We start from the raw sequence: 55,924 nt of genomic DNA, 5'->3' as shown, positions 1-55,924 counted from the left end.
TGTCGTCGCCAGATTGCGCGCGGCGCGGGTTTCGGCAGTTGTGACGGTGCCAGCCGGTGGGGGCTGGTCGCGCAGTTCCCCGCGCCCCTTAAGAGGCATGTCCAAGTCGGCACCGGACGTCGAAGCCGACCATTGCTCGCCCCGCTTCCCCGCATCCATCGCCTCGTTCGCCAAGCGGTCCGCGTGCTTGTTCTGCTCTCTCGGGATCCACTCGTACGTCACCCGGTCCGGCGGGAAGACGGTCGCTGCCTCCGCCGCCAGCGGCTTCATGTCCGGGTGTTTGATCTTCCAGCGGCCCGACATCTGCTCGACGACGAGCTTGGAGTCCATGCGGACGTGGACGGAGGCAGAGGGATCGAGGGTGTGGGCCGTGCGGAGGCCCGCCAACAGGCCCCGGTACTCGGCGACGTTGTTCGTGGCGACGCCGATGTACTCCGCCGCCTCCATCAACGTCTCGCCCGTCGCCGCATCCAGCACCACGGAACCGTAGCCCGCCGGTCCCGGGTTGCCCCGGGAGCCGCCGTCGGCCTCGATGATGAACTCCCGCACGTCCAGGGCTCCTTACAGGCCGGACTCGGACGTACGGACCAGGATGCGGCGGCAGTTCTCGCAGCGGACGACCGTGTCGGGGGCGGCAGCGCGGATCTCGTTGATGTCGGTGATGGACAGCTCCTGGCGGCAGCCCTGGCAGCTGCGCTGGTAGAGCTTGGCCGCGCCGATGCCGCCCTGCTGCTCGCGGAGCTTGTCGTAGAGCTTGAGGAGGTCCGCGGGGATCGTGGCCGAGATGACCTCGCGCTCCTTGGTGATCGTGGCGACCTCGCCGTCGATCTCCTTGACCGCGGCATCGCGGCGCGCGGTCGCGTCGTCGATCTTCGACTGGACGGAGGAGACCCGCTCGGTGAGTTCGGCGATCCGCTCCTGCACGGACTCGATGCGCTCCATGACCTCCAGGACGACGTCCTCCAGGTCACCCTGGCGCTTGGCGAGGGAGACGATCTCGCGCTGGAGGTTCTCCAGGTCCTTGGGCGAGGTCACGGCGCCGGAGTCGAGGCGCTGCTGGTCGCGGACGGCGCGCTGGCGCACCTGGTCCACGTCCTGCTCGGCCTTGGTCTGCTCGCGGGTGGTGTCGCTCTCCTCGGTCTGCGCGGCGACCAGCAGGTCGCGCAGTTGGGTGGCGTCCTTGGTCAGCGCGTCGATCTCGGCGTGCTCGGGCAGCGAGCGGCGGCGGTGCGCGAGCTGCTGCAGGCGGACGTCGAGGGCCTGGACGTCGAGGAGTCGGATCTGGTCGGCGGGCGCGGCGTTCAGTTGGGGGCTCCAGGGGTGTGCGTCGGGTTGGACGCCGCGTGGGCGGTCCAGGGGTCGGTGACCGTCGGCGAGACATGGACGCGCAGGTCCCAGCCGTGCCGGTCGGAGATCTCGTCGAGCTGGGCTGCGGCCAGCTCGCACCAGGGCCACTCGGTGGCCCAGTGCGCCGCGTCGAGCAGCGCGAGGGGGCTGTGGGCCACCGCTTCGGAGGCCGGGTGGTGGCGCAGGTCCGCGGTGAGGAAGGCGTCGACGCCGGCCGCGCGGACCTGGTCGAAGAGGCTGTCGCCGGAGCCGCCGCTGACGGCGACCGTGCGGATCGTCGCCTCGGGGTCGCCTGCCACCCTGATGCCCTGCGCGGTGGCGGGCAGTCGCTGTGCGGCGCGGGCCGCGAACTCGCGGAGGGTCAGCGGGGGGTCCAGTTCGGCGATCCGGCCCAGGCCGCGGCGGCCCTGCGGGTCGGTCGGGTCCGGTACGAGGGGTCGTACGACCCTCAGGTCCAGGGCGCCGGCGAGTGCGTCGGAGACGCCGGGGTCGGCGGTGTCCGCGTTGGTGTGGGCTACGTGCAGCGCGATGTCGTTCTTGATCAGCGTGTGCACGACCCGGCCCTTGAAGTGCGTGGCCGCCACCGTCGTCGTACCGCGAAGATAGAGCGGGTGGTGGGTGACCAGCAGGTCGGCGCCCAGCTTCACCGCCTCGTCGACGATCTCCTGGACGGGGTCCACGGCGAACAGGACCCGGGTGACCTCCTGCTCGGGGTCGCCCACGACCGTGCCGACCGCGTCCCAGGACTCGGCCCGCGCGGCGGGCCACAGTTCGTCCAGCGCGGCGATGACTTCAGACAGACGGGGCACGGGGAAAGGCTACCTGGCTGATCTGTGGCGCTGAACCGACAAAGCCACCCGGCCCCTCCCCTGGGCCCCGCTCAGCACACCCGCCACCGTTTCCTCAGGCGAATCGTTCCTGGGCCACCCTTATGTGTGAAGAGGGTGCCTGGTGGTCCCACGTCCGTGCGTACGAAAACTAGCTTCGTGGCCGGAGGTGACCAGACGATGACGGCCTGTGCGATCGAACCCGGGACGACCCCTGAGGAGACGACTCCCGAGGAGGGGGCTCCGCAGGTGGAGTGCACGATCAGCGCGGACGGTGCCTACGCGGCCCGGCTCGCGCTCGACGGCGGCTCCTGGTTCCCGGAGCGCTGGACCCTGGACGGCCCCGAGCCGTACGCCGTCCCGCTGCCCGGCAACCAGCCGGAGGAGCCCGGCACCGAGGTGCAGCCGATGGGCGACGGGCGGGTCCTGATCCGGCGCCTGGTGGACGGGCGGCACGTCTTCACGCTGCTGTACCCGACCGGACCCGGCACCGGCGAGGTGCTGATCGGCGGGGTCGAGTGCCCGGACGAGGACACCCGGCTGCGGCTGCTGCCGCCCGCGCCGGGCGGCGAGAAGGCGTACGCCCTCGCTGTCGGCCGGCGCGCCAGCACGCTGTGGCTCGTGGCGGGCGGCTCCTTCGGGCCCGAGCACGTGGCGGAGATCCCGGGGCGCTGCTCGGGCGGGGTGTGGCTGGACCGGACGGGCCGGATGCTGGCCCTGGACCGGGAGGTCGGCGGCTGCACCAAGGCGGTCGTGGTCGACCTGGAGCGGGCCGGTGAGGTCTCGCCGCTGCTCCAGATCGCGGCCGGCAGCGACGACCGGCTGCTGCTCGCCGACCCGGACAGCGGGCTGCTGCTGATCCGCTCGGACGCGCCGTCGCCCGGCGAGGACCGGCTGGGCTGGGGGGTGCTGGGCAGCACGCTGCCGGTGCGCTTCCCGGAGAGCCTGCGGCTGCCGGACTGCGCGGTGACGCCGTTCGCGATCCAGCCGGGGCTGGTGCTGATGCCGGAGAGCTGCGGGGTGGCACTGCGGGTGGACGGGCCGGTCGGCAGCTGGGTCGGCGTATGGCGGCCGGCCGAGCGGCGGATGCGCCATCTCCCGGCGCCCGAGGGCTGGTTGGCGGGCACCGGGTTGTGGTCCACGGACGGGGTGCTCCAACTGCCCTTCACCACGGCCGAGGTGCCGTGCGGGGTGGCGCGGGTGGTGGTGCCCTGGGGGGAGACGGGGGATGCGGGGATGACGGGGGACGCGGGGGGATCGGGGGACGCGGGGGGCGCGGGCCCGGGGGATTCGGATCGGGGCGGTACGACCGTGTCGGCGGCGTCGGGGAGTTCGTCCCCGGCCGCGGACGGGTCGTCGCAGCCGGATCCCCCGGTGCCCGCCGTGCCGGTCGTGCCCGCGGCGCCGCGTCCGGTGCCGCTCGGGAAGGCGCCGTTGGCGCGTCTTGTAACGAACTAGTGCCGGTTGGCGCGCCCTTGTGGATTCGAGGTCAGGTGTGCTGGATAAACTCGCCGGGCTGTTAGAAAGATCATGTTGACGGGGTGAACCTTCCGATGAGCGACGCAAGCACGATGCAGCCGCTGACCGCCGATACCCACGAGGACAACGGGCAGGGCCGACACCGGGGGCCGGTCTCGGCCCAGGACGGCGAGACGGCCCCTCGCGGCCGACACCGCAAGCCGGAGTCGGGCGAATAGGTGGCCTGACGGCACGTAGATGAAGGGGGTGGCCCGGTGTATGGGCCACCCCCTTTCGTGCGCCTGCCTGTTGGGGGCCGGCCCCGCCCGTCAGTCCGCCGTGTCGGACCGTTTCAGTCCCAGCACCTCCGCCGCCGCGAACGTCTCCCCACTCGGCCGGTCCGCGTAGTGCGGGGTGAGCAGTGCGTCGAGCTCGTCGTAGCTGAAGACGTCCTGCTTGCTGTCGAACTTCGCCTGGACGTGCGGGCGTTCCACGATCGCCACCATGCCGCCGTGCACCACGAGGAGCTGTCCGTTGACGCGGGCCGCTGCGGGCGAGGCCAAGTAGCCGACGAGCGGGGCGACATGCTCGGGGGCGAGCGGGTCGAGGCCCTCCTCGGGGGTGGCCAGTCCGGCGAAGACGTCCTCCGTCATCCGGGTGCGGGCGCGGGGGCAGATGGCGTTGGCGGTCACGCCGTACTTGGCGAGCGCGAGGGCCGTGGAGGTGGTGAGGCCGACGATCCCGCCTTTCGCGGCCGCGTAGTTGGGCTGTCCGGCCGAGCCCGCGAGGAACGCCTCCGAGGAGGTGTTGACGATCCGCCCGTACACCGGTGCGCCGGCCGCCTTGGACCGTTCGCGCCAGTGCGCGGACGCGAAGTGGGTGGTGTTGAAATGTCCCTTGAGATGGACCCGGATCACCGCGTCCCACTCGCCCTCGGTCATCGAGAAGACCATCCGGTCGCGCAGGATGCCCGCGTTGTTGACCAGGATGTCCAGCTTGCCGAACTCCGACACGGCCGACTCGACGAGTGCGCGGGCCTGGGCGAAGTCGGCGACGTCCCCGGTGTGGGCGACCGCCGTGCCGCCCGCCGCGCGGATCTCGGCGGCGACCTCCTCGGCGGGGCCCGCGGAGGCGGCCCCCGATCCGTCCCGGCCCGGCTGTCCGAAGTCGTTGACGACGACGGCCGCGCCGAGCCGGGCGAGCTCCAGCGCCTCGGCCCGGCCCAGGCCCCGACCGGCGCCGGTGACGACGGCGGACAGCCCCTCAAGCGGCAGCGACGACACAGGAACTCCCGTCGGTTGTGGCTGCGGTACGGGGTCTCCCGTCCGGTCTGGCGACGACACCGCGGCCTCCGTCAGATCTCGATGCACGTACGCAGAGCGGTCCCCGTACGCATCTGGTCCAGGGCCTCGTTGATGTCGGCGAGTGGGACCCGGTGGGTGATCAGGCCCTCCAGGTCGATGCGGCCGGCCCGCCACAGGGCGATGGTCCGCTCGTAGGAACGCAGGACGTCGCCGCCGCCGTACATCGACGGCAGGATCCGCTTCTCGTCGAAGAACAGCTCGAACATGTTGAGTTGGAGGAAGTCGTCCATCGCGCCCGCGCCGACGATGATCAGGCTGCCGCCGCGCCGGGTGTTGTCGTAGGCCGTGCGGGCGGTGCTGGAGCGGCCGACGACCTCGAAGACGTAGTCGAACCCCTCGCCCGCAGTGACCTGTTGCTTGGCGTCGGGCAGTTCCTCGGGCGAAACGGCCCTGGTGGCACCGAACTTGAGCGCCGACTCGCGCCGGGAGGCGACCGGGTCGACGGCGACTATCTCAGCCGCGCCCTTGAGCCGGGCACCCTGGATCGCGGAGATCCCGACGCCCCCGCAGCCGATCACCGCGACCGACGAACCGGCTTCCAGGTCAGCGGTGTTGAGGGCCGCGCCCAGTCCCGTGGTCACCCCGCAGCCGATCAGCGCGGCGATGTCGAAGGGCACGTCGTCGGGGATCGGCACCGCGCAGCCCGCGTCGACGACGACCTCCTCGGCGAAGGTGCCGGTGCCCGCGAAGCCGAAGACATCACCGGTGGGGCGACGGAAGTTGGGGGTGCCGGCGTTCATGAACCCGGCCAGACACAGCTCGGTCTGGCCGCGCTTGCAGGCGGCGCACTCGCCGCAGGCCGGCAGCCAGCACACGACGACCCGGTCGCCGGCCTTCAAGTTGCTTACGCCTTCGCCGACTTCGAGGATCTCGCCCGCGCCCTCGTGCCCCGGCACGAACGGCCCCGGCTGCGGCAGCACCCCGCTCATCGCGGACAGGTCCGAGTGGCACAGGCCCGTGGCCCGCACCCGGATCCGCACCCTGCCGGGCCCGAAGCCCACCGTCTCGACGTCGTCGAGGACCTCCAGTTTGTCCTGGCCGATCTCTTGCAGTACGGCTGCGCGCATGGTGCGGCTCCCCTCAGGTGATCCCCGGTCCAAGTCGTCCCGGTCAAGTCGTCGTCCTGGTCAAGTCGTCGTCCTGGTCAAGTCGGCGTGGATTCAGGAGTGTTGGACGATGGTGTCGGCGAGGACGGGCGCGTCGTCCCGCTCCACGGCGCTCACGGCCACCCGGACCGAGCCGTCCAGCCGCCACATCCGGATGCGCAGGGTCTCGCCGGGATACACGACCCCCGCGAACCGCGTGCTGTACGCGCGCACCCGGCCGACGTCACCGTCGAGCAGCGTGTCGACGACCGCCTTCAGCGTCATTCCGTACGTGCACAGCCCGTGCAGGATCGGCTTCTCGAACCCGGCCACCTTCGCGAACTCCGGGTCCGCGTGCAGCGGGTTCCAGTCGCCGGAGAGCCGGTAGAGCAGCGCCTGGTCCTCACGGATGCCGCGCTCGACGGTCCGGTCGGGCTCGCCGAAGGGCGGGTCGAGACGAGCGGAAGGACCACGATCGCCACCCCAGCCACCCTCCCCCCGTACGAAGATCTGCGAGTCGTTGGTCCACAACGGGCCGTCGGCGTCGGCGACTTCGGTGCGCATCACCAGGACGGCCGCCTTGCCCTTGTCGTACACGGCGGCGATCCGTCCGGTGGTGGTCGCGCTGCCCGTCGCCGGGATCGGCCGGTGCAGCTCCAGCGTCTGGCCGCCGTGCAGCACCTTGGCCAGCTCGACGTCGATGCCGGGCAGGGACAGTCCGCTGATCACGCCGGGCGCGCCGGAACCGGCGACGGTGGCGAAGCTCGGCAGGACGTGCAGCCGGGACTCCAGGGTGTAGCGCAGTTCGTCGGGGTCGGTGGCGGGGCGTCCGGCCCCGATGCCGAGGTGGTAGAGCTGGACGTCCTTCGAGGTCCAGGTGATCTCGCCGGTCCGGGGTTCGGCGGCCAGGGCCTTGGCGGCGTCGATGGGCAATGCGGCTCCCTGAGTAATCGGAGAGACCCCGGTACGGCCGTCCGCACCGTCGGCCGCACCGAGGTCGTCACGGGCCGATCTAGAACGCGTTCCAGTCCGGCGCCCCTTGTATAGCCCAGCGCACCGCACTTGTGAAGGCTCCTGACACCGTGTCAGGTCTTCGGGACGTGTCGCCGCCCGCCGTGACATTTGTCCTGCCCGAGTCCGTACAAGCGCATCTGCCGCGGGGCAGGGGCGAGTTCGTAGCGTCATAGCCATGACTCAGGGGACGGGTACACAGACACCAGGCGCACAGACTCCGGCCACACAGACAGACCCAGCCGTACGGTTCACCGCCGCCGCCAAATCCTTCGGCGCCGTCCGTGCCGTGGACGGCGTCGACCTCGACATCGCCCCCGGCGAGACCGTGGCCCTGCTGGGCCGCAACGGCGCCGGCAAATCGACGACGATCTCGCTGCTGCTCGGCCTGAACGAGCCCGACGAGGGCACAGTCCGGCTCTTCGGCGCTCCCCCGGAGACGTCGGTGCGGGCCGGGCGGGTCGGCGCCATGCTCCAGGAGGCACGCGCGGTGCCCCGGGTCACCGTGCGGGAACTGGTCGCCTTCGTCGCAGGCCGCTACCCCGCACCCCTCCCCGTCTCAGAGGCCCTCCGCCTCGCCGGCATCGCCGAACTGGCCGGGCGGCGCGTGGACCGGCTCTCCGGCGGCCAGACCCAGAGAGTGCGGTTCGCCGTGGCGCTGGCCGGGAACCCCTCGCTGATCGTGCTCGACGAGCCGACCGCCGCCCTGGACGTGGAGGCGCGGCAGGCCTTCTGGGCGTCGATGCGGGTGTTCGCGCGCCGCGGCCACACGGTCCTGTTCTCCACGCACCACCTGGAGGAGGCGGACGCGTACGCCGACCGCATCCTCGTCATCGACCGCGGCCGGATCGTCGCCGACGGCACCGGCGAGCAGCTCAAGCGCTCGGTCGGCGGCGGCCTGGTCGCCTTCGACCTCGCCGGGCGCGACACCGCGGGCCTCGACCGGCTGCCCGGGGTGCGGTCCCTGGAGGTGCGCGGCGACCGGGCCCGGCTGCGCACCGACGACCCGGACGCGACGGTGATCGCACTCGCCTCGCTCGGCGCGATCCGCGGCCTCGAGGTCGCCCCGGCGTCCCTGGACGACGCGTTCCTGGCGCTGACCTCGGCGCAGCCCAAGGCCCCGGCGGAGGTGGCGTGATGCTGGCCTATCTGCGGCTCGAAGTACGCCGGACCCTGCGTGACGCGGGGTTCGTGATCGGCGGCATCGCTATGCCGGTGCTGATGTATCTGCTCTTCACCAACCTCGGTGGGGACGACGGCGGTTGGAAGACCGGCTCGATGATCGGCATGGCCGGGTACGGCGCCGTCGGCTGCGCCCTGAACACCGGCGGCGGGGTCGCCGAGGACCGCGCGATCGGCTGGCTGCGGCAGCTGCGGGTGACCCCGATGACCCCGCGCCAGGTCGTGGTGGGCCGCACCCTGACCGGTTCGGTGACCGTGCTGCCCGCGATCGTCGTCGTGCTCGCGGCGGGCGGTCTGGTCAACGGCGTACGGCTGGCCGCCTGGCAGTGGGCGACCATCGCCCTGCTGCTGTGGCTGGGCTCGGTGCCCTTCACCCTGCTCGGCCTGGGCAACGGCTACCGCCTGACCGGGCAGACCACCGGCGTGACCAACATGGCCTGCAACCTGGGCCTGGCCGTCCTCGGCGGCCTCTGGTTCCCGGTCACCCTGTTCCCCGACTGGCTGCGCACCCTGTCGGCGTACACCCCCACGTACCGCTTCGCCCAGCTGGGCACGGGCGTCGCGGACGGACACGCCCCGGCGATCGGCGCCATCCTTGTCCTGACCCTCTGGCTGCTGGCCTTCGGTTCGTACGCTGTGCTGTCGTACCGCCGGTCCGGCCGGACCGTCTGAACGGGGAGCTGAGAGATGACCTGGATGCGAGACGTGTCCTGCCAGCTGGGCCGGTGGCGGACGGCACGGGCCCAGTGGAAGGCGGACATGGAGGCCTTCAAGGCCGCCCAGAAGGAGGCCCGCCGCAGCGGGAAGGAGATGCCCGAGCACCCCGGCCCGCCGCCGACCGGCTTCTCCCTGCTGCCCTGGCTGCTGATGGGGATGGGCGCGTTCTCGAACCTGTTCCAGGGCGAGACCCCGAACCCCTGGGTGGGCGCCCTGGGCCTGCTCACCTTCAACTCCCTGTACATCTACGTGACCTTCCGTTCGTTCGTGAAGGAAGCGCGCGAGGCGATCTCGACCCGGGTGGCGCTCGCCGTGATGGCGCTGGTCACCTGCGGTCTCGCCATCGGGTACGGCGGCAGCTGGCTGTACTTCTTCCCGCTGCTCGGCCTCGCCGCCGGCGCGGCGCTGCGTGGCCCGCGGCTCGGCCAGGTCGGCCTCGGCCTGACCGCGCTGGCGGCGACGGTCTCCGTGTTCCGGGCGGGCTGGGACGCCATCAACATCGCCTACGGCACCTTCCTGTCCACCATGGTCACGGCCGCGATCCTCTCCCTCTCCGAGGCGGTACGCGAACTGCGCGCCGCCCGCGAGGAGTTGGCCCGGCGCGCGGTCGAGGAGGAACGCCTGCGCTTCTCCCGCGACCTGCACGACCTGCTCGGCCACACCATGTCCGTGATCGTCGTGAAGTCGGAGGCGGCCCGGCGCCTCGCCGCGCGGGACATGGACGCGGCCCTCGCCCAGATCACCGACATCGAGTCCGTCGGCCGCCAGGCGCTGACCGAGATCCGGGAGGCGGTGACCGGCTACCGCGAGGGCAGCCTGGCCACCGAACTGGACCGGGCCCGCTCGGCACTGTCGGCGGCGGCGATCGAACCGGTCGTGACCCACTCCGGCGCCCCGCTCACCCCGCAGACCGAGGTACTGCTCGGGTGGGTGGTGCGGGAAGCGGTCACCAACGTCCTCCGGCACAGCGGCGCGACCCGCTGCACGATCACCATCGGCGGCGTCCTCGACCGCGCCAAGCTGACAGTCACGGACAACGGCATCGGCACGGACACGGCCATACCCACAGCCGCAGCCAACGGCACCGGCACCAACGCCCGCACAAACGCCTCCACTGGCGACCAGGCCACCGACTCCCCCACGACCGGCCTCACCAAGGGCATCGGCGGCACCGGCCTAAAGGGCCTCACCGAACGCCTCAGGGCGGCGGGCGGCTCCCTGACCGCCGGCCCCTCACCCCGCGGCGGCTTCACCGTCACCGCCGAACTCCCCGTGGAACCGGCCGACTTCACCTCCTCCGTGGTGGCCACGGCGCCCAGGGCGCTGTGACCGGCTGACGTCGCCGGTCAAGGACGTAGCACTGTGTCCCTCAAGCAGGCAGCACTGCCGAAGGCGTTCAAGAGCGGCCGGTGACCTTCGGGGACCTACTCTTTCCCCGTGGAAGAGATGCCCAGGAACCACCGGCCCGCCAAGTCCATCAGAGTGCTGCTCGCCGAGGACCAGGGCATGATGCGCGGCGCACTCGCCCTGCTGCTCGGCCTGGAGCCGGACATCGAGGTCGTCGCGCAGGTCGGTACCGGTGACGTGATCGTGGACACCGCGCTCCTCCACCGCCCCGACGTCGCCCTGCTCGACATCGAACTCCCGGGCATGAGCGGCCTCGACGCCGCCGCCGAACTGCGCGACCAGGTCCCCGACTGCCGCGTCCTGATCCTGACCACCTTCGGCCGCCCCGGCTATCTGCGCCGGGCCATGGAGGCCGGAGCCGCCGGTTTCCTCGTCAAGGACGGCCCCGTGGAGGAACTCGCCGCCGCGATCCGCCGGGTGCTGACCGGCGAGACCGTGATCGACCCCGCGCTCGCCGCCGCCGCGCTGAGTGCCGGGCCCAATCCGCTCACCGCCCGCGAGTGCGACGTACTGAAGGCCTCGGTGGACGGCGCGACCGTCGCGGACATCGCCGGCAAGCTGCATCTGTCCGAGTCGACGGTCCGCAACTACCTCTCCTCCGCGATCGGCAAGACCGGCACCCGCAACCGGATGGAGGCAATGCGGGAGGCCCGGCAGCAGGGGTGGCTGTGACGGGGTCGGTCAGCTCAGCGCCGTCACCTCCGCCGCCTCGAACTCCGTGCCCTTCGGCGCCACGCACACGAACCAGTTGTACGGCGAGCCCTCGGCCGAGCGGATCGCCGGCGTGACGTTGTCCGTCGTGTCGCCGGCGGGTGCCTTGGTGAGGGAGATGCCGTCGCCGTCCTTGATGTGGCACAGGACCCGCTCGGCGGACTTGGCCACCGAGCCGATGCCCAGCCGCACGGGGTTGTCGGCACCGGGCACCAGCGGAATCGCACCCGATGTGAGGTCCGTGTCCGCCATCGCGTCCGACGCGTCCACCATGTTCTCCAGCACCGGCGAGGTCGTGTCGCCGTAGCCGCGGTACACGAAGTACGCGACCTTGCCGACCAGATCGGACGCCGTGCGGACGTCCGGCGCCGACTCCTCGTACTCGGCCATCGCCGTCAACTGGGCCTGTGCCTCCGCCTCGTCGCGCGGCGCGCCCCAGACGTCGATGAACACCTTCCACTTCGTGCCCTGGTCGGTCCCGGTCGCCAGCGTGGTGCGGTGCGGTGCGTCCTGGAACGCGTCCGGTGTCGGAGTCGGCCGCTGTGTCACCGCCGGCACCACCTGATGGCCGTCCCCCGGCAGCCCCGCCAGCGCCAGCGTCGCCGTGGAACCGACGAGCGCCAGTGCCGCCGCCGTGGCGATCGCCCAGCGCCGGGCCCGGCGTCGGCGGCCGCCCCTGATGACCGCCTGGGTGGGGGCTATACCGATCTCGACCCCGTCCGTCGCGTCGGCCAGCAGGAGGGCGATGTCCCTGTCCGTCATGGTGTGGCTCTCCCGGTCCGCGCTCATCACTTCCGCCGCCCTTCGCCGTTCGTCACCATGTCCACCAGTCCCGGTATGGCGCGGAGTTTCGCGATCCCCTTGGCCGCGTTGGACTTCACCGCGCCGACCGAGCAGCCCATCGCCTGTGCGGTCTGGGTCTCGGTGAGGTCCTCCCAGTAGCGCAGGACCACCGCCTCGCGCTGCCGTGGCGGCAGCTCGGCCAGGGCCGTCAGCAGGGCGCCGCGGTCGTCGGCCTGGGCGATGCGGTCGCCGGTGTCGGCCACCTCGCGGGCCAGGCCCGAGTCGTCCCTGGGCGCCAGGAACTCCTTGAGTCGCTTTCGATGCCTGCGCGCGTGCGCGTTGATCATCACGCGCCGTACGTACGCCTCCGGGTCATCGGCCGAGCCGACTTTGCGCCAGGCCACGTAGACCTGTTCGAACGTGGACTGGACGAGATCCTCCGCGGCGTGCTGCTCCCCCGTGAGGAGAAATGCCGTCCGCAACAACCGCGGCCAGCGGCCGACGACAAAGCTCTGGAACTCCTCGTCCCGAGCCTGCTTGCGATCCCCCATGGGCACCTCCTAGATGTTCAAAGGAGTCCATGGACCACCCGAATCGTTGCCTCACCCAGCCGAACTCGTCGAAATTTCCCCGGCCGGGTCACCGCCCTGGTCTCCGCCCGCCGCCTCGCCGGACGCCTCGTTCTTCAGCGGCTCGCCCCTCGGCCGTACCTTCCGCGGCAGCCACACCAGCATGAGCACCGTTCCCGCGAGCAGCACCCCCGCGCCCGTGCGGAACACCAGCGCGTACCCCTCCGTCAGTGCCTCCGGCGTCCCGCTCGATCCCGTCCGTGCCGCCGCGATGGTCGACATGACCGCGAGGCCGAGCGAACCGCCCATCGTGCGCGAGGTGTTGATCAGTCCGGAGACCAGGCCGGCCTCGCCGGGCGCCGCGCCCGACGTGGCGAGCGCGGCGAGCGGGGTCGCCGTCAGTCCCGCGCCCAGCATCATCAGGATCCCGGGGAACATGATCTCGGTGAGGTAGTCGCCGCGTGCGGTCATCGCCGACTGCCAGGCGAAGCCGCTCGCCGCGATCAGGGCGCCGAGCGCGGCCACGTTGCGCGCGCCGAGCAGGGGCAGGAAGCGGGGCGCGGACTTGGAACCGACGAGCACCGCGAGGGAGCTGGGCACGAGGGCGAGACCGGCCTCCAGCGGGGAGTAGCCGAGCACGTTCTGGGCGTACAGGGTCATGAAGAACCACATGCAGAACATCGCGGAGCCGGCGATGAACATCGCCACGTTCGACGACGACACCGCGCGCGACCGGAACAGTCCGAGCGGCATCAGCGGGGCGGCCGTACGCGCCTCGACCAGCAGGAAGAGCGCAATCAGCGCGATGCCGGCGAACAGGGGTATCAAGGTGGCCGCCGCGGTCCAGCCTTCCCGTTCGGTCTGCGAGATGCCGTAGGCGAGGGTGGCGAGCCCGGCCGTGACCAGGACCGCGCCCGGCAGGTCGAGGCGCCGCCCGTCGCCGTTGCGGCTCTCCGCGAGCCACCGGTACGCGCCGGCCAGCACGACCGCCCCGATCGGCACGTTGATCAGCAGCACCCACCGCCACGACAGCCCGTCCACCAGCGCCCCGCCGACGAGCCCGCCCGCGGCCCCGCCGCCCGCGCCGACCGCGGTCCAGGTCGCGATGGCACGCGCGCGTGCGGCGCCCTCGGGGACGGCCGCGGTGAGGATGGTCAGCGTCGAGGGCGCGAGGACGGCGGCGCCGAGTCCCTGCACGGCCCGCGCGACCAGCAGCTCCGGCCCCTGCTGGGCGAGCCCGCCGCCCAGCGAGGCGAGCGTGAACAGGGCGAGCCCGACGAGGAACATCCGCTTGCGGCCGTACAGGTCCCCGGCCCGGCCGCCCAGCAGCATGAACCCGGCGAAGGCGATCGCGTACGCGTTGACCACCCACTGCAGTCCCTGCGCGCTCAGCCCGAGGTCAGTCCGCATCGACGGCAGCGCCACGTTCACGACCGACACGTCCAGCACGACCAGGAACTGCCCCGCACAGGCCAGCGCCACCACCAGCCAGGTGGGCGGTGCGGTGCGGCGGCCTATTCGGGTTGCGTCTGCGGCTTCGAGCATGGGTGTCATACTCTCAACCCGCCTGCGCCCCTTGCATCGGGATTTCGCCGCACCGGCCCTGGACCCCTGGTCCTAGTCCTTCCGAAACCTGACAGACCCTCAGACCCTCATGACATGGTCAAGAATTGATTAGAGGCGCGAAGCAACGGAATAGTTGCCCATGCATACGAGGTTTACCCAGCACTTATCTCTTCTGGAGGCCTCACCTCATGACCCACACGATCAACGAAAAGCCCGCCCGGGCAGCCAGCGGGGCCGTGGTCCCGGTGCTCGCCTTCGCGGGCATCGTTGTCGCGGTGATGCAGACCCTGCTCGTCCCGGTCATCAAGGACCTGCCGCAGCTGCTGGACACCGAGCCCAGCAACGCGACCTGGGTCCTGACCTCGACGCTGCTCTCGGGCGCCGTGGCCACCCCGATCATGGGCCGGCTCGGCGACCTGTACGGCAAGCGGCGGATGCTGATCCTCAGCCTCTCCGTCATGGTGGTCGGCGCGCTGGTCAGCGCCCTCACCAGCGACCTGCTCACGATGATCGCCGGCCGGACCCTGCAAGGGTTCGCGATGGGCGCGATACCCCTGGGCATCGGCCTGATGCGCGACATGCTGCCCCGCGAGAAGCTCGGCTCGGCGATGGCCCTGATGAGCTCCTCGATCGGCGTCGGCGGCGGCCTCGCGCTGCCCGCGGCGGCCCTGGTCGCGCAGCACATGGACTGGCACGCCCTCTTCTACGGCGCCGCCGGCCTCGGTGTGCTCGCCATCGGCCTCACCCTCCTCGTCGTACCGGAGTCCCCCGCGCGCGCCGAAGGCACCTTCGACGTCCTGGGCGCGATCGGTCTCTCCGTCGGTCTGGTCCTCTTCCTGCTGCCGATCACCAAGGGCAGCGACTGGGGCTGGACGTCCACCACCACGCTCGGCCTGTTCGCCGCGTCCGCCGCCGTCCTGCTCCTGTGGGGCGTGATGGAGCTGCGCCTCAAGGCCCCCCTGGTCGACCTGCGCACCACGGCCCGCCCGGCCGTCCTCTTCACCAACCTCGCGTCGATCATGGTCGGCGTCAGCTTCTACGTCGTCTCGCTCGTCCTGCCCCAGCTGCTCCAGCTCCCGAAGGCCACCGGCTACGGTCTCGGCCAGTCGATGGTCAGCGCCGGCCTGCTGGTGGCGCCCCTGGGTCTGACGATGATGTTCACGGCCCCGGTCTACGCCCGTCTCTCGGCGAAGTACGGCCCCAAGGTCACCCTGATCCTCGGCATGATCATCATCGGCATCGGCTACGGCGCGGGCATCGGCCTGATGAGCGCCGCCTGGCAGAGCCTGGTCATCGCGGTCGTCCTCGGCGCCGGCATCGGCCTCGCGTACTCCTCGCTGCCCGCGCTGATCGTCGGCGCGGTCCCGGCCTCGGAGACGGGCGCGGCCAACGGCCTCAACACCCTGATGCGTTCGATCGGTACGTCGGTGTCGAGCGCCGTCATCGGCATGGTGCTGGCGAACACCGCGAACAACGTCAACGGCGTCGCGATCCCGACCATGCACGGCTTCCGCGTCTCCTTCCTGATCGCGACCGGCGCGGTGGCGATCGGCCTGCTGATGGCCCTGTTCCTGCCCAAGCCCAACCGGGCCCCGCAGCTGAACTTCAGCAGCGACGAGGAGACCAACCTGGAGCGCGCCGAGCAGATCCTGCGCGGCTTCCGCGGCCGGGTCCTGGACGCCGGCGGCTCCCCGGTCGCCCGCGCCAAGGTCACGCTGATCGACCGCCGGGGACGGCAGGCGGGCGCGACGGTCTCCGACGAGGACGGCGGCTACGTACTCGCCGTGCCGTCCGGGGGCGCGTACGTCCTCGCCGCACGGGCGACGGGCCACGGTCCGCTGGCGTCGTCGGCGACGCACGGCGGCGAGGAGCGTCCGGTGGATCTGGATCTGTCGCTGCCTTCGGAGACGGTTCCCGCTCCCTGACCTGACGATCACCGGCCGCCCCCGCCGTTGCCCGATGGACCACCGGAGTTCGCCGCGCGTTGTCCCGCTGTCCGCCCGTGCTCAGCGGGCGGTGGCTGGAATGTGTCGAAAACCCGAGGCGGGGGCCGAGCATGATCGGGACGGTTTTCCGGAGCACGGACGTGCCCGTGGAGCACAGATTCGACTACTGGCGGGAGTTGATGGCCCGGACGCTCGCGCCCAGCGTGGTGACCAGTGACCACGCGGCCGAATACTGGGCGGAGCAACGGGTGTTGCGGCTGGGCCCGATGATCGTGTGGCCCTCGTCGTTCCTCCCCACACGCTACCGGCGCGACACGAAGCTGATCCGGCGGTCCGACCCCGAGCAGTACCAGCTCTCGCTGGTGCTCGGGGGCGGACTCAGCCTCGACCACGCGGGGCGGAACAGCTTCTACGGCCCGGGCGACATGTGGGTGTCGGACAGCTCGCTGCCCTACGACCTTCGCTCCCGGTACACCGGGGACCGTCAGGCCGTCAGCGGGGTGAGTGTGCGCTTCCCCAAGGCGCTGCTGCCCGTGTCACCGGACCGGGTCCGGGAACTGGTGGGCCGACGCATGTCGGCGCGCGAGGGCACGAGCGCCTTGGTGGCCGACTTCCTGACGGGCCTGAACCGGCAGTCCGCCGTCCTCGATCCGTCCGACGCACCGAGGCTGGGCACGATCCTGCTCGACCTGCTGTCGGTCTGGTTCGCGCGGCCGCTGGAGGCGGAGGCCGCGCTGTCGCCGGAGACCCGCGGCCGGGCCCTGACCGTACGGGTCCAGGCGTTCATCCGGCAGAACCTGCACGACCCGGGGCTGACCCCGCCGGTGATCGCCGCCGCGCACCACATCTCCGTCAGCTATCTGCACCGGCTGTTCGGGCAGCAGACGCAGGGCGAGACGGTCGCGAGGTGGATCCGGGACCGGCGGATGGAGGGAGCCCGCCGCGACCTCGCGGACCCCGCCTTACGCGACACACCGATCCACACCATCGCCGCCCGCTGGGGTGTGCCGCGCGCCTCGGACTTCACCCGCGCCTTCCGCGCCGCTTACGGGACCTCGCCCAAGGAGTTCCGGTTCCAGGCCCTGTCCGGCAGTCGACGCGTTGCGAAGTCGCAGGCGACGCATCGTTAACGACAGCCTCGGTGGACACCTCGCATGCTGATCGGGCACTCGCTCGACCGATCCCATCGGCAGAGGCAGAGGAGTCGTACCTCTCATGTCCGTGAAAACGATGTCATGCCCCTGAAGAATCCGAGGAACGTCGTCATGGCCACCGCCGTGGCACTGTGCGTGCTCGCCGCGACGGTCGTGTGGACGCTGGTGTTCGCCCCGCCGGCCGGCGCGGAGGGTGCCTGGCGGAACCTCGCCAACGTCAACTCCGGCCGCTGCCTTGCCGTACCCACCTCCAGCAAGGACAACGGCACGCCCCTGGTCCAGTGGACCTGCGACCCCAATGACGACGAGGACTGGGGATTCACGCCGGTGCCGGGTGGCAACGGAGACCGCTACCGAGTCGTGAACCGGAACAGCGGCCAGTGCATCGCCATACCCCACGCGAGCACGACCGAGGGCGTACAGGCCGTCCAGTGGCCGTGCAGCGACACCGGTACCGAACAGGTCTGGATCTACGACAGCTGGAACCGGCTGCGGAACCTGAACAGCGACCTGTGCCTGTCGATCCCCGGCTCCAGTACCGCCAACGGGGCCGCGGTCGTCCAGTCGACCTGCTCGACGAGCACGGACCAGCGCTGGACCTGGTACGACCAGGACGTCGTCTCGGCGCGCCTCTACAACATGGCCACCGGTTTCTGCCTGGCCGACTCCAACTCCGACGCGGCCAACGGCGCCGTGATGATCCAGTGGGCGTGCAGCAACAGCGCCAGCAACTACTGGTCGCTCGAGGCCGTGACCGGCGGCTACCAGGTGAGCAACAAGGCGAGCGGCAAGTGCCTCACCCCCGTGAGCACGGCCCTCGGCGCGAAGGTCGCCCAGCAACCATGCAGCGTCGGCACCGGCCAGGTCTGGATCCACGACAGCTGGGACCGGCTGCGGAACGTGCAGAGCGACTACTGCCTCGCCATCCCCAGCAGCAGCCCGACCCCCGGAACGGAAGCCGTCCAGTGGACCTGCACGGACAACGTGAACGAGCAGTGGCTGTGGTGACGCGCCGACGGGCCTGGCCCGTTCTCCTGACCGCGGTCGTGCTGGCGGTGCTGACCGGCCTGCTCCTGCCCCGCCCCGCCTCCGCCGCGGGTATCTCGGACGAGTCGACCGTCTACGTCAACCGCGCGAGCAAGGGCGACGGCACGCGCACCCCGGACATCGTCGCCACGAGCGCGAACAACGCGGTCGTGGTCTGGCGGGAGGGCCTGCGGCCCGGCAACGTGGACATGGGCTACATGCGGTACGCGTACACGACCGACGGCGGAGCCCACTGGAGCCGCCCCCAGACGCTGGCCCAGGAGACGGACCAGTACGCCTGGCACTACGTCATCCTCTACCAGGCGGGCAGCACGCTGTACGCCTACCTGGGGCGCACCCCGATCGCGGACGACAGCGAGACCGACGGCGACGGGATCAACAACAACGGCCTCCCGATCAACGGCACCTTCCTCAAGACCAGCACCGACCAGGGCCACACCTGGCAGGACTCCTCGCTCAGCGTGCCGAGCAAGACCAACCTGGTCTTCTCCGGCCACCCGCTCCAGCGGGACGACGGGAGCTACGTCATGCCGTACTGGTCGTCGGGACGGGAGAACGGGACGCTGATCTCCTCGGACCTGCGCACCTGGAGGCAGGGCGGCAGCAGAAGCGGGGCGGCGCTCACGGTGGGCGAGAACCAGATCGGCTACTTGCAGGTACCGGCAGGTACGAGCAAACCGAAGAACCAGCTGTTCATGGTCGCCCGTGACTCGGCGGCCGGTGCCGCGACGTCCGTGAGCGACGACGGCGGCGAGAGCTGGTCCGCCTTCACGGACGACCCCTTCCTGCCGAGCGACAACATCGCCAGGAGCTTCTTCACCACGGACAGCAACGGTCAGTACTTGTACATCTACAACTCCGGTGAGGGTTCGAGCACCCGCGACATCCTCGACTACGAGACCAAACGCCCCGACTCGGACATCTGGAGCCCCTACAAGTTCTTCGCCAGCGGCCCGTCGAGCGACGAGCTGGATCCCGGATCCGGCACCGGTAAGGGCTGGGACACCTACCCCATGGCCGACGAGTACGCGCCCGGCAAGTTCTGGGTCGTCTGGGAGTTCGACACCACCCGCATCAAGACGAACAAGCTCGACATCTCCGACGCCCCCTGACACCGCACCCTGAACACATACGTCCGCACCCCCTGTCGCCTCCCCGGCAGGGGGTGCGGCAGCATGGGCGGCCCGGATACACGTACGACCACTCGTACGACCACGCTCGAGAGGACAGTCCCCATGCCCGCGGCCCCCAAGCCCGAGATCCTGGCCGCGTTCGAGGCGGCGAAGGGCTTCATGCCCGTCGATGAGGGCCTCGCCCTGTACGGGGCCGCCGTCGAGGCGGGTGCGCTCGGGCTGCCGCTGCTCGAAGTGGGCACGTACTGCGGCCGTTCCACCGTCCTGCTCGCCGACGCGGCCCGGCAGGCCGGCGTCACCGCGCTCACCGTCGACCACCACCGCGGCAGCGAGGAGCAGCAGCCGGGCTGGGAGTACCACGACCCGGAGACGGTCGACCCGGAGCTGGGCCTGATGGACACGCTGCCGACCTTCCGCAGGACCCTGCACCGGGCGGGCCTGGAGGACCACGTGGTCGCGCTGGTCGGCCGCTCGCCGCAGATCGCGAAGTTCTGGAACTCCCCCCTCGCCCTCGTCTTCATCGACGGCGGCCACACCGACGAACACGCCACCGCCGACTACGAGGGCTGGGCCCCGCACGTCGCCGAGGGCGGCCTCCTGCTCATCCACGACGTCTTCCCGGACCCGAAGGACGAGTTCACCGGCCAGGCCCCGTACCGCGTCTACCTCCGCGCCCTGGAGTCCGGCGCCTTCACCGAACTCCCGCCGACCGGCTCACTGCGGGTGCTGCGGCGGACGCAGGCGGGGATGCGGGGGCAAGGACGCGACGGCCGCTAGGGTGGCTGCGTGTCGTACGTAGGCCCGGACTTCGATCCTCCCCAGCCCCGCCGTTCCCGTCGCCGTCCCCTGACCGTCGCGGTCGCCGCGCTGGTGCCGGGGGCGCTGCTCGGGTGGCTCGTGTACGAGGCGGTGGGGGGCTCCGGCGACGGCGGCGGGTCGGACCAGGCGGGGGTGGGAACGTCCACCTCGGCGTCGGCCTACAGCAGCCCTGCCTCCGACTCCGCGTCCGCGCCCTCCTCCCCCGCCGGTTCCGCCACGGACGACGACAAGCAGCCGGGGGCGAGTACGACGCCCGGTACCTCCGCGCCCGCCGGATCAACCCCGCTCCGGGGCAAGGTCGTCGTCATCGACCCGGGGCACAATCCGACCAACTTCCGGCACACGGCCGAGATCAACCGCAAGGTGAACATCGGCACGAACTCCAAGGAATGCGACACCACGGGGACGTCCACCAACTCCGGCTATCCGGAAGCCCAGTTCACGCTGGACGTCTCGCGGCGGCTGGCCACGCTGCTGGAGAAGCAGGGCGCCACGGTGAAGTTCACGCAGGACGGGGACCGGCCGTGGGGGCCGTGCGTGGACGAGCGGGCCGAGATCGGGAACAAGGCCAACGCCGACGCGGCGATCTCCATCCACGCGGACGGCGCCGCCGTCGGCAACCGCGGCTTCCACGTGATCCTGCCGGGCTCCGTGCACGCCGGTGCCGCCGACACCCGTAAGATCGTCGCCCCTTCGGCCGATCTCGGTGAGCGCGTCGCGGGCAACTTCCTTCGTGCGACCGGCAGTGCCCCGTCCAACTACATCGGCGACGGCACCGGACTGGTCACGCGCACGGACCTCGGGGGTCTCAATCTGTCAACGGTTCCCAAGGTGTTCATCGAATGCGGGAACATGCGCGATAGCAAGGACGCGGCACTGCTCACCAGCGGCGCCTGGCGACAGAAGGCGGCGCAGGGAATCTCTGAGGGAATCGTGAGTTTCCTGCGCGGTTCCTGATCGGCGGGCGGATCCCGGCGGACACCCAGGTCGGGTGGACGATAGGGTCTACCGACGACGTGACGACCTACGAAGGACCTGAAGTGAATATCCGCTCCCTCACTCGGGGCGACGGCGTGGTGATCGGGGCAGCGGTATTGCTGTTCATCGCGTCGTTCCTCAAGTTCTACTCCGCCGACGGATTCAACCTCGACGCGAACGCGTGGGAAAACCTCGGCACGGGCCTCGGCGTGTACATGGGCGGAGTCATCGGCGCCGCCCTGATCGTCGTCAACCGTGCGCTGCCGCAACCGCGCAAGATCCTCGGCCTGGATCTCGGCACGGTCGGTGTGGCGTTCACGGTCCTCGCCGCGTGGGCCATGTTCTGGACGCTGGTGGATGTCCCGGAGGGCGCGAGCGCCGCCATCGGTCTCATCCTCGGCTTCCTCGCCGCGCTCATCCTGGCCGGCGGCGCCATCGCCACCCCGCTCCTGCCCCCGCTGCAGGCGGCTCTGCTCCCGGCTCCCAAGCCCGCCACGCCCCAGCCCTACGGCGCCCAGCCGCCCGGCGGTTACGGCTACCCCGGCGCGCAGCAGCCGCAGCAGCCCCAGCCGTACGGCGGTCAGCCGCAGCCGGGTCAGCCCTACGGTGGTCAGCCGGCGCCCGCCGCCCAGCCGCCGCAGCCGGCCGGGGAGTTCGCGCCGTTCTGGTTCGCCGTGCCGGTGCCGCGCCCTCTGTTCGCGGAGGACGGTTCGCCGTCGCCGATCGCCGAACTGGCGCCCGGCACCTGGTACTTGGCCGTCGAGCAGCGCGGTCCGAGCCTGGTGGCGCAGACGCAGGACGGCCGTCGTGGCGTACTGCAGGACACGAGCGGCATCCAGCGCGGCTGAGTCCCACCGCGGAGTTTCCCGACGGCCCCTCGCCCTTCCCGGCGGGGGGCCGTTGTCGTACAGTCGCCAGCGGTCACCCGGTATCTGACGGATCGTCAGGAGGCAGGCATGCGGCTCGGTCTGGCACTCGGCTACTGGGGGCGCGGCCCCTCCGCCGACCATGTACCGCTCGCCCAGGAGGCGGAGCGGCTCGGCTACGACTCCGTGTGGACCGCCGAGTCGTGGGGGTCGGACGTCTTCACGCCCCTCACCTGGATCGCGGCGCAGACCTCAAGGATCAAGCTGGGTACGGCCATTGCCCAGATGGCGGCCCGCTCCCCCACCACCACGGCGATGCACGCGCTCACCCTCGACCATCTCTCCGGTGGCCGGGTCATGCTCGGCCTCGGCCTGTCGGGACCGCAGGTGGTGGAGGGCTGGTACGGACGGCCGTTCCCCAAGTCACCGCTGACGGCGACCAGGGAGTACGTAGAGGTCGTACGGCAGGTGCTGCGCCGGGAGGCCCCGGTAGAGCTCGCCGGCCGATTCCACTCCCACCCCTACCGCGGCGCGGACGGCACCGGTCTCGGCAAGCCGCTGAAGCCGATCACCCACCCGCTCCGCGCCGACCTGCCGATCCTGCTCGGCGCGGAGGGGCCGAAGAACGTGGCACAGACGACCCGGATCGCGGACGGCTGGCTGCCGCTGTACTGGTCGCCGAGCCGGCCCGAGGTGTACGGAACGACCGACTTCCCCGACGGCTTCCTCGTCGCGCCCATGACGCAGGTGAAGGTCTGCGACGACGTCGCCGAAGGCCTCCTCCCGGTCAAAATGATGCTCGGCTTCTACATCGGCGGCATGGGTCACGCGGCCCGCAACTTCCACGCCGACCTGATGGCCCGCATGGGGTACGAGGAGGAGGCCCGCCGCATCCAGGAACTGTTCCTCTCCGGCCGCCGCGAGGAGGCCGTACGGGCCGTCCCGGACGCCTTCGCCGACGAGATCTCCCTGATCGGCCCCCGCGAACGCATCGCGGAACGCCTGGAGTTGTGGCGCAAGGGCCCGGTGACAGACCTCCTGGCCCTCGCCCCCGACCCACACACCCTGCGGGTACTGGCGGAGCTGAACACCTAGGCGCCGAGGGGCTCTTACCCGCCCGCGAGTTGCCCCGCCGACGGCACCTTGTTCGTGACCTCCGCGCCCGCGCTCTTTCCCGCGTCCTTGACCTTGTTGATGATGTCGTCGAAGGAACCGGCCACCGCGTCGGTGGAGTCGCCCTTGCGGAGCTTGGACGGGAGGTCCTTGAGGGAGTCGATGCCGGCGGTGAGCGGGGCCAGGGCCTTGGAGAGGGTGGGGTCGCCCTTCGCGTTGCGGGTGGCCGCCTTGAGCCGGTTGTAGGCGAAGCCGCCCGCGAGGCCCGCCTTGACGAGCGCGAACTTGCGGCCCTTGGCGCCCTTCTTGAACTTGCCGGCCTTCCAGGGCTTCACGATCCACTGGTACGAAGCCCCGGCCGCGAGGCCCGCGTTGGCCACGAAGCGGGTCTTGGCGAACTTCTGGCGCTGGGCCGAGGTGCTCGGGCTCGGGGTGCCCGCCTGGTCGACGGCCACGGCGGGGGCCGCGGCCGTGGTCTCCCGGGCGCCGCTCCTGTCACCGCCGCCGCTGCCGCAGGCGGTGGCTCCGGCCAACAGGGCACAACACAGGGTGAGCGCCACTGCGAGGCGCTGTATCGGTACGCGCACGAGAAGTCCTCCGGCGTGTCCTCCCCGAGCGGGCGTTGCCTCCGACAGCCTCACCCGGGAAGGGTCGGCGCGCCACCCGGGAGAAGCCGTCCGGGTTTCCTATGCGATCCGGTTTCATATTGGATCCGGCGGCAATCCGGAAACCATGTCTCGATACAGCAGCGGCAATCGGGCCGGCGCGGTCATAGCGATCGTCGCCGACGTCATGGCCCTCATCCTGGGCCTGTGGATTCTGATGTACCTCCTGGACGCCAACCGCGCCAACGACCTGGTGCAGTTCGTCCACAACATGGCCTACTGGCTGGCCGGCTGGTCGCGCGACCTGTTCACCTTCGACGAGGCGTGGGCACGTGTGGTCGCGGGCTACGGACTGGCAGCGGTCGTCTACCTGTTCATCGGTCACGCCATCGCCGGACGCATGCAGCGCCACTGACACACCGGCCTGACGCCTCAGTCGCAGCAGTCCGGGTCCAGGCCCCTGGGCAGGTGTTCACCGCCGAACACCGCGCAGGTGGCCTCGTGACCGCCGAGTGCGGCGACCGCGAGGAGGAGCGAGCCGGCCGTCCAGGTGGTGAGTTCCTGGGGCCAGACCGTCTCGTCCTCGAAGACGTATCCGGTCCAGTACAGGCCGGTCTCCGGATCGCGCAGGTGCTGGATCGACTGGAGGATCTCCAGCGCACGGTCGGACTCGCCCAACGCCCAGAGCGCGAGGGCGAGTTCGGCCGACTCGCCACCCGTCACCCACGGGTTGGGGACCACGCAGCGCACCCCGAGGCCGGGCACCACGAAGCGCTGCCAGCCCTCCTCTATCCGGGACTTGGCCTCCGTACCGGTCAACGCCCCACCCAGCACCGGGTAGTACCAGTCCATCGAGTAGCGGTCCTTGTCGAGGAACCGCTCGGGGTGCCGGCGGATCGCGTGCCGCAGCGCGCCGACCGCCAACTCCCAGTCGGGCTGCGGCTCTTCACGTTGTTCGGCGATGGCGAGCGCGCAGCACAGCGCGTGGTGCACCGAGGACGACCCGGTCAGCAGCGCGTCCGACGTGAAGCTGCCGTCGTCCTCGCCCTTCCAGCCGATCTGCCCGCCGGGCTGCTGGAGTCGCAGCACGTACTCGACGGCCGCGTACACGGTCGGCCACATGCGGTCCAGGAACGTGTCGTCGCCCGTGGAGAGGTAGTGGTGCCAGACACCGACGGCCGCGTACGCCACGAAGTTCGTCTCGCGGCCGCGGTCGGTGACATCGGCGAAGTCCCCGTCGGCGTAGGCCGCGTACCAGGAACCGTCCCCGTTCTGGTGCCGTGCGAGCCACTCGTAGGCCCGCTCGGCGGCCTCGTGCTCGCCGGCCGCGTCCAAGGCCATCGCGGCCTCGGTGTGGTCCCACGGGTCGAGGTGGTGCCCGCGGAACCACGGGATCGCCCCGTCCTCCCGCTGCACCGCGAGAACGCCGTGCACGGTCGCGGCGGCCTCCTCCGCGGTGAGGACCCCGGGCAGGACGAGGTGTTCTGTCCGGGGGGTGGTCACTTGGCGGCCGCCTCGGCGAGGCCGGGCAGGTGCGGCTTGGTCGCGTAGGCCACGAAGCTCTTGCCGATCAGCGGGTTCAGCGCCTGTTCGGCGACCCGGGTGGCGAGGGGTTTCTTCATGATGTCCCAGACCAGCAGCTTGTGGTACGCCTGCACGGGCAGCGCCTTGTCGTTGTCGACGCCGAACGCGCACTTCAGCCACCAGTACGGCGAGTGCAGGGCGTGGGCGTGGTGCGTGCCGTAGGGGCGCAGGCCCGACTCCCGCATCTTCGCGAGCAGTTCGTCGGCCTTGTAGATGCGGATGTGGCCGCCCTCGACCTCGTGGTACGCGTCGGACAGCGCCCAGCAGACCTTCTCGGGGCCGTAGCGCGGGACGGTGATCGCGATCCGGCCGCCGGGCTTCAACACCCGTACCATCTCGGCGAGTACGCCCTTGTCGTCGGGGATGTGCTCCATCACCTCGGAGATGATGACGACGTCGAACGACTCGTCGGGGAAGGGCAGCGCCAGAGCGTCGCCCTCCATCGCGGTCGCGGTCGCGCCGGCCGGTGCCTCGCCCGCTTCCTCCATCGCCGCGAACCACTTGGCGACCTCGCGGATCTCCTCGCCGTTCTGGTCCAGCGCGACGACCCGGGCGCCGCGCCGGTAGCACTCGAACGCGTGCCGGCCGGCTCCGCAGCCGAGGTCCAGGACGCGGTCGCCCGGCGCGAGCGGGAACCGGGAGAAGTCGACGGTCAGCACGTGGCCCTGCTTTCGGATGAGATGCCTGCAACACTGACGGCCGCCGGGCGGCCGGAGCTGTGGGCCGCGGCGGCGATCGCCTCGCGGTAGCGGGCCACCGTGCCCTCGGCGGCCCGGGCCCAGGTGAAGCGGGCCAGCACCCGCTCACGTCCGGCCCGGCCGAGCCGCTCGCGCAGCTCCGGGTCGCCCAGCAGCCGGCTCAGCCCCGCGGCCAGCGCCCCGGGATCGCCGGGCGGCACCGCGAGACAGGTCTCCCCGTCAGGACCGGCCACCTCGGGAATCGCGCCGCCCGTCGTCGCGACCAGCGGGGTGCCGGTGGCCATGGCCTCGGCGGCCGGCAGCGAGAAGCCCTCGTACAGGGACGGCACGCAGGCGACCTCCGCCGAGCGGATCAGGTCGACCAGTTCGGCGTCCGAGATGCCCTTGACGAACTCGACGGCGCCTTCGAGCCCGTAGCGCTCCATCGCCTGCGCGACGGGCCCCTCGGCGGGCCGCTTGCCGACGACGACGAGGTGCGCGTCGGGGTGTTCGGTACGGACCTTGGCGAGCGCCTCGACCAGGAAGACCAGGCCCTTGAGGGGCACGTCCGCGCTGGACGTGGTGACGATCCGGCCCGGTACGACGGGCACCGACGGGTCGGGCGAGAAGAGCTCGGCGTTCGCACCGATGTGCACCACGTGGATACGGTCGTCCCGCACCCCCAGCTGGTCGACGATCTCCCCGCGGGAGGTGCCCGAGACGGTGAGGACCGAGGGCAGCCGGCGGGCGACCCGGCGCTGCATGCGGGTGAAGGCGTACCAGCGCCGCTTGGACAGCCGCTGACGCCAGTTCTCGGCGGCGTCGATCTCCAACTGCCGGTCCACGGTGATGGGGTGATGGATGGTCGTCACCAGCGGCGCGCCCACCTCCCCCAACAACCCGTATCCCAGGGTCTGGTTGTCGTGCACGACGTCGAACTCGCCGCGCCGGGCGCGCAGATGGCGGCGGGCCCGCAGGGAGAAGGTCAGCGGCTCCGGGAAGCCGCCGGTCCACATCGTGGCGACTTCGAGGGCGTCGATCCAGTCGCGGTACTCGTCGCGCTTCGGGGTCCGGAAGGGGTCCGGCGAGCGGTAGAGGTCCAGGCTCGGCAGCTCGGTGAGGCTCAGCCGGCCCGCGTGGTCCTCGACCTCGTCGAGCACTGGGTAGGGCTGCGATCCGATGACCTCGACGTGGTGACCGAGGCGGGCCAGTTCGCGGGAGAGGTGGCGGACGTAGACGCCCTGGCCGCCGCAGAACGGGTTCCCTTTATAGGTGAGGAGTGCGATACGGAGCGGTCGCTCGCCGTCTGTGGCGAGGTCTTCCTGGAGACCCGCCTGACTGGCCTCAGCGGTCACTCTGAGCCCCCTTCTGCCTGCACTGTCCCGCGAGATTACGCCGGGACGCTAATCTAGAACAAGTTTCAGACTTGATCGTCCAGGAGGCTCTGAATCTACCGGCTGGTAGGGGCGCCGTGAGAAGTGGATCAGGTGATTCACACCACGGCGGAGCCCCTGTCATGATCGGTCCGATCACTCGCCCTCACCGACTGTCACGGAACGGGACCCATGCCTGCGGAAGCCAAGCCGGCCAAGGCGGAGGCCAGAACCTCCCCGCCGCCCTCCCCGTCGTCGCCCCTGTCTTCCTCCCTGCCCTCCGCCGCGCCGCTGACCGAGCGCCAGGAGGCACGGCGGCGGCGGATCCTGCACGCGAGCGCGCAGTTGGCGAGCCGGGGCGGTTTCGACGCGGTGCAGATGCGGGAGGTCGCGGAGTCCTCCCAGGTCGCCCTCGGCACGCTCTACCGGTACTTCCCGTCCAAGGTCCACCTCCTGGTCGCCACCATGCAGGACCAGTTGGAGCACATGCACGGCACGCTCCGCAAGAAGCCGCCGGCCGGCGAGACCTCGGCGCAGCGGGTCGCGGAGACCCTGATGCGGGCCTTCCGCGCCCTGCAGCGCGAGCCGCACCTGGCCGACGCGATGGTCCGCGCCCTGACCTTCGCGGACCGCAGCGTCTCCCCCGAGGTCGACCAGGTCTCCCGCCAGACCACGGTGATCATCCTGGACGCGATGGGCCTGGAGAACCCGACCCCGGAACAGCTCTCCGCGGTCCGCGTCATCGAACACACCTGGCACTCGGCCCTCATCACGTGGCTGTCGGGCCGCGCGTCCATCGCCCAGGTGAAGATCGACATCGAGACGGTGTGCCGGTTGATCGACCTGACGGAGACCGGGGAGCGGGAGTAGTCCCTGACGGGGGCTGGGACTGGGGCGGGGGTCAGGGTGTCGGCGTGACCGTGCCGAGCCCGCAGTCCCCGCCGAATCCAAAGATCACCACCCAGTTGAACTCACCGTCCATGTCCGCCTCTTCGGGCGGAAGGGCCGCCCACATCTCCTGCGAGTACGTCTCGCCGGCCTCGACACTCAGCGTCCAGTCGTCTCGGTCCAGCCCCCAGCCGATCCCGCTTTCGTCCGCGAAAGGTTCGTCAGCCGTCCAGCCACGGTCCTTCAGCTCGGCGACGACCCGCTCGACGGCCTTCCGGTCCGGCGCGGTGTGGGTGCGCACCCGCGCGGCCACCTGACACGGATGCCGCCGCATCGTCGCCGACCGCTCGTCGGCGAAGGCCGGCCGCCCGAATCCCCCGGCCGCCACGGCGGCCCGGACGTCCCCCTGCACGGCGGAGACGGTCACCGTCCGCTCGTCCGCGCCCGCCACGGACACCTTGCTCTCCGTCGGCTCGGCCGAACCACCGCCACCGCCCCCACACCCCGCCAGCGCCACGACCCCCACAACCGTCACGGCCGCGGACAGCACGGTCCCCACCCCTCGCATGACTCTCCCGCCTCACAGATCACACACAGTCGAGGCGAAGTCTCGCACGCGGATCCCGCACCCCGAGGCTCCGCACACGCCCTAACGTCCCCTCCCTCGACGCACGGCGCCAAGGAGCTGGACCAGCACCTTGAGCGCCGCACTCCGTCGTGTCGACTTGCGGGACCACACGGCGGGCAGCACGACACCGACGTAGACCGCGGCGAAGACGAACACCGCAAACAGGGCGGGGAACAGGGGCAGTTGAAGCGACGGGAACGTCATCACGTTTCCTCCGGGGCGACGGCCGACTGGTTGCGGGACGAGGTTCTCCCGGCCGGGACCCCTCGGGACCACATCCCGAACAGCCCCGAACTCCCGGCGTGAGGCGCAGGTCAGGCCCTACCCTTCGGAGTGTTCCGGCGAACGAGACCGAAGGGACCGGGAGTTGGTCGCAACACCGGCGGAAGCCGACGGACCCCTCGCGGACTTCTGTGCCGAACTCCGCCGCCTCGTGCGCGCGTGCGGTCTGCCGCAGGCGACGATCGCCGCGGAACTCGGCCGGACCCCGAGCTGGACCTCGGACCTGCTCAACGGGCGGCGCCGGACCGAACCGGACTTCGACGCGGTACGAGCGATCCTGCGCCTGTGCGCCGAACGGTACGGGCCAGGGGGTCGCGGAGACCGTCCGCCCGTGGGCATGCGGTGGGACGTGGAGTGGTGGCGGGGGCGATACGAGGAGCTGGTGCGGACGCTGGAGGCAGCGCGGGAGTCGGGGCGGAGGCAGGGGCCACGGCCACCGACGCCCGCTCCCCCGGCCCAGGCCTCCTACCCGGACGTCGACGCCGGCGCCGCGTACGCGATCGACGCGGCGGCCCACCTCGACATGGGTGTCGAGCAGGCGGTGTACCTCCTGGCCGACGGCCGCCGGGAACTGATGTACGTGGGCGGCGAGTTGCTGGCCAACGCGGGACACGAGCCGGACGACGACTCCCGCGTCCTGGACGACCTGCTGGCCGGTTTCCCCGAGCGAGTACGGGCGGCGCGGGGCCTCGCGCGGGCCGCCCTGCTGCACGCCGCCCAGACCGTGCTCATGGTGGCGCTCGGCAGGTGCGGGTCCAAGGGCCTCGCGCTCCAGGTCCGCGCCTTGTCGACCCCGGCGGCATCGGGACTCGAACCCGGCGCCGAATCGGTACGGGTACCCCAGGGCCCGGGACCTGGCACCGGCCCCAGGCTGATGGGGCTCTACCGCCACTGTGCACGCCTGATCGCCCGACTGACCGCCAACTGCCCCGAGTTCGCCCTGACGAACGCCCTGCCCGGGACCGTCCTGCCCGGAGCTGCGGGCGCCGCGGACGGGATCGGGCTCTCCGGACTCGCGGCGCTGCTCACGGAGTTCGCCGGTCCGCAGGAGCACAGCGCGGCCCGGTACGCCGAACTGCGCGCCCCCATCGCCTCGCTCGGCGCCCCCGGCCCCCAACTGCCCAGTCTGGCCTCGGGTTACATCAACCCACGCTTCCGCCTCGCGCCCGCCCTCGTCGTCGACGGCACCGAACGGCACGTTGCCTCGGACAAGTGGTGGGAGGAACAACCGACCTACGACACCCTCGAATCCTTTCTCACCGGCCACCTGCTGAGCCTCCCCGCGCTGCTCGCGCCCCTTGTGATCCTCGGCCACCCGGGCGCCGGCAAGTCGCTGCTGACGAAGCTCCTCAAGGCCCGGCTCCCGGCACGCGAGTTCCACCCGCTCCGCGTGGAACTGCGGCACACCCCTGCGGACGCGGATCTGCAGACCCAGCTGGAACACGCGATCCGGCAGGACACCCGACGCAGGCAGGACTGGCCGGACTGGTCCGAGTCACGGCCCGGGGCGATCCCGGTGGTCCTGCTCGACGGCTTCGACGAACTGCTCCAGGCGGGCGCCCAGCGGCTGGACTCCGTACAGCAGTGGACCTACCTGAGCGCCCTGGAGGAGTTCCAGCGCCAAGAGGCGCGACTGGGCCGCCCGTTGATCGTGATCGTGACCAGCCGCACGGTGGTGGCCGACCGCGCGGAGATCCCGCGCGGGAGCCAGGTACTGCGCCTCGAACCGTTCGCGGTGCCGGAGATCGAGCGCTGGCTGACCGTGTGGAACACCACCAACGCCGGCTACTTGGAGGGGCACCGCCTGCGTCCCCTCACCCCGGAGGTCGTCCTGCCGCACGGTGAACTCGCCGCGCAGCCCCTCCTGTTGCTCATGCTCGCGCTGTACGACACAGTCGGCAACGCCCTGCACCGACTGCGCGAGGAGGACATCAGCCGGACGCAGTTGTACGACCGGTTGCTCACGGAGTTCGTCCGCCGTCAGGTCGTCCAGAAGAACGGTTCGCTGCCACCGGCCGAGGCGGAGGCCGCGATCGAGCGCGAGCTGCACCGGCTGTCCGTGATCGCCCTCGGCATGTTCCACCGCGGTGCGCAGGCCATCAGCGGAGAACAGGCGGACGACGGTCTGCGGGCGCTGGACCGGGAGCCCTGCACGTCCGACCTGCTCTTCGGACGGTTCTTCTTCGTCCACGAGTCACAGGCCGTCGTCACGGAACAGCGGCTGCGCAGCTACGAGTTCATGCACGCCACGTTCGGCGAGCATCTGGTGGCCCGACTGATCGACCGCGCGCTGCGCCGACTGGGCGAGGACGACGGGGAGTTGTACGCCCTGTTGTCCTTCACCCCGCTCACCGACCGGGCGCAGCTGGTACGGAACCTGCGGGACAGGCTGGCGTCCTGGCCGTCGGACGAGGAGCGGAACACCCTTGCCCACAGGCTCATCGAGCACTTCCGGGAGGCTGCGTGGGACCCCGGGTCCCGTACGCATATCGCCTACGCACCGAGTCGACTGACCAGGACGCATCGCGACGCGGTGTACGAGGCGAACCTTCTGCTGGTCGCGGTGCTGGCGGCGGTGGAGGTACGCGGCTCACAGCTCTTCGGGAGCGAGGGCTTCCAGGCGGAGTGGCGGCGGCACGCGACCAGTTGGGAGGCGCAGTTCTCGGCGGCGTCCTGGGAGGAGTTCACGTCGACGCTCAGTCTGCACCACAGGCATGGGCCGGATCCGCGGATCGGCGTGCAGACGATACTGCCGCGTTCTTCATCGTCCACCCCCGCTCTGATCAGGCGAATCATGTTCGCGGGCGACCCCGACACCGATCACCTCGTGAACGCCTACCGTCCGCTTCTGGATCGACTGCCCAACACTCTGAAGATGGACAATGCGCTCGCCGTGCTGCTCGCTGCGGACTGGCGCGACGCCGCGCACTTGTCGGAGCTGTACGAGAAGTGCGCGAACACAGCCACGCGTCTCCTCATCAGTCAAGAACACGCCGCATACCTGGAGATCGTCCTGCGGCAACTCGTCCATGACGCACCTGCGTTGCCCGACAGGGCACTCACGAACGTCGTGATCAAGCTTGCCTCCGCGGTCGGGGAAGCAGGGAGTTACACCGACTCACTCACCCACCTGTTGTCGCAATGCCTGCGCGTCGCTCTGGAGCGAGGGGATTCCGAGCAGTTCAAGGCGGTGGTTTTCTACAACCCCAACAGTTTGCTCCCTCTCCTCCACCTGTCCCGCTCCACCCACACCTGGAAATGGGCCTGCTCCCTCCGCGGCGTTGCCGCAGGCCTCCTCCTCAACGACCTCCTCGCAGATCTCGACCTCTCCGAGCTGGCCTCGACCAACCCTTCGGCCATCATCGACACCCTCCGCCTGGCCGCCGAACTGGACCTCAAGGAATGGCTCAGGGCCCACACCCCACCACTCCTCGCAGCCCTCCCCGCCACCGCCTTCGGCCTCCTCCGTCCCTCGGACCTCCCTCCACTCCGCGCCGCCCTCCCGAAGGACGCGTACGCCGAACAGTTCGAGGAGATCGAGCAGATATGGCGCGGCCCAACTCCTACTCCTCAGGCGGAAATACCGGCTCCCCACTCCCCAGCAACGTGATCACGATCGCCTCCACCGGACAGCTCTCCGCCGCCTCCAGGATGAGTTCGTTCGCGTCGGTCTCCCGCTCCACCGGGTGGGACTGCATGGCGGAGTCGAGGTGGAAGGCACCCGTGGCGCGGTGGACGCACTGGGCCGAGCCGATGCAGATGGAGCGGTCGACCTCTACCTCCCAGCGGTCGCCCATACCGCTCATGCCTCCCAGCCGGCCGGCAGGTGGATCATCTTGTGTTCGAGGAATTCGCCGTAGCCCTCGGGACCGAACTCCCGTCCCAGGCCGGAGGACTTGTAGCCGCCGAAGGGGCCGAGCATGTCGAGGCTGAAGGTGTTGACGGAGTAGGTGCCGGTACGGACCTGGCGGGCGATGTCGATGCCGTGGGCCACGTCGGCCGTCCAGACGCTGCCGGAGAGGCCGTAGTCGGAGTCGTTCGCGATCTTCACCGCCTCGGTCTCGTCGCCGTACGGGAGCAGGCAGATGACCGGGCCGAAGATCTCCTCGCGGGCGATCCGCATGGAGTTGTCGACGTCTCCGAAGAGGGTCGGCTCGACGTACCAGCCGCGGTCGAGCCCGGGGGGACGGCCGCCGCCGGTGAGGATCTTCGCGCCCTCCTCCTGGCCTATCCGGATGTAGTCGAGGTTGCGCTGCTGCTGCCTCCGCGCCACCAGTGGGCCCACCTGGGTCGCCGGGTCCAGCGGGTCGCCCACCACCAGCGCACTCGCCGCCGCGGCGAACGCGTCCGCGAACTCGTCGTAGCGCGAGCGGGGTACGAGGATGCGGGTCTGGGCCACGCAGGCCTGGCCGTTGTTCATCCAGGCGGCCGAGACGATGCCGGGGACGGACGTCGTGATGTCCGCGTCGGGCAGCACGACCGCCGCCGACTTGCCGCCCAACTCCAGTGTCACGCGCGTGAGATGGCGCGCGGCGACCTCCATCACGCGCTTGCCGGCCGGGACCGAACCCGTGAAGGAGACCTTGTCGATGCCGGGGTGTCCGACCAGGTACTCGCTGACCTCACGGTCGGCGGGCAGGATCGACAGCACGCCCTCCGGCAGGCCCGCCTCCTTCGCGATCTCGCCCAACAGATAGGCGTCCAGGGGCGATTCGGGCGACGGCTTGAGGATGACCGTGCAGCCGGTCAGCAGCGCGGGCGCGAGCTTGGCGGCGGCCACGAACTGCGGGACGTTCCAGGGGACGATCGCCGCGACCACGCCCACCGGCTCCCGGCGGACCAGGATCTTGCCGAGCACGCCGTCGCGGTACTCCTCGTACGTGAAGTTCCGCGCGACCGTGATCGCCGAGTCCCAGACCATCATCGCGCCGAGCGCCTGCGCCAGGATGCTCCAGGAGTACGGCGACCCGTTCTCGGACGAGATCACGCGCGCGATCTCCTCGTGCCGTACGGCGATCGCGTCCTTGATGCGGCCGACCACCTCGATCCGTTCGTCGAGGGTCATCCGCGGCCAGGGCCCCTGGTCGAACGCGGTCCGGGCCGCCGCGACCGCCCGGTCCACGTCCGCCGGCGAGGCGTGCGGCACCCGTCCGATGACCTCCTCGGTGTGCGGCGAGACGACCTCGATGACGTCCTTGCCGAGGGGGTCGGTCAACTCCCCGCCGATGAACAGCTGTCCGTGTTCCACGAGCTCGGCCATGGCCGACCGCCTCCCCGGATCCTCGCCCCTGAGGCTCCACTGAGTCTCTGACGATTCATTGAGTCTCTGACGATCCATCAGATACGCACTCAGTGGAACTGATACCAGTTCCACTCGGAGGAGTCCACGGAACGGGACGGACGGATGACTCGGGCTCCCATCGAAACTCGTTCTAGTTATAGTGGCCGGGACGCGGCGATAGGGGAACCCATGGCGGAGACGGCCGATCACGGCGGGGGCGTACGGTCGATCAAGGTCCCCATCCCGGACAACCCCCTCGGCCACACCCTCGTCTATGTCGTCGACACCGACCGCGGCCCGGTCCTGATCGACACCGGCTGGGACGACCCCGCCTCCTGGGACACGCTCGCCGAGGGGCTGGCCGGGTGCGGTACGTCCGTGGGCGAGATCCATGGCGTGGTGGTCACCCACCACCACCCCGATCATCACGGTCTTTCGGGCAAGGTGCGGGAGGCGTCCGGGAGTTGGATCGCGATGCACGCGGCGGACACCGCGATCGTGCGGCGGACTCGGGAGACCCGGCCGGGGCGCTGGTTCTCGTACATGACCAACAAGCTGATCACCGTCGGCGCCCCGGAGGAGCACGTGGCTCCCCTGCGCAACGCCGCTCCGCGCAGCACCCTGCCGGGCTTCGCCCCCGCGCTGCCCGACCGCGAGATCGTCCCCGGTGAACTCCTCGATCTCCCCGGTCGGCGGCTGCGCGCGATCTGGACCCCGGGGCATACGCCGGGGCATGTGTGTCTCCATCTGGAGGAGGCTCACCCGGCCCAACTCCCCGGCCACGGACGCCTGTTCTCCGGCGATCACCTGCTCCCGGAGATCACCCCGCACATCGGCCTGTACGAGGATCCCGACGACGGCACGATCACCGACCCGCTCGGCGACTACCTCGACTCCCTCGAACGCATCGGCCGTCTCGCCCCCGCCGAGGTGCTCCCCGCCCACCAGTACACCTTCACCGACGGCCCCGGCCGCGTACGGGAGTTGCTCGACCACCACGAGGAGCGGCTCACCGGGCTGCGCGCCCTCCTCGTCGAGCCGCTCACCCCCTGGCAGGTCGCCGAGCGCATGGAGTGGAACCGGCCCTGGGCCCAAATCCCGTACGGATCAAGGAACATCGCGGTCTCGGAGGCCGAGGCGCACCTGCGGCGGCTCGTAAAGCTGGGGCGCGCGGAGGCGGTGCCGGGGACCGAGCCGGTGACGTACGTGGCCGTCTGAGCCGAGCGCACAGGCCCACAGGCGGCTCCAAGGGTGCTTGCTACGGGCGGGTACAGTGGGCCGGTCGTCATCACCCGTACGGGGGGAAGCCGGTGCAATTCCGGCGCTGACCCGCAACCGTGTGCCGGCCCCTGAGGGCCGGTGAGCCGGATCGCCCCGTGCGGATCGTGACCGGCTCAGGTGTGTCGGCAACCCGTCGGCGCACGGCACCGTCGAGGCATACGGAGCCGAGCCGCCCGGGGTGTCCCGTGCGCCTGCCCGGCTCCCGCAGGAAGAGGCATCCGCCGATCATGAACGCCGTCCGCCGCACCGTCGCGGCCCTGGCCGCCGCCACCACAGTCATCGGCTCAGCGGTCATCGGCTCCGCGACCCCCGCCCTCGCCGCGACGCCCTCGCCCTCGCCGTCCGTGGCGATCCCCGCCGGGCTCTACGGCGCCGCCGACCCGACGTACGACGGCGTCTGGCGCCAGTCGCTCGCCCTGATCGCGCAGGACGCCGTGGGCGTGGTCCCGGCCGACAAGGCGGTGACCTGGCTGGCCGGGCAGCAGTGCGCGAACGGCGCCTTCGGCGCCTTCCGCGCGGACGCCGGTAAGCCCTGCGCGGCCGACACCAACAGCACCGCCGTCGCCGTACAGGCGCTCGCGGCACTGGGCGGCCACGACAGCGCGACCGACAAGGCGCTGGCCTGGCTGCGGTCCGTGCAGAACAAGGACGGCGGCTGGGGGTACGCGGCGGGCGGGCCCAGCGACGCGAACTCGACGTCCGTCGTCATCGGCGCGTTCGCCAAGGCCGGGCTGAAGCCGCAGGACATCCGGAAGGGTGCCGCCTCCGCCACCTCCAGCAGCTCCGCCACCTCCAGCAGTTCCGGCAAGTCCCCTTACGACGCCCTGCTCGCGCTCGCCCTGCCCTGCACCGGCGCCGACGCGGGCGCCTTCGCCTACCAGCCGGACAAGAAGGGCGCACTCACCGCCAACGCGGACGCGACCGCGGCGGCGGTCCTGGGTGGGCTGGGTCAGCCCCTCACCGGCTCCTCCGGCAAGGACACCGCCGGCGCCCAGACCCCCTCCGCCTGCGCGAAGACCTCCGACCCCGAGCGGGCCGCGCTGAACGGCGCCGGTTATCTCGCCAAGGCCCTCGCCAAGGACGGTCACCTGACCTCCGCCCTGCCCGGCGCCGAGGACCAGCCCGACTACGGCAACACCGCCGACGCGGTCGTCGCCCTCACCTCGGCCGGCCTCACCGACCAGGCGAAGCCCGCCGTGCGCTGGCTGGAGGCGAACTCCGCGAAGTGGGCGGCGCAGGCAGGACCGGCCGCGTACGCGCAGCTGATCCTCGCCGCCACCGACGCGGGCGCCGATCCCCGGGACTTCGGCGGGCAGAACCTGGTCGACCAGCTCGGCGCGACCGGCCCGACGCCGAAGAAGGCGTCCGACGCGAAGGCCACCGACAGCGCCACGCCCACCACCAAGTCGGCGGACGGGGACGACGGCACCCCGACGGCCGTCTGGGCGATCGGCGGCGGCCTCCTGATCGGCGCCCTCATCGGCGCCGCGCTGATGTTCCGCGGCCGACGGCGGCAGCAGCCGTGACCCGCGCCCGGCACGCCCTGCGCCTCGCCGTCCTCCTCCTCGTCGCCCTGGCCGCCGGCATCGGCCAGGCCGTCCCCGCCCAGGCCGCCGGCTACCGCTACTGGTCCTTCTGGGACCGCACCGGCGACACCTGGGCCTACGCCACCCAGGGCCCCTCCACCGCCCGCCCGTCCGACGGAGACGTCCAGGGCTTCCGGTTCTCGGTCAGCGAGGACTCCTCGGACTCGGCGCGGCCGCGCGGACCGGCCGTCTTCTCCGTCATCTGCGCGCGGACGCCCGCCAAGGACGGCGAGAAGCGGGTCGCGCTCGTCATCGACTTCGGTACGGCGGCGGACGCCCCGTCGGGCGAGACCCCGCCGGCCCGCCGTACGGCCTGTGCGCGGGTGGCGTCCGACGCGACGACGGCGCAGGCGCTCGCCTCGGTCGCGAAGCCCCTGCGGTACGACACCGGCGCGCTGCTCTGCGCGATCGCGGGGTATCCGCGGACGGGCTGCGGGGAGCAGGTGTCCGCCGGGAAGCAGCCGACCACCGAGGTGCGGAAGAAGGCGCCGAAGGACGACGACGGCGGGCCCTCGGTCGGGTTGTGGGCCGGTGCCGGGGCCGTCGCCCTGCTGGGGGCGGCAGCGGTGTGGCAGGCACGGCGACGCAGGCATGGCTGACGTGCGCGCACCACGCCTCCACGCACCACGCCTCCGCACACCGCGCCTGGGCACACGCACGGCCGCCGGTCACGGACCCCAACTCCACCCCGGCGCCTGGTGGTTGTGGTCGCTGGGCCTCGGCACCGCCGCCACCCGCACCACCAACCCGCTCCTCCTCGCGCTGCTCGTCGCGGTCTCCGCGTACGTCGTGGCCACCTGCCGCCCCGACACCCCCTGGGCGCGCTCCTATGCGGCCTTCGTCAAGCTCGCGCTCGCCGTTCTCCTCATCCGCCTGTTCTTCGCGGTCGCCCTCGGCTCCCCCATCCCCGGCACGCACGTGCTCGTCACGCTCCCCGAAGTCCCGCTCCCGCACTGGGCGCAGGGCATCCGGCTCGGCGGCGAGGTCACCGCGGAGGCGCTCGTCTTCGCGCTGTACGACGGTCTGAAGCTGGCCACCCTGCTGATCTGCGTGGGTGCGGCGAACGCCCTCGCCAACCCGGCCCGGCTGCTCAAGTCCCTGCCGGGCGCCCTGTACGAGATCGGCGTGGCGGTGGTCGTCGCCCTCACCTTCGCGCCGAACCTCATCGCCGACGTCCAACGCCTGCGCGCCGCACGCCGGTTGCGGGGCCGTCCGGACAAGGGCGTCCGCGGCCTGCTCCAGGTCGGACTCCCGGTCCTGGAGGGCGCGTTGGAGCGTTCCGTCTCCCTCGCCGCCGCGATGGACGCCCGCGGGTACGGCCGCACCGCCGATGTCCCCGCCCCGGTCCGCCGTACGACCGCCGCCCTCACCCTCGGCGGGCTGCTCGGCGTCTGCGCGGGAACGTACGGGCTGCTCACCGCCGAAGGGGGCACGTACGGGCTGCCGTTGCTGCTCGCGGGGCTCGTGGCGGCGCTCGGCGGGCTGCGGCTCGGAGGTCGGCGCAGCATCCGTACCCGCTATCGCCCCGACCGCTGGGGTGTGCGCGCCTGGCTGGTCGCCGGTTCCGGGGCGGCCGTCGCCGCGCTGCTCGCCCTCGCCGCGAGCGCCGATCCGGAGGCGCTGCATCCCGGAGTCGTGCCGCTGGTCGCGCCCGCCCTCCCCCTGTGGCCGGCCGCGGCCGTACTCCTCGGCCTGCTGCCCGCGTTCATCGCACCCACCCCCGCCCCCGCCCCCGTCTCCAAGGAGCCGTCGTGATCCGCTTCGAGGATGTCTCCGTGACCTACGACGGAGCCGCCGAACCCGCCGTGCGGGGCGTGGACTTCGAGGTCCCCGAGGGTGAACTCGTCCTGCTCGTCGGCCCGTCGGGCACCGGCAAGTCGACGATCCTCAACTCGGTCTGCGGCCTGGTCCCGCACTTCACCGGCGGCACCCTGCGCGGTCGCGTCACCGTCGCGGGCCGGGACACCCGTACGCACAAGCCGCGTGAACTCGCCGACGTCGTGGGCACGGTGGGCCAGGACCCGCTCTCCCATTTCGTGACGGACACCGTCGAGGACGAACTCGCCTACGGGATGGAGTCGTTGGGGCTTGCGCCGGACGTCATGCGCCGCCGGGTCGAGGAGACGCTCGACCTGCTCGGGCTCGCCGACCTCCGTGACCGCGCCATCGCCACGCTCTCCGGCGGACAGCAACAGCGCGTCGCCATCGGCTCGGTGCTCACCCCGCACCCCCGCGTCCTGGTCCTCGACGAACCGACTTCGGCCCTCGACCCGGCCGCCGCGGAGGAGGTCCTCGCAGTGCTCCAACGCCTCGTCCACGACCTCGGCACGACGGTCCTGCTGGCGGAACACCGGCTGGAACGGGTCGTCCAGTACGCCGACCAGGTCGCCGTCCTGCCCGCCTCCGGCGCCGCCCCGCTGATCGGCACACCGGCCGAGATGATGGCCGTATCGCCGGTGTACCCGCCGGTGGTGGGGCTGGGGCGACTGGCCGGCTGGTCGCCGTTGCCGTTGTCGGTCAGGGATGCGCGAAGGCGGGCTGGCGCCCTGCGGGAGCGGTTGGCGGGCCACGAGGTGCCGCCCACCCCGGCCCTCGCCACCTCCTCAACTCCCTCCCCCATCGCGGAAGTTCACGCCCTCGCCGTCCGCCGTGCCCGCGTCCAGGCGCTCCGGCACGTGGACCTCACCGTCTCCCCCGGCGAGACCGTCGCCCTGATGGGACGCAACGGCGCCGGGAAGTCGACGCTCCTCGGGGCGCTCGTCGGGCTGATCGAGCCGAGCGGCGGGACAGTGCGCGTCGGTGGCCTCACCCCGCACCGCACCCGCCCCCGGGACCTCGTACGCAAGGTGGGTCTGGTCCCGCAGGAGCCGCGCGATCTGCTGTACGCCGACACGGTCGCCGCCGAGTGCGGGGCGGCCGACCGGGACGCGGGCGCCGAGCCCGGCACCTGCCGTGCGCTGCTGTCGGACCTCCTGCCCGGTGTCGCCGACGACATCCACCCCCGCGACCTCTCCGAGGGCCAGCGGCTCACGCTCGCGCTGGCCGTCGTGCTGACCGCGCGCCCGCCGCTGCTCCTGCTCGACGAGCCGACGCGGGGTCTTGACTACGCGGCCAAGGAGCGGCTCGTACGGCTGTTGCGGTCGCTCGCCGCCGAGGGGCACGCGATCGTCCTCGCCACGCACGATGTGGAGCTGGCGGCCGAACTCGCCCAACGGGTCGTCCTGTTGGCCGAGGGCGAGGTGATCGCCGACGGCCCGACGACCGAGGTGGTCGTGTCCTCACCGTCCTTCGCCCCGCAGGTCACCAAGATCCTGGCCCCGCAGCAATGGCTCACGGTCACGCAGGTGCGGGAGGCACTGACGTGACCCGGGCCGTCCGGCTCGGGCCGCGTTCCGTCGCCGCACTCCTCCTCGTCAGTGCCGTCGGTGTCGTCGGGTTCGGGTGGCCCTTTCTCGCGCCGCCCGGGTCGCAGGTGGGGGCGCATGCGCAGGACGCGCCGTGGCTGTTCGCGGGGTTGCTGGTGCTGTTGGTCGGGGTCGTGGCGGCGACGATCTCGGAGTCCGGGCTCGGGCCGAAGGCTGTGGCGATGTTGGGGGTGCTGGCTGCTACCGGGGCCGCGCTGCGGCCGATCGGGGCCGGGACCGCCGGGCTTGAGCCGATGTTCTTCCTGATGGTGTTGAGCGGGCGGGTGCTGGGGCCCGGCTTCGGGTTCACGCTCGGCTCGGTCACCATGTTCGCGTCGGCGCTGCTCACGGGCGGGGTGGGACCGTGGCTGCCGTTCCAGATGCTGGCGATGGGGTGGTTCACGATGGGCGCCGGGCTGCTGCCGGGGCCCGACCGCCTGCGAGGGCGTACCGAGCTGGCGCTGCTCGCCTGCTACGGCTTCCTGGCCGCGTTCGCCTACGGCACGATCATGAATCTGGCGGGGTGGCCCTTCATGGGCGCGCTCGCCTCGGGCATCAGTTTCGATCCGCAGGCCGCGGTCCCGGCCAACCTGGCGCGTTTCGTCGCGTACTGCGTGGCCACCTCGCTGGGCTGGGACCTGGGGCGGGCGGTGGTCACCGTCGTCCTCACGCTCGCCGTCGGCCCGGCCGTGCTCAAGGCGCTACGCAGAGCCACCCGGCGGGCCGCGTTCGAGACCGCGGTCACATTCGAGGCCGGTTGAGCGGTGAACCACCCCACATGACCCACATCACCAACTATGTTCCCTCGTAGGGCATAACGGACGCCATGGGCATGCCAGAACGCCTTCTGACCTGCGCTTTGAGAGCCAGGTCACACCAGCACCCATTCCGCTCGATTCGACCACAACTAGTAAAAGGGGTCATTGCGGACGCCCTCCAAGCCTGTTTCTCTGGACAACGTCGCACGGCGCCGACGAGCCCACTGGGCCTCGGCGCCGACGCATGCCGAAGGTGTGCGCGACCGTCCCGTCCCCGAAGAAAAGGTTCCTCGTGATCGTCTCCCGCATCGCCCGCAGCATCGCGTCCCCGAAGAAGGCCCTCGCCTCCGCCGCCGTGGCCGCCGCCACCGCCGGCATGGTGCTGACCGCGGCTCCCGCTCACGCCGCGACCGCCGACTCGGCCACCGAGGCCAAGGCGATCGCGCACCAGCTGATCCCGAGCTCCGCGCAGTACAACGCCTTCAGCAACATCGTCGAGCACGAGAGCGGCTGGGACGTCGACGCCAGCAACGCCTCCTCCGGCGCGTACGGCCTGGTCCAGGCGCTCCCCGGCTCCAAGATGGCGTCGGCGGGCTCGGACTGGAAGACCAACGCCAAGACCCAGATCAAGTGGGGTCTCGACTACATGAACTCCCGCTACGGCAGCCCGGCCGGCGCGTGGGCCTTCTGGCAGGCGAACGGCTGGTACTGAGCCGTCCCACAGTGGCTTCGCGCACAGCCGCCCAAGTAAAAGTGCCTCCCGGGTCGGACCGGCCTCGGGGGCACTTCGTGGTTTTCTGGGTCGATGAGCGCCAGTCCCGAGACCCCGGAGACGCCTGAGTCACCGGAGGCATCCGAGAAGACCGATCCCGAAGCGCGCGGGCTGCGGTTGGTGTTCGTGCTGCTGGGGCTCACCGTCGTCAGTGGGCTCATCGACGCCGTGGCCTATCTCGGCCTCGGCCATCTCTTCACTGCCAACATGACCGGCAACGTCGTGGTGCTGGGCTTCGCGGCGGCCGGGGTAGCCGGGTTCTCGGTGCCGCACACGGTGACCTCGCTGGGGTGCTTCCTGGTCGGCGCGGTGGTCGGCGGCCGGATCGAGGGCCGGTTGGGCGGCGGCTCGCGGCGCCGGTGGGCGCGGCTCACGCTGGCCGCCGAGGCGCTGCTGGTCGGCGCGGCGGCGGTGGTCGCCTTCGCCTCCCCCGACAGCGGCGGGACCCGCTACACCGTGATCGCCCTCACCGCGTTCGCGATGGGCCTGCGCACCGCGACGGTCCGCAAACTCGGGGTGACCGCCCTGCCGACCACGGTCGTGGTCACCACCACCCTGACCGGCCTCGCCGCCGAGTCGCCCGCGGGCGGCGGCCCCGGCACCCACGGCGCCCGCCGCACGGCCTCCGTGGTCGCGCTGGCGGCCGGTGCCTGCCTCGGCGCCTGGCTGGTGACCGACCACGGCCTGGGCATCCCGCTGCTGGTCGCGGCGGCGCTGACCGGGGTGCTGGCGGTGGTGGCGTCGGGCCGGGACTGAAAGAACCGCCCGCCTGCCGAAGAGGCGCCCGCCTGTCCGAAGGCGCCTCCCTGTCCCCGCAGGGTGACGTGCGTGCCGTTCGGGTACATCAGTTCGGACGGCGGCGATGGGGGCCTGGGATGTGGCGGCGAGGTACCGGGGTCGGGGCCGGGGAGTTATCGGCGACGGAGTTCCGGTGGACGGACGAGGACGCGGTGGCGGCCAACGCCGACGGCCGGGTGACCGCTGCGCAGTACGCGCTGATCGAGGAGCTGCGGATCCCGGGAGTGGGGATGCCGGCCGGCATCCCGCGCCAGAGGGGGCGCCGTCGGCGGACCGCCGCCCTGACCGCCTGCCGGACGGCCGGCGCGGTCGGCGAGGTCGTCGCGCTCCCGGACGGCACACGCGAGGCGCGGATCGGTGCCGGCCGCCTCGCCGTACCCGAGGGGGCACCGGAGCTGCCGCCGCCGGGAACCTACCGGCTGTACTGGCTGGAGTCGGCCGAGGCCGATCCCGATCCCGGCGTACTGCTGTCCGCCCGGCCGCTGGACCGGCACGAGGCCGAGGCCGCACCGGACTTCTCAGCAACGGGGGCGGGGGCGGCCGGGAGCAGGCCGCTGCTGGAGGCGATGGGCCTGACGCAGTGGGACCTCGCCGCGAACCGGGCGGGACGGCTCACGCCCCGGCAACGCCGGCCGCTTCTGCGCGAGTTCTGCCTTCGCGCCGTCGGCTGGGGCCTGAACGCGGCCGTCGTGCTCGGCTTCTTCCTGTGGATCAACGTGACGCGCATCGTGGACCTGGTCGACTCCGGACCGGACGGTTCGTGGTTCCCCGACATCACCGTCCTGTTGATCGTCTTCGGGGTCAGCGCCTATCTGGGCACCATGCTCATGATGCTCATGTGGCTCCTCGTGAGGGAGAGCCGGACCGGCGCCCTGTGGCAGGTGCTGCGCACGCCGGCTCCGGTGCGGTGCGCCGTGGACGCGGTGACCGTGCACGGGGCCGGGACCCGGTGGCAGCTGTCGGCGGCCGCGATGACCTTCGAGGTGACCGAGTCGGTGGCGCGGGCGTTCGCCGAGCCCGGGCGGTACGAGCTCCATCACCTGCCCGACCCGAGGATGCTGCTGTCGGCCGAACGCGCCGACGGCGACCCGTCCGCGACCCTGACATGACCGCACCCCGTCACCGTCTCCAGCACTCGAACCACACCCTCTTCCCACCCCCGCTCACCCGCTCCGCACCCCACTTGTCGGCCACGGCATCGAGCAGTACGAGCCCGCGGGCGCCCTCCGCGTCCATGGACAACTCCGCTGCCATCACCGGCAGTTCGGGCACCCCGTCGGACACCTCCACCCTCATCCCCGCCGCCACCCGCAGCATCAGCACGGTGCAGCGCCGGTCCGGGACATGGCGGACGACGTTGGTGATGAGCTCGCTGACGCCCAACTCCGCGGCGTCACACAGCTCCAGCAGCTCCCACTCGTCGAGCAGCGAGCGCACGATACGGCGAATGTGACGTACCGAGTGTTCGCCTACGGTCAGGCGCATGCGGTACGTGGGGGGAAGGTATCCGTTCACAGGACGAGGGTGACGCCGCGCGACTACCCTGGGCTACCGAATGGACACAACCGGTCCGTCTGTGGACCGAGTTGCCCGAGAGGGGGCCCTGCGTGACCAACATCAACGTCCTCGACCCCGGCGCCTCGCCACTCGACTACTACGGCTACGAACTGCGCCGTTACCGCGAGGCGGCGGCCCTGACCCAACGGCAGCTCGGCGACATCGTCAACTACACGGGGTCACTGGTCGGCCAGATCGAAACGGCGAGGAAGTTGCCGACGCGGGAGTTCAGCGAACGGGTGGACGCGGCGCTGGGGACGGGCGGGTCGCTGTCGAGGCTCGTCGAACTGGTCCTGCGAAGTCAACTACCAGCCTGGTTTCAGCAGGTTGCCGAGCTGGAGGTGCGGGCGACTGAGATCTGCACGTTCCAGATGGGCATGGTCCACGGGCTGTTGCAGACTCCGGAATACGTCCGTGCCGTGCTCGGCGCGCTGGACGACACCGACCTCGACGACCGCACCGCCGTGCGGCTCGCGCGCCAGCGCATCTTCGAGAAGGGCGAGCCGCCGGTCTTCTGGATGGTCCTCAGCGAGGCCGCGCTGCACCAGGAAATCGGTGGTCCGGCGACCATGCGCGGTCAACTCGCGCACCTGTTGAGCTTCGAGAACAATCCCCGGATCAACATCCAGGTGCTGCCGTTCGCCGCCGGAGCACACGCGGGACTCACAGGCTCATTCAACATCTACCGCTTCACCGGCGACCCGACGATCGTCTACACCGAGGGTTACGGAAGCGGGCATCCCACTGCCAACCCGGACACCGTCAAAGACTGCTCGCTCCGATACGATCATCTCCGAGCCGCCGCACTCTCCCTCAGGGAATCGGCGGAGTTGATCCGGCGCGTGATGGAGGACCGCTATGGCGAGCAGCAAGTGGCGTAAGTCCAGCTACAGCAGCGACCAGGGCGGCGATTGCGTGGAGGTCGCCGAAACCTCCTCCCCCACCAACCCCGTCGCCCTCCGCGACTCAAAGAACCCGGCGGGACCGATCCTCAAGATCGACCCCGCCGCCTTCACCACATTCCTGAACTGGACGTCTACAGCCGCTGAATGATCGTGCCGGTCGCCAAACCGCCACCCGCACACATCGTCACCAGCGCGAACTCCTTGTCCGCCCGCTCCAGTTCATGAAGTGCCGTCGTGATGAGACGGGCCCCGGTCGCTCCCACCGGGTGCCCCAGCGCGATCCCGCCGCCGTTGACGTTGACCTTCTCCAGGTCCTGCTCGAAGACCTGTGCCCAGCTCAACACCACTGACGCGAACGCCTCGTTGATCTCGACGACGTCGATGTCCTTCAGGGTCATGCCCGCCTTGCCGAGCACGGCCCGCGTGGCGTCGATCGGCCCGTCCAGGTGGAAGTGCGGGTCGGAGCCCACCAAGGCCTGCGCCACGATCCGCGCCCGCGGCTTCAGCTTCAGGGCGCGAGCCATCCTCTTCGACGCCCACATGATGGCCGCCGCTCCGTCGGAGATCTGCGACGAGTTGCCCGCCGTATGGATCGCCGTCGGCATCACCGGCTTGAGGCGGGCCAGCGCCTCCATGGACGTGTCGCGCAGGCCCTCGTCCTTGTCGACGAGCCGCCACATGCCCTGACCGGCCCGCTGCTCCTCCTCCGTGGTCGGCACCTGGACCGCGAACGTCTCCCGCTTGAAGCGCTCCTCGGACCACGCGTTGGCCGCGCGCTCCTGCGAGATGAGGCCGAGGGAGTCGACGTTCTCCCGGGTCAACCCCCGGTGGCGGGCGATGCGTTCGGCCGCCTCGAACTGGTTGGGCAGATCGACGTTCCACTCGTCGGGGAACGGCTTGCCCGGGCCGTGCTTGGAGCCCGAGCCGAGCGGCACGCGGGACATCGCCTCGATGCCGCAGCTGATGCCGACGTCGATGACGCCGGCCGCGATCATGTTGGCGGTCATGTGCGAGGCCTGCTGCGAGGAGCCGCACTGACAGTCGACGGTGGTCGCCGCGGTCTCGTACGGCAGGCCCACGGTCAGCCAGGCCGTACGCGCGGGGTTCATGGACTGCTCGCCGGCGTGGGTGACGGTGCCGCCGACGATCTGCTCGACCGCGTCGGCGGGAATGCCGGTGCGGCCCAGAAGTTCGCGGTAGGTCTCGCCAAGTAGGTAGGCGGGGTGCAGATTGGCGAGCGCGCCGCCGCGCTTGCCGATGGGGGTGCGTACGGCTTCGACGATCACGGGTTCCGCGGCCATGGGGGTGGATCCTCTCCATCCGGTACCCGCGCGGCGCGGGCGTCCCGGCCCACCCGCCACGCAGAACTAGTACGTGTTCTAGTTCTTTGTGCAGTCTGCTGACAGTCCGTCCGTAACCGCAAGGGGCGTGCAGTTAATTAGGGCTGCCATACCCCTTGCCTCTTGTAGAACCCGTTACTACCTTCACGGCAATTCCTGATGGACCGTCAGACTTCAGCTGGAGTCACCCATGTCCTGTCCAGCTCTCCCCGACGGGTTCGACCTCACCGACCCCGACGTGCTTCACCACCGCGTTCCGCTACCGGAGTTCGCCGAACTGCGCCGGGTCGAACCGGTCTGCTGGATCCCCCAGCGGGCAGGCATCGCCGGCTTCCAGGACGAGGGCTACTGGGCCGTGACCCGGCACGCCGACGTCAAGTACGTGTCCACGCACCCGGAGTTGTTCTCGTCGACCACCAACACGGCGATCATCCGCTTCCACGAGCACATGGAGCGCGACGCGATCGACGCGCAGCAACTGATCCTGCTGAACATGGACCCGCCGGAGCACACCCGGGTCCGCCAGATCGTGCAGCGCATCTTCACCCCGCGGGCCATCCGCGCCCTGGAGGACCGCCTGCGCGAGCGCGCCCACGCCATCGCGGCCAACGCCCGTACCCACGCGGGCCCGTTCGACTTCGTCACCGAGGTCGCCTGCGAACTGCCCCTCCAGGCCATCGCCGAACTCATCGGCATCCCGCAGGACGACCGCACCAAGATCTTCGACTGGTCCAACAAGATGATCTCGTACGACGATCCCGAGTACGCGATCACCGAGGAGGTCGGCGCCGAGTCGGCCACCGAACTGATCGCCTACGCGATGAACATGGCCGCCGACCGCAAGCAGTGCCCGGCCAAGGACATCGTCACCACCCTGGTCGCCGCGGAGGACGAAGGGAACCTGAACTCCGACGAGTTCGGCTTCTTCGTACTCATGCTGGCGGTGGCCGGGAACGAGACGACCCGCAACGCGATCACGCACGGGATGCACGCCTTCCTCACCCATCCCGAGGAGTGGGAGCGGTACAAGCGGGAGCGGCCCGCGACGGCGGCCGAGGAGATCGTCCGCTGGGCCACCCCGGTCAACGCCTTCCAGCGCACCGCGACCCAGGACACCGAACTCGGCGGCAAGCTCATCAAGAAGGGCGACCGGGTCGGCGTCTTCTACGCCTCCGCCAACCACGACCCCGAGGTCTTCACCGACCCCGACGCCTTCGACATCACCCGCGACCCCAACCCCCACCTCGGCTTCGGTGGCGGGGGCCCGCACTACTGCCTGGGCAAGTCGCTGGCCATCCTGGAGATCGACCTCATCTTCAACGCGATCGCCGACGCCCTCCCGGACCTCACCCTGGCCGGCGACCCCGACCGGCTGCGCTCCGCGTGGATCAACGGAGTGAAGCACCTCCAGGTCCGCACGGCCTGACCCGCCCCGCCACACTCGGGCCGGCGGCCTTCCCGGCGCCGCCGGCCCGTCCAGGCATGGGCGCGCCCTTTTGTCTCATCCGTTTTGTCTCATCCGTGGGGTTGACCGCTTCTGGTGACGCGGACAGCCTGGAGAGCGCAGGCATTACGGGGGTTCTGCACAGCATTACGGGGGTTCTGCTGTGATTCGAGGGGTGCGGCGAGCCGTTCTCGTCACGGTCGCCGCCGTCGCGCTGCTCTTAGGGCTCGCGGCGCCACCGACGCTCGCGGGGCCACCGGCGCTCGCCGGTCAGGCGGAGCCGCCGGGCACGCAACTCGACCCGTGGTTCGAGAATCCGATCGGGCGGATGGCGTACATCGCCCGGTTGGCGAGGGGCATCGCCAGCCCCGCCGATGTGGGACGGAACCTGGCCATGGGGTTCCTGGACATCACGGGCCTGGACGGTCTGCGGACCAAGGGCTTCGAGGTCGTCGACGTCGCCGAGCTGCGGCGGACGAATCCCGCGCTCTACCGGGCACTCGGTCTCCGGGACCAGCCGGGGATCGGGCGGTTCCTCGTCATCAAGAAGACCAACGACCGCTCGGTCTTCCACGACGACGACGTCACGCTGGAGCGTCTCCACTCCGAGATCCTCATGATGATCAGCGCTGCCCACTATGTGGGCGTGGACGATCCCGACCGGTTCTTCCACGTCTACACGGACAACTCCCCCTGCTCGAAGTGCGCTTCCGCGATCCCGCCGGGCACGGAGGTGAGCTATGCCGTCCGCTATCGGTCGAAGGGCTACAAGGCCCTGATGAAGCGTCTGCTCACCGAGGCGGCCGAAGCCAAGCTCGGTGACAAGAAGGTGCCGCAGGAGAAGGCACAGGAGAAGGCACGCATGGCCGAGCTCAAGGAGGCGAACATCGAGCGCAAGTACGAGACGGCCAAAGAGACGAACAAGGTGTTCAGAACCGGCCAAGGGACCGGCCAAGGGGGCACGTGCGCCCTCGGGCTCGCTCCGGCGCGCTCCGGGGTCCACCGAGCCGCGCTCGTGGCGGGGCCCGCCGCCGCGGTACCGGCGGCGTGCGGCGAGAGTGCGGGAGTCGCCGGCAGCGGCCTCGTGAAGGCGCTCGCCGAACCCGTCCCCCAGGCACCGGGCGGCATCGACTTCTCCTCCCTCGAACTGCGCTATCTGTCCGACCCCGGCGACGGCAGCGGCCTGCAGTACTCCTTCCGGGCCCCGGCCTCCGCCACCGGCGGCACCTCACCGGCGCTCGGCGTGGACGCGGCACGGCTCACCTCCGACGCGTTCTTCACCTGGCTGGAACTGAGTCCGTCGGCCTACTGGGTCAACCTCAACCCCGGCGAACCGGACCGGATCGTCGACGAACGGCTCGGCCGCACCGACGCCGGACGCGTCATGCTCCAGGCGGATCTGCGGCTCAAGAAGGACGTCGGACAGCTCATCCACCCCGACACCGCCAACGGCAGGGAGTTCTGGTCCCGCCTCCGGGGAGACTGCTCCGCCGACCGCGTATGGATCGTGCCCGGGCCCGCTGAAGTCCGCCGCGACGGCGACAAGTTGTACATCCTCAAGGCGCCGCTGGACGTGAGGACGGAGTCCGCGTACCGCTCGGCCGGGCAGACCGCGAGCGCCTGTGCCGGGCAGGACGAGGCCACCCGGAGCCACAACGAGTCGCTGTTCCGGAGCCTGGTGCTGCCGCAGCTGAGGAAGAGCGTCAACTCCGGCCCGCAGTACGCCGATCTGCGCCGCGTGTATCTCGCGCGGGTGGCCGCCGAGTGGTACCGCGAGCTGAGCCGGTCGCGGGACACCGCCTACGGCGACCTGGTCGACGGCGGCGACGTCGGACCGTGGGAGACGACGACCGGGTGGCGGCCCAGGGACACCTTCGACAAGTACGTCGAGTCCCACACGAAGGGCGAGTTCAGTGTCGCCCGTGACATCACCGTGAACGGTGTGGTCACCCGGCGGCTCCTCACGTACGGGGGTGTCGACCTGGCCCGGGTGCCGCTGCGGGAGGTCTCGGAGGCCGCTTTCGCGCGGCGGTACGGGGCGATGTCCGACGACGTCGGCACCTCCCTGAAGCAGCCCGCGGGCCACGACCCGTCCGACGCCCTGTGGCTGGGTTCGCCCACCCCGCGTCAGGCCGCCGGGCTCGGCGCGTCGGGTGCCGGCTCGTCGGCCTGGGAGCTGGCGCTGCGGCTGTCCCCCACGCTGCTCCTCCCGCTCGCCCTGCTGCTGTGGCGCCGCCGCCGGCGCCTGTCCGTCCCGGCCGCCGCGAGCCCCCTGCGCCGCGCGGCCGTCCGCTCCGCCGCCACGCCACGCCGTCCCGAGGGAGACAGCCATGCCGTCCGCCGAGGAAGAGAACCACCCGCCACCTGAAACACCTCCCCGTCCGCCCGAGCCCCCGGAACCCTCGTACGAGGAGATCCGGAACGGAGCCGACGAAGGCGACGGCGACGAGTCGGAGACCGGGCGGCGGCCCTACGTACGGCTGATGGCCGCCGTCGGCGGTACCGGAGCCGTGGCCCTCGTGGTCGCCGCCGTCCTGGGAGCCACCACCGAGCCGGAGGTGCCGGCCGTTCTCCAGACACCTATCGCGTCGGCCCTGCCCACGGACCTGCTGCCGAGCGGCAGGACCGACCTGCCCCTGCCCAGCGGCTATCCGAGCGACTGGCTCACGGGGATCCCGACCTCGTGGCCCACCTCCTGGCCCACCGGCGACCCGAGTCACCCGTACCCCTCCCTCTCCTTCCCGTCACTCGGGGAACCGCCCACGGACACCTACCCCTCGCTCCCCAGCGACTGGCTCAGCCTCCCCGCCCCCGCGCAGGGCGGCGATGCCCCGTGAACCAGGCCGCCCGCGTCCTCCCGCCACCCCCGTCCTGGCCGCCCGCACGCGTCCCCCGGCACGGGCTGCCCACGGCGATCCTGGTGGCCGCCGCCCTGTCGGTGGCCTATGGCGTCGCGCAGATCCTCTTCTGGGCGGCGCCCGACATCACCTCGCCCTTCGGCCTCATGACCGTGTACCTCCAGCCGGAGCCGGAGGTCTTCAAGGTGACGCGGGTCCTGCTGTTCGTCGGCTGGGGCATCGCGCTGGCGCTGGCCGTGCTCCTCGCCCGGCGGCAGGCCGCACCGGCCGCCGACCCCACGGCACGCGCCGCCGCCGTACGCAGCTGTCGACTGGGCATCCTGGCCGCCCTGTCGCTGCCCTTCACGACGATGGCGCTGCACCTCCTCGCCGGCAACCTGCCCCGGCTGCTGCTCTGTCTGCCCACCACCGCCGCGGCCTTGTACCTTCTCCACCGGCTGCAGCTGTTCCGACGGGTGCCCGGCCGGCTGCTGCTCCTGGGATTCGGCTGGGGCGCGCTGATCGCCGGCGGCTTCGCCCTCACCATGGTGGTCTGGGAGGGACGGTACGGCCCCTCCTATCTGCTCGACTGGTCCCGCCCCCGGGACAGCGCCCGCGCGCTCTTCGCGGTGGGCTGCCTGAACAGCGCGCTGGTGTCGGAGCTGGGCAAGGCGGCCGGTGTCGCCGTCCTGTTCCTGCTCTTCCGGCGCCAATTCGACGGCGTGGTCTCGGGATTGGTCATCGGCGCGGCGGTCGGTCTCGGGTTCAACCTCACCGAGACCGTCAGCTACATGAGCGACTACATGGGCTCGCTCGGGTCGGCGGGGCAGCCGGCCCAGCCCGCCGCCGAGTTCTGGACCCGGCAGGTGGTCGGCCTCATGGCGGTGCAGGTGGCGTTCACCGCGCTGGTGGGCGCCGGGTTCGGCGCGGCCCGCTGGCTGCCGGAGCGCCGGGACCGCCGACTGGCCGTCGGGGGCGGGGTGTTGGCGGCGGTGGGCGGGCACTTCGAGACGGACATCGTGCTGGGGCAGCTCGCCAAGCGGCGCGACGACTGGTTCTCCGGCAGCGACACCCTCGGTGCGCTGGTGGGTGTGCCGCTGATGACGGCCGTCACCTCGGGGGTGTTCGTCGTGCTCTGCCTCGTGATCCTGCGCCGCGGTCTGCGCGCCCAGGCGCTGGGACTGGCCGGTGCGCTGCGCGCGGAGGCCGGCACGGGCGGTGGCGCGGTCACGGAGCCCGAGATCGGCCTGCTGCTCTCGCCGCCGCGCCGGCTCCGGCTCGAACTGCGGGTGTGGCGCCGTGACGGTGTCGCGGGGGTGCGGCACCTCCTGCGGTTGCAGCAGGCGCAGCTCGACCTCGCGACGCAGCACGTGCACCGCGGCCGTCGCGGCGCCGACATCTTCGTACCGGACGAACTTCCGCTGCGCGCACGCGTGTTGGAGTTGAAGGGAGCGCCCGTGGAAGCCCACCGGCCCGTCCTCCCGGCGAGGGGAGCGCACTCATGACCGGCTCCCGAGCCGTACGGCTGTGCGCGCTGATCGTCGCGGTCGTCCTCGTCGTTCTCGACGGGCCCTCGTCCGCCTCGGCGCAGTGTCTGCCGCCCGCCTACCACGGCGACCTGCCGGGCAGTACCGGCAGCTGTCCGGGGCGGACCGTCGCCGAGGCGTCGGGGGTGGTGTGGGCGGTCCTCGTCCTCGCGGTGGGGCTGTGGCTGGCCAGGGCGCAGTTCCGGTCGCGGGCCGAGACGGACGCCGACCTGGAGCTGGTGGACTCCGTGTTCCGCCAGGACGGAGATGGAGACGGGGACGGGGAGCCCCGGCGAGGTACGGGAGATCCCGCCACCGGTTCATAGGCAGCTGCCGCGGGATCGTGGGCGGCACAGGCCCGCTCAGCTCGGAGCGGGCTCCTTCACGGGCTCCTTCTCCTCGGCCTTCTCGGCCGCCTTGCGCGTGAACTCCGCGCGCGGTCCCTGGAGCAGGTACGACAGCCCGAAGCCGGCGCCGACGACCGCCGCGCCACCGGCCGCGTCCAGCACCCAGTGGTTGCCGGTCGCGACGATCGCCGAGACGGTGAAGAACGGGTGCAGCAGGCCCAGCGCCTTCATCCACCACTTCGGCGCGATGATCGCGATCACGACACCGCACCACAGGGCCCAGCCGAAGTGCAGGGAGGGCATCGCCGCGTACTGGTTGGTCAGGGCCGTCAGGGTGCCGTAGTCCGGCTTGGAGAAGTCCTGGACGCCGTGCACGGTGTCGATGACGCCGAGGCCGGGCAGCAGGCGCGGCGGGGCCAGCGGGTAGAGCCAGAAGCCGACCAGCGCGAGCAGGGTCGCGAACCCGAGGGACGTACGGGCCCAGCGGTAGTCGACCGGGCGGCGCACATACAGGACGGCCATGACGGACAGCGGCACGATGAAGTGGAACGACTCGTAGTAGAAGTCGAAGAAATTCCGCAGGAAGTCGACCTTCACGACCGCGTGGTTGACCCAGTGCTCGATGTCGATGTGCAGGAACCGCTCGATGTCGAGGATCTGGTGCCCGTGCTCCTCGGCCCGCACCCGGCCGGCCGAGTTGGAGCCGCCGGTCGCCGCGAGCCGGACCTTCTGGTAGGCGGCGTAGGTGACGCGGATGAGGAGCAGTTCCAGCAGCAGGTTCGGGCGGGTGAGGACCCTGCGCAGGAACGGCAGCAGCGGTACGTGCTTGAGGCGGGCCGGCACGGGGGCCGCGTACTCGGTCGGGATCGGCGAGCGGTAGTACGGCGAGGTGCGCGACAGGAACGGGATGACGGTGGCCGCGGCGAGGGCGGCGAGCAGGACGACGTTGTCGCGCAGGGCGTACATCGCCGACATGTTCGGCAGCATCATCTTGGCGGGCAGCGTCATCACCAGGACGACGGCGACCGGCCACACGTACCGGTCGGAGGCTCGCTTGCCGACCCGCCCGACGACCGCGAGCAGCACCCACAGCAGCTGGTGCTGCCAGGTGGTCGGGGACACGGCGATGGCCGCGCAGCCGGTGATGGCGACCGCGAGCAGCAGCTGCCCGTCGCGCGCGTAGTGGACGGCGCGGCGCACCCCGAGGACGGCGACGGCGGCACCGAGCGTGAGGAACAGGCCGATCTCCAGCGGCCCGGACAGCCCGAGCCGCAGCAGCGCGCCGTGCAGCGACTGGTTGGCGAGGTCGTCGGCGGGGCCGCCGAGCCCGGTGCCCGCCATGTGGTGCACCCAGTAGGTGTACGAGTCGTGCGCCATCGCGGCCCAGGCGATCGCCGTACACGCGGCGAAGGTGACCGCGGCGGAGACGGCGGCGCGGCGGCGGCCGGTGAACCACAGGAGCGGCGCGAAGAGCAGCACGGTCGGCTGGAGGGCCGCGGCGATGCCGATCAGCAGGCCGCCGGTCCGCTCGCCGCGGACGGTGAAGCAGCCGAGCAGCACGAGCAGGACCGGGATGATGCTGGTCTGGCCGAGCCAGAGCGTGTTGCGCACCGGCAGCGACAGCATCAGCAGGCTGATCGCGACGGGCGCGGCCAGCAGCGCGCTGCGGCGGGTGACGGGCTTGGGCAGGGCGCGGGCGGCGATCAGACCGAGGGCGACGACCAGGAGCAGCGTCCCGAAGGTCCAGCCCCAGCCGAGGGCCTGTTCGGCGGCCTTGGTGAGCGGCTTGAGGACGAGACCGCCGAAGGGCGTACCGGTGAAGCGCGTCGAGTCGTACAGCGACCCGTTCACGTGCAGGACACCGTTGGTACCGACCCAGGTCTCCAGGTCGGTGAGCCGCTCGCCCTCGGGGGTGCTCAGGACGACGACGACCTGGCGGACGGCCAGTATCGCGGCGACCAGCCACAGACCCATGCGTGCCGCCCGCAGCCGCCCTCTGACGGCTCCTGCGGCCGTTGCCCGGAAGGCATCCGCCGGTCGCCCGCTGTGCTCCACGTTCGCCACGCCTCGTAGGCCTCCCGCCCCGTTTTCTGTGTGCCCCCACAGAGAGACGCAGGCTACCCCGGCTTCACCTGTCGTCCGTTCTCCTTTTGTCTGGACGACGATAGTGCGCCAGGGGTTGGGTTGCCTCGCCGAGACGCGAGATGGATCACAGTAGCGCCCGCCGGGAACCGCTCGGAGGCGGGTGAGCGGGCCTGCGCACACGCCTTTTCGATGCCCTGCGCAACCGATTGCATACGCCACGTAGGTGGCCCGACCGCCCTTATGGTCGGTCGGATATGTCCCTCCTAGAGAAGACCCCCAGTCCCCCGTCCGAGTACCCCGCCCCCGCCCGCACTACCGATGCTTCCGACGTCACCGTCACCGATCCGGCGCTGGTCCGGCGGGCCGTGAAGGCCGCCGCGCTGGGCAACGCGATGGAGTGGTTCGACTTCGGCGTCTACAGCTACATCGCGGTGACCCTGGGCAAGGTGTTCTTCCCGTCCGGGAACCCCACCGCCCAGCTGCTCTCCACCTTCGGCGCCTTCGCCGCGGCCTTCCTGGTCCGCCCGCTCGGCGGCATGGTCTTCGGCCCGCTGGGCGACCGGATCGGCCGCCAGAAGGTCCTCGCGCTGACGATGATCATGATGGCCGCGGGCACGTTCGCGATCGGCCTGATCCCGTCGTACGGCTCGATCGGCGTCGGCGCCCCGCTGCTGCTCCTGGCCGCACGCCTGGTCCAGGGCTTCTCGACCGGCGGTGAGTACGCGGGCGCGTCCACCTTCATCGCCGAGTACGCGCCGGACAAGCGGCGCGGGTTCCTGGGCAGTTGGCTGGAGTTCGGCACGCTGGCCGGTTACGTCGGCGGCGCGGGCCTGGTCACGCTGATGACGGCCCTGCTGTCCACGGACGACCTGACGTCCTGGGG

The 55,924-nt window shown here is 71.2% G+C and carries 54 protein-coding genes (2 of these 54 cut by a window edge); 34 read left to right on the top strand and 20 right to left on the bottom strand.

The annotated features are described in order from the left end of the window. The 3 genes in view from ACWDR3_RS00555 to ACWDR3_RS00545 are tightly spaced (at most 12 nt apart) and all read right to left on the bottom strand, a layout consistent with a single transcriptional unit that may run on beyond the window. A protein-coding gene (locus ACWDR3_RS00555; protein WP_450349596.1) for a bifunctional RNase H/acid phosphatase crosses the window boundary here: on the bottom strand, positions 1–549 show its 5' end (the start). The gene continues 666 nt to the left of window position 1, outside the view; 549 of the gene's 1,215 nt are visible here — the first part of the coding sequence; the start codon lies at positions 547–549; its stop codon lies beyond the left edge, outside the window. Positions 550–561: 12 nt separating this feature from the next. Then, positions 562–1,305 carry a zinc ribbon domain-containing protein gene (locus ACWDR3_RS00550; RefSeq protein ID WP_402350402.1) on the bottom strand — a complete coding sequence of 248 codons (744 nt, stop codon included), beginning with the start codon at positions 1,303–1,305 and terminating at the stop codon, positions 562–564. After that, entirely contained in the window at positions 1,302–2,156 is an 855-nt protein-coding gene (locus ACWDR3_RS00545) for a Nif3-like dinuclear metal center hexameric protein (protein ID WP_450349595.1), read from the bottom strand. The genes ACWDR3_RS00550 and ACWDR3_RS00545 overlap by 4 nt, the downstream gene beginning before the upstream one ends. Positions 2,157–2,354: 198 nt before the next feature. Between ACWDR3_RS00545 and ACWDR3_RS00540 the strand changes: the two genes are divergently transcribed. Together ACWDR3_RS00540 and ACWDR3_RS00535 are read left to right on the top strand one after the other, a co-directional pair. Next, positions 2,355–3,632 (top strand): hypothetical protein, encoded by a 1,278-nt coding sequence (locus tag ACWDR3_RS00540; RefSeq protein ID WP_450349593.1) that lies wholly within the window; start codon positions 2,355–2,357, stop codon positions 3,630–3,632. Between the two features lie 95 nt (positions 3,633–3,727). After that, positions 3,728–3,871, top strand: coding sequence for a hypothetical protein (locus ACWDR3_RS00535; RefSeq protein WP_401729201.1), 144 nt, complete (start codon positions 3,728–3,730; stop codon positions 3,869–3,871). A 90-nt stretch (positions 3,872–3,961) separates the two neighbouring features. Here the strand turns inward: ACWDR3_RS00535 and ACWDR3_RS00530 are convergent, their stop codons facing one another. From ACWDR3_RS00530 to ACWDR3_RS00520, 3 genes are all read right to left on the bottom strand, one after another. Continuing rightward, positions 3,962–4,915, bottom strand: a complete 954-nt coding sequence (locus tag ACWDR3_RS00530) for a 3-oxoacyl-ACP reductase (RefSeq protein WP_450349592.1) — start codon at positions 4,913–4,915, stop codon at positions 3,962–3,964. Positions 4,916–4,986: 71 nt separating this feature from the next. Further along, entirely contained in the window at positions 4,987–6,063 is a 1,077-nt protein-coding gene (locus ACWDR3_RS00525; protein WP_450349590.1) for a Zn-dependent alcohol dehydrogenase, read from the bottom strand. 93 nt (positions 6,064–6,156) lie between these two features. Beyond that, complete coding sequence (locus ACWDR3_RS00520; RefSeq protein WP_450349588.1) at positions 6,157–7,014, bottom strand: MaoC/PaaZ C-terminal domain-containing protein; 858 nt, start codon at positions 7,012–7,014, stop codon at positions 6,157–6,159. Positions 7,015–7,270: 256 nt separating this feature from the next. On the opposite strand from ACWDR3_RS00520, the gene ACWDR3_RS00515 reads away from it, so the two are divergent. The 4 genes from ACWDR3_RS00515 to ACWDR3_RS00500 all read left to right on the top strand — a co-directional run bounded on the left by ACWDR3_RS00515 (position 7,271) and on the right by ACWDR3_RS00500 (position 11,070). Continuing rightward, positions 7,271–8,230, top strand: coding sequence for an ABC transporter ATP-binding protein (locus ACWDR3_RS00515; RefSeq protein WP_450349587.1), 960 nt, complete (start codon positions 7,271–7,273; stop codon positions 8,228–8,230). After that, a complete protein-coding gene (locus ACWDR3_RS00510) occupies positions 8,230–8,946 on the top strand; it encodes an ABC transporter permease (protein ID WP_450349586.1) in 717 nt (238 codons plus the stop codon). Before ACWDR3_RS00515 ends, ACWDR3_RS00510 begins: the two co-directional genes overlap by 1 nt. Positions 8,947–8,961: 15 nt before the next feature. Beyond that, positions 8,962–10,320: a sensor histidine kinase gene (locus ACWDR3_RS00505; RefSeq protein ID WP_450349585.1), complete on the top strand. Its 1,359-nt coding sequence runs from the start codon at positions 8,962–8,964 to the stop codon at positions 10,318–10,320. Positions 10,321–10,437: 117 nt separating this feature from the next. Then, positions 10,438–11,070 (top strand): response regulator, encoded by a 633-nt coding sequence (locus tag ACWDR3_RS00500; protein ID WP_450349800.1) that lies wholly within the window; start codon positions 10,438–10,440, stop codon positions 11,068–11,070. 9 nt (positions 11,071–11,079) lie between these two features. Here ACWDR3_RS00500 and ACWDR3_RS00495 read toward each other — a convergent pair whose 3' ends face one another. Genes ACWDR3_RS00495 through ACWDR3_RS00485 form a run of 3 tightly spaced genes read right to left on the bottom strand, consistent with a single transcriptional unit; the run spans position 11,080 to position 14,006 of the window. Then, positions 11,080–11,871 carry a hypothetical protein gene (locus tag ACWDR3_RS00495; RefSeq protein ID WP_450349584.1) on the bottom strand — a complete coding sequence of 264 codons (792 nt, stop codon included), beginning with the start codon at positions 11,869–11,871 and terminating at the stop codon, positions 11,080–11,082. A 26-nt stretch (positions 11,872–11,897) separates the two neighbouring features. Next, positions 11,898–12,443 carry a SigE family RNA polymerase sigma factor gene (locus ACWDR3_RS00490; RefSeq protein ID WP_450349583.1) on the bottom strand — a complete coding sequence of 182 codons (546 nt, stop codon included), beginning with the start codon at positions 12,441–12,443 and terminating at the stop codon, positions 11,898–11,900. Between the two features lie 51 nt (positions 12,444–12,494). Next, on the bottom strand, positions 12,495–14,006 hold the full coding sequence (locus ACWDR3_RS00485) for an MFS transporter (protein WP_450349581.1): 1,512 nt from the start codon (positions 14,004–14,006) through the stop codon (positions 12,495–12,497). A gap of 209 nt (positions 14,007–14,215) precedes the next feature. Here ACWDR3_RS00485 and ACWDR3_RS00480 point away from each other — a divergent pair, with 209 nt between their 5' ends. The 8 genes from ACWDR3_RS00480 to ACWDR3_RS00445 all read left to right on the top strand — a co-directional run bounded on the left by ACWDR3_RS00480 (position 14,216) and on the right by ACWDR3_RS00445 (position 23,065). Beyond that, positions 14,216–15,952 (top strand): MFS transporter, encoded by a 1,737-nt coding sequence (locus ACWDR3_RS00480; protein ID WP_450349579.1) that lies wholly within the window; start codon positions 14,216–14,218, stop codon positions 15,950–15,952. 131 nt (positions 15,953–16,083) lie between these two features. Continuing rightward, the gene (locus ACWDR3_RS00475) at positions 16,084–17,103 is read left to right on the top strand and encodes a helix-turn-helix domain-containing protein (RefSeq protein ID WP_450349577.1); all 1,020 of its coding nucleotides are present in this window, start codon (positions 16,084–16,086) and stop codon (positions 17,101–17,103) included. A 135-nt stretch (positions 17,104–17,238) separates the two neighbouring features. Continuing rightward, positions 17,239–18,135, top strand: coding sequence for an RICIN domain-containing protein (locus ACWDR3_RS00470; RefSeq protein ID WP_450349576.1), 897 nt, complete (start codon positions 17,239–17,241; stop codon positions 18,133–18,135). After that, positions 18,132–19,286, top strand: a complete 1,155-nt coding sequence (locus ACWDR3_RS00465) for a sialidase family protein (RefSeq protein WP_450349574.1) — start codon at positions 18,132–18,134, stop codon at positions 19,284–19,286. Before ACWDR3_RS00470 ends, ACWDR3_RS00465 begins: the two co-directional genes overlap by 4 nt. Positions 19,287–19,409: 123 nt before the next feature. Continuing rightward, the gene (locus ACWDR3_RS00460) at positions 19,410–20,084 is read left to right on the top strand and encodes a class I SAM-dependent methyltransferase (protein ID WP_450349573.1); all 675 of its coding nucleotides are present in this window, start codon (positions 19,410–19,412) and stop codon (positions 20,082–20,084) included. A 9-nt stretch (positions 20,085–20,093) separates the two neighbouring features. Next, complete coding sequence (locus ACWDR3_RS00455) at positions 20,094–21,083, top strand: N-acetylmuramoyl-L-alanine amidase (RefSeq protein WP_450349571.1); 990 nt, start codon at positions 20,094–20,096, stop codon at positions 21,081–21,083. Positions 21,084–21,166: 83 nt separating this feature from the next. After that, a complete protein-coding gene (locus ACWDR3_RS00450; protein WP_450349569.1) occupies positions 21,167–21,952 on the top strand; it encodes a hypothetical protein in 786 nt (261 codons plus the stop codon). A gap of 108 nt (positions 21,953–22,060) precedes the next feature. Beyond that, complete coding sequence (locus ACWDR3_RS00445; protein WP_450349567.1) at positions 22,061–23,065, top strand: LLM class F420-dependent oxidoreductase; 1,005 nt, start codon at positions 22,061–22,063, stop codon at positions 23,063–23,065. Positions 23,066–23,079: 14 nt separating this feature from the next. Here the strand turns inward: ACWDR3_RS00445 and ACWDR3_RS00440 are convergent, their stop codons facing one another. Continuing rightward, positions 23,080–23,670, bottom strand: a complete 591-nt coding sequence (locus ACWDR3_RS00440; protein ID WP_450349566.1) for a hypothetical protein — start codon at positions 23,668–23,670, stop codon at positions 23,080–23,082. A gap of 145 nt (positions 23,671–23,815) precedes the next feature. On the opposite strand from ACWDR3_RS00440, the gene ACWDR3_RS00435 reads away from it, so the two are divergent. Continuing rightward, the gene (locus ACWDR3_RS00435; protein ID WP_123999533.1) at positions 23,816–24,103 is read left to right on the top strand and encodes a hypothetical protein; all 288 of its coding nucleotides are present in this window, start codon (positions 23,816–23,818) and stop codon (positions 24,101–24,103) included. 17 nt (positions 24,104–24,120) lie between these two features. On the opposite strand, the gene ACWDR3_RS00430 is transcribed toward ACWDR3_RS00435, so the two are convergent. The 3 genes from ACWDR3_RS00430 to ACWDR3_RS00420 are packed head-to-tail and all read right to left on the bottom strand — an operon-like array spanning position 24,121 to position 27,304. Beyond that, positions 24,121–25,191 carry a prenyltransferase/squalene oxidase repeat-containing protein gene (locus tag ACWDR3_RS00430; RefSeq protein WP_450349565.1) on the bottom strand — a complete coding sequence of 357 codons (1,071 nt, stop codon included), beginning with the start codon at positions 25,189–25,191 and terminating at the stop codon, positions 24,121–24,123. Continuing rightward, positions 25,188–25,931: a class I SAM-dependent methyltransferase gene (locus ACWDR3_RS00425; RefSeq protein ID WP_402348276.1), complete on the bottom strand. Its 744-nt coding sequence runs from the start codon at positions 25,929–25,931 to the stop codon at positions 25,188–25,190. The genes ACWDR3_RS00430 and ACWDR3_RS00425 overlap by 4 nt, the downstream gene beginning before the upstream one ends. Next, a complete protein-coding gene (locus ACWDR3_RS00420; RefSeq protein WP_450349564.1) occupies positions 25,925–27,304 on the bottom strand; it encodes a glycosyltransferase family 4 protein in 1,380 nt (459 codons plus the stop codon). Before ACWDR3_RS00420 ends, ACWDR3_RS00425 begins: the two co-directional genes overlap by 7 nt. Before the next feature lie 210 nt (positions 27,305–27,514). Here ACWDR3_RS00420 and ACWDR3_RS00415 point away from each other — a divergent pair, with 210 nt between their 5' ends. Then, positions 27,515–28,192, top strand: a complete 678-nt coding sequence (locus tag ACWDR3_RS00415) for a TetR family transcriptional regulator (protein WP_450349563.1) — start codon at positions 27,515–27,517, stop codon at positions 28,190–28,192. Positions 28,193–28,223: 31 nt separating this feature from the next. On the opposite strand, the gene ACWDR3_RS00410 is transcribed toward ACWDR3_RS00415, so the two are convergent. Both ACWDR3_RS00410 and ACWDR3_RS00405 read right to left on the bottom strand, forming a co-directional pair. After that, positions 28,224–28,778 (bottom strand): hypothetical protein, encoded by a 555-nt coding sequence (locus ACWDR3_RS00410; RefSeq protein ID WP_450349561.1) that lies wholly within the window; start codon positions 28,776–28,778, stop codon positions 28,224–28,226. An 81-nt stretch (positions 28,779–28,859) separates the two neighbouring features. Then, entirely contained in the window at positions 28,860–29,042 is a 183-nt protein-coding gene (locus tag ACWDR3_RS00405) for a hypothetical protein (protein ID WP_450349559.1), read from the bottom strand. Between the two features lie 163 nt (positions 29,043–29,205). On the opposite strand from ACWDR3_RS00405, the gene ACWDR3_RS00400 reads away from it, so the two are divergent. Next, a complete protein-coding gene (locus ACWDR3_RS00400; protein ID WP_450349557.1) occupies positions 29,206–32,730 on the top strand; it encodes a helix-turn-helix domain-containing protein in 3,525 nt (1,174 codons plus the stop codon). On the opposite strand, the gene ACWDR3_RS00395 is transcribed toward ACWDR3_RS00400, so the two are convergent. Beyond that, positions 32,684–32,917: a ferredoxin gene (locus ACWDR3_RS00395; protein ID WP_450349798.1), complete on the bottom strand. Its 234-nt coding sequence runs from the start codon at positions 32,915–32,917 to the stop codon at positions 32,684–32,686. The genes ACWDR3_RS00400 and ACWDR3_RS00395 overlap by 47 nt on opposite strands. A 5-nt stretch (positions 32,918–32,922) precedes the next feature. Further along, positions 32,923–34,380, bottom strand: coding sequence for an aldehyde dehydrogenase (locus tag ACWDR3_RS00390; protein ID WP_450349555.1), 1,458 nt, complete (start codon positions 34,378–34,380; stop codon positions 32,923–32,925). A gap of 210 nt (positions 34,381–34,590) precedes the next feature. Here ACWDR3_RS00390 and ACWDR3_RS00385 point away from each other — a divergent pair, with 210 nt between their 5' ends. From ACWDR3_RS00385 to ACWDR3_RS00345, 9 genes are all read left to right on the top strand, one after another. After that, positions 34,591–35,619: an MBL fold metallo-hydrolase gene (locus ACWDR3_RS00385; RefSeq protein ID WP_450349554.1), complete on the top strand. Its 1,029-nt coding sequence runs from the start codon at positions 34,591–34,593 to the stop codon at positions 35,617–35,619. A gap of 290 nt (positions 35,620–35,909) precedes the next feature. Then, a complete protein-coding gene (locus ACWDR3_RS00380) occupies positions 35,910–37,208 on the top strand; it encodes a prenyltransferase/squalene oxidase repeat-containing protein (RefSeq protein ID WP_450349553.1) in 1,299 nt (432 codons plus the stop codon). Next, the gene (locus ACWDR3_RS00375) at positions 37,205–37,867 is read left to right on the top strand and encodes an SCO2322 family protein (protein ID WP_450349552.1); all 663 of its coding nucleotides are present in this window, start codon (positions 37,205–37,207) and stop codon (positions 37,865–37,867) included. The genes ACWDR3_RS00380 and ACWDR3_RS00375 overlap by 4 nt, the downstream gene beginning before the upstream one ends. After that, positions 37,860–39,023, top strand: coding sequence for an energy-coupling factor transporter transmembrane component T (locus ACWDR3_RS00370; protein WP_450349550.1), 1,164 nt, complete (start codon positions 37,860–37,862; stop codon positions 39,021–39,023). Before ACWDR3_RS00375 ends, ACWDR3_RS00370 begins: the two co-directional genes overlap by 8 nt. Next, positions 39,020–40,633, top strand: a complete 1,614-nt coding sequence (locus ACWDR3_RS00365; RefSeq protein WP_450349548.1) for an ABC transporter ATP-binding protein — start codon at positions 39,020–39,022, stop codon at positions 40,631–40,633. The genes ACWDR3_RS00370 and ACWDR3_RS00365 overlap by 4 nt, the downstream gene beginning before the upstream one ends. Then, on the top strand, positions 40,594–41,433 hold the full coding sequence (locus ACWDR3_RS00360) for an ECF transporter S component (protein WP_450349546.1): 840 nt from the start codon (positions 40,594–40,596) through the stop codon (positions 41,431–41,433). Before ACWDR3_RS00365 ends, ACWDR3_RS00360 begins: the two co-directional genes overlap by 40 nt. Before the next feature lie 289 nt (positions 41,434–41,722). Next, positions 41,723–42,142 (top strand): aggregation-promoting factor C-terminal-like domain-containing protein, encoded by a 420-nt coding sequence (locus ACWDR3_RS00355; RefSeq protein WP_450349544.1) that lies wholly within the window; start codon positions 41,723–41,725, stop codon positions 42,140–42,142. 93 nt (positions 42,143–42,235) lie between these two features. Further along, a complete protein-coding gene (locus ACWDR3_RS00350; protein ID WP_450349543.1) occupies positions 42,236–42,958 on the top strand; it encodes a YoaK family protein in 723 nt (240 codons plus the stop codon). Positions 42,959–43,077: 119 nt separating this feature from the next. Continuing rightward, positions 43,078–44,109 carry a hypothetical protein gene (locus ACWDR3_RS00345; protein WP_450349541.1) on the top strand — a complete coding sequence of 344 codons (1,032 nt, stop codon included), beginning with the start codon at positions 43,078–43,080 and terminating at the stop codon, positions 44,107–44,109. A gap of 10 nt (positions 44,110–44,119) precedes the next feature. On the opposite strand, the gene ACWDR3_RS00340 is transcribed toward ACWDR3_RS00345, so the two are convergent. After that, entirely contained in the window at positions 44,120–44,485 is a 366-nt protein-coding gene (locus ACWDR3_RS00340) for an ATP-binding protein (protein WP_450349539.1), read from the bottom strand. A 122-nt stretch (positions 44,486–44,607) separates the two neighbouring features. Between ACWDR3_RS00340 and ACWDR3_RS00335 the strand changes: the two genes are divergently transcribed. Both ACWDR3_RS00335 and ACWDR3_RS00330 read left to right on the top strand, forming a co-directional pair. Continuing rightward, positions 44,608–45,438: a helix-turn-helix domain-containing protein gene (locus ACWDR3_RS00335; RefSeq protein WP_450349537.1), complete on the top strand. Its 831-nt coding sequence runs from the start codon at positions 44,608–44,610 to the stop codon at positions 45,436–45,438. Further along, on the top strand, positions 45,416–45,610 hold the full coding sequence (locus ACWDR3_RS00330) for a DUF397 domain-containing protein (protein ID WP_450349535.1): 195 nt from the start codon (positions 45,416–45,418) through the stop codon (positions 45,608–45,610). The genes ACWDR3_RS00335 and ACWDR3_RS00330 overlap by 23 nt, the downstream gene beginning before the upstream one ends. Here ACWDR3_RS00330 and ACWDR3_RS00325 read toward each other — a convergent pair. After that, positions 45,594–46,763 carry a steroid 3-ketoacyl-CoA thiolase gene (locus tag ACWDR3_RS00325; RefSeq protein ID WP_123999548.1) on the bottom strand — a complete coding sequence of 390 codons (1,170 nt, stop codon included), beginning with the start codon at positions 46,761–46,763 and terminating at the stop codon, positions 45,594–45,596. The genes ACWDR3_RS00330 and ACWDR3_RS00325 overlap by 17 nt on opposite strands. Before the next feature lie 229 nt (positions 46,764–46,992). Between ACWDR3_RS00325 and ACWDR3_RS00320 the strand changes: the two genes are divergently transcribed. The 5 genes from ACWDR3_RS00320 to ACWDR3_RS00300 all read left to right on the top strand — a co-directional run bounded on the left by ACWDR3_RS00320 (position 46,993) and on the right by ACWDR3_RS00300 (position 52,935). Further along, positions 46,993–48,228: a cytochrome P450 gene (locus tag ACWDR3_RS00320; RefSeq protein WP_450349533.1), complete on the top strand. Its 1,236-nt coding sequence runs from the start codon at positions 46,993–46,995 to the stop codon at positions 48,226–48,228. Positions 48,229–48,421: 193 nt separating this feature from the next. Further along, the gene (locus ACWDR3_RS00315; RefSeq protein WP_450349531.1) at positions 48,422–50,614 is read left to right on the top strand and encodes a hypothetical protein; all 2,193 of its coding nucleotides are present in this window, start codon (positions 48,422–48,424) and stop codon (positions 50,612–50,614) included. Next, positions 50,577–51,083, top strand: a complete 507-nt coding sequence (locus ACWDR3_RS00310) for a hypothetical protein (protein WP_450349529.1) — start codon at positions 50,577–50,579, stop codon at positions 51,081–51,083. The genes ACWDR3_RS00315 and ACWDR3_RS00310 overlap by 38 nt, the downstream gene beginning before the upstream one ends. Beyond that, entirely contained in the window at positions 51,080–52,588 is a 1,509-nt protein-coding gene (locus ACWDR3_RS00305; protein ID WP_450349527.1) for a PrsW family glutamic-type intramembrane protease, read from the top strand. Before ACWDR3_RS00310 ends, ACWDR3_RS00305 begins: the two co-directional genes overlap by 4 nt. Beyond that, a complete protein-coding gene (locus ACWDR3_RS00300; protein WP_450349525.1) occupies positions 52,585–52,935 on the top strand; it encodes a hypothetical protein in 351 nt (116 codons plus the stop codon). The genes ACWDR3_RS00305 and ACWDR3_RS00300 overlap by 4 nt, the downstream gene beginning before the upstream one ends. A gap of 36 nt (positions 52,936–52,971) precedes the next feature. Here the strand turns inward: ACWDR3_RS00300 and ACWDR3_RS00295 are convergent, their stop codons facing one another. Next, positions 52,972–55,020, bottom strand: a complete 2,049-nt coding sequence (locus ACWDR3_RS00295) for a bifunctional glycosyltransferase 87/phosphatase PAP2 family protein (RefSeq protein WP_450349523.1) — start codon at positions 55,018–55,020, stop codon at positions 52,972–52,974. Between the two features lie 275 nt (positions 55,021–55,295). On the opposite strand from ACWDR3_RS00295, the gene proP reads away from it, so the two are divergent. After that, positions 55,296–55,924, top strand: the start of a protein-coding gene (proP, locus tag ACWDR3_RS00290; RefSeq protein WP_450349521.1) for a glycine betaine/L-proline transporter ProP. Its footprint extends 757 nt past the window's final position; the window shows 629 of its 1,386 coding nt (coding positions 1–629); the start codon lies at positions 55,296–55,298; its stop codon lies beyond the right edge, outside the window.

The sequence above is a fragment of the Streptomyces sp. NPDC001002 genome (assembly GCF_053599215.1).
This window is presented reverse-complemented; position numbering and strand designations above follow the sequence as displayed.

Excerpts from the sequence above, each read along its gene's own strand:
- ACWDR3_RS00395 (WP_450349798.1), bottom strand. The coding sequence starts at position 32,917 with ATGGGCGACCGCTGGGAGGTAGAGGTCGACCGCTCCATCTGCATCGGC.
- ACWDR3_RS00480 (WP_450349579.1), top strand. The coding sequence starts at position 14,216 with ATGACCCACACGATCAACGAAAAGCCCGCCCGGGCAGCCAGCGGGGCC.
- ACWDR3_RS00500 (WP_450349800.1), top strand. The coding sequence starts at position 10,438 with ATGCCCAGGAACCACCGGCCCGCCAAGTCCATCAGAGTGCTGCTCGCC.
- ACWDR3_RS00310 (WP_450349529.1), top strand. The coding sequence starts at position 50,577 with ATGCCGTCCGCCGAGGAAGAGAACCACCCGCCACCTGAAACACCTCCC.
- ACWDR3_RS00300 (WP_450349525.1), top strand. The coding sequence starts at position 52,585 with ATGACCGGCTCCCGAGCCGTACGGCTGTGCGCGCTGATCGTCGCGGTC.
- ACWDR3_RS00515 (WP_450349587.1), top strand. The coding sequence starts at position 7,271 with ATGACTCAGGGGACGGGTACACAGACACCAGGCGCACAGACTCCGGCC.
- ACWDR3_RS00540 (WP_450349593.1), top strand. The coding sequence starts at position 2,355 with ATGACGGCCTGTGCGATCGAACCCGGGACGACCCCTGAGGAGACGACT.
- ACWDR3_RS00535 (WP_401729201.1), top strand. The coding sequence starts at position 3,728 with ATGAGCGACGCAAGCACGATGCAGCCGCTGACCGCCGATACCCACGAG.
- ACWDR3_RS00415 (WP_450349563.1), top strand. The coding sequence starts at position 27,515 with ATGCCTGCGGAAGCCAAGCCGGCCAAGGCGGAGGCCAGAACCTCCCCG.
- ACWDR3_RS00320 (WP_450349533.1), top strand. The coding sequence starts at position 46,993 with ATGTCCTGTCCAGCTCTCCCCGACGGGTTCGACCTCACCGACCCCGAC.
- ACWDR3_RS00370 (WP_450349550.1), top strand. The coding sequence starts at position 37,860 with ATGGCTGACGTGCGCGCACCACGCCTCCACGCACCACGCCTCCGCACA.
- ACWDR3_RS00435 (WP_123999533.1), top strand. The coding sequence starts at position 23,816 with ATGTCTCGATACAGCAGCGGCAATCGGGCCGGCGCGGTCATAGCGATC.
- ACWDR3_RS00350 (WP_450349543.1), top strand. The coding sequence starts at position 42,236 with ATGAGCGCCAGTCCCGAGACCCCGGAGACGCCTGAGTCACCGGAGGCA.
- ACWDR3_RS00525 (WP_450349590.1), bottom strand. The coding sequence starts at position 6,063 with ATGCGCGCAGCCGTACTGCAAGAGATCGGCCAGGACAAACTGGAGGTC.
- ACWDR3_RS00445 (WP_450349567.1), top strand. The coding sequence starts at position 22,061 with ATGCGGCTCGGTCTGGCACTCGGCTACTGGGGGCGCGGCCCCTCCGCC.
- ACWDR3_RS00390 (WP_450349555.1), bottom strand. The coding sequence starts at position 34,380 with ATGGCCGAGCTCGTGGAACACGGACAGCTGTTCATCGGCGGGGAGTTG.
- ACWDR3_RS00360 (WP_450349546.1), top strand. The coding sequence starts at position 40,594 with ATGGCTCACGGTCACGCAGGTGCGGGAGGCACTGACGTGACCCGGGCC.
- ACWDR3_RS00405 (WP_450349559.1), bottom strand. The coding sequence starts at position 29,042 with ATGACGTTCCCGTCGCTTCAACTGCCCCTGTTCCCCGCCCTGTTTGCG.
- ACWDR3_RS00470 (WP_450349576.1), top strand. The coding sequence starts at position 17,239 with ATGGCCACCGCCGTGGCACTGTGCGTGCTCGCCGCGACGGTCGTGTGG.
- ACWDR3_RS00475 (WP_450349577.1), top strand. The coding sequence starts at position 16,084 with ATGATCGGGACGGTTTTCCGGAGCACGGACGTGCCCGTGGAGCACAGA.
- ACWDR3_RS00460 (WP_450349573.1), top strand. The coding sequence starts at position 19,410 with ATGCCCGCGGCCCCCAAGCCCGAGATCCTGGCCGCGTTCGAGGCGGCG.
- ACWDR3_RS00385 (WP_450349554.1), top strand. The coding sequence starts at position 34,591 with ATGGCGGAGACGGCCGATCACGGCGGGGGCGTACGGTCGATCAAGGTC.
- ACWDR3_RS00510 (WP_450349586.1), top strand. The coding sequence starts at position 8,230 with ATGCTGGCCTATCTGCGGCTCGAAGTACGCCGGACCCTGCGTGACGCG.
- ACWDR3_RS00325 (WP_123999548.1), bottom strand. The coding sequence starts at position 46,763 with ATGGCCGCGGAACCCGTGATCGTCGAAGCCGTACGCACCCCCATCGGC.
- ACWDR3_RS00410 (WP_450349561.1), bottom strand. The coding sequence starts at position 28,778 with ATGCGAGGGGTGGGGACCGTGCTGTCCGCGGCCGTGACGGTTGTGGGG.
- ACWDR3_RS00345 (WP_450349541.1), top strand. The coding sequence starts at position 43,078 with ATGTGGCGGCGAGGTACCGGGGTCGGGGCCGGGGAGTTATCGGCGACG.
- ACWDR3_RS00330 (WP_450349535.1), top strand. The coding sequence starts at position 45,416 with ATGGCGAGCAGCAAGTGGCGTAAGTCCAGCTACAGCAGCGACCAGGGC.
- ACWDR3_RS00380 (WP_450349553.1), top strand. The coding sequence starts at position 35,910 with ATGAACGCCGTCCGCCGCACCGTCGCGGCCCTGGCCGCCGCCACCACA.
- ACWDR3_RS00505 (WP_450349585.1), top strand. The coding sequence starts at position 8,962 with ATGACCTGGATGCGAGACGTGTCCTGCCAGCTGGGCCGGTGGCGGACG.
- ACWDR3_RS00485 (WP_450349581.1), bottom strand. The coding sequence starts at position 14,006 with ATGCTCGAAGCCGCAGACGCAACCCGAATAGGCCGCCGCACCGCACCG.
- ACWDR3_RS00340 (WP_450349539.1), bottom strand. The coding sequence starts at position 44,485 with ATGCGCCTGACCGTAGGCGAACACTCGGTACGTCACATTCGCCGTATC.
- ACWDR3_RS00495 (WP_450349584.1), bottom strand. The coding sequence starts at position 11,871 with ATGACGGACAGGGACATCGCCCTCCTGCTGGCCGACGCGACGGACGGG.
- ACWDR3_RS00490 (WP_450349583.1), bottom strand. The coding sequence starts at position 12,443 with ATGGGGGATCGCAAGCAGGCTCGGGACGAGGAGTTCCAGAGCTTTGTC.